The organism is Paenibacillus sp. 10L310, assembly GCF_056395745.1.
This window is the reverse complement of the sequence record NZ_JBFTKC010000027.1, coordinates 1-57,671: the sequence shown is the minus strand read 5'-3', so window position 1 is coordinate 57,671 and position 57,671 is coordinate 1. Positions and strand designations below refer to the sequence as shown.

General features: G+C 47.0%; 55 protein-coding genes and 1 riboswitch (1 of these 56 running past the window's edge). Of the genes, 46 read left to right on the top strand and 9 right to left on the bottom strand.

Translation table 11 applies throughout. The features are described from left to right. From AC1DE7_RS29630 to nfsA, 15 genes are all read left to right on the top strand, one after another. Window positions 1–412 carry the final stretch of a BMP family lipoprotein gene (locus AC1DE7_RS29630; RefSeq protein WP_036616691.1) on the top strand. It extends 620 nt beyond the left edge of the window, so the window shows 412 of its 1,032 coding nt (coding positions 621–1,032); its start codon lies beyond the left edge, outside the window; it ends in the stop codon at window positions 410–412. Between the two features lie 114 nt (window positions 413–526). Next, complete coding sequence (locus tag AC1DE7_RS29625; RefSeq protein ID WP_036616693.1) at window positions 527–2,026, top strand: ABC transporter ATP-binding protein; 1,500 nt, start codon at window positions 527–529, stop codon at window positions 2,024–2,026. Then, a complete protein-coding gene (locus AC1DE7_RS29620; RefSeq protein ID WP_036616697.1) occupies window positions 2,023–3,090 on the top strand; it encodes an ABC transporter permease in 1,068 nt (355 codons plus the stop codon). The genes AC1DE7_RS29625 and AC1DE7_RS29620 overlap by 4 nt, the downstream gene beginning before the upstream one ends. After that, entirely contained in the window at window positions 3,074–3,997 is a 924-nt protein-coding gene (locus AC1DE7_RS29615; RefSeq protein ID WP_017691011.1) for an ABC transporter permease, read from the top strand. The genes AC1DE7_RS29620 and AC1DE7_RS29615 overlap by 17 nt, the downstream gene beginning before the upstream one ends. Before the next feature lie 46 nt (window positions 3,998–4,043). Next, a complete protein-coding gene (locus AC1DE7_RS29610) occupies window positions 4,044–4,715 on the top strand; it encodes a sulfite oxidase-like oxidoreductase (protein WP_477535738.1) in 672 nt (223 codons plus the stop codon). A 1-nt stretch (window position 4,716) separates the two neighbouring features. Then, entirely contained in the window at window positions 4,717–5,475 is a 759-nt protein-coding gene (locus tag AC1DE7_RS29605; protein ID WP_477535737.1) for a nucleoside phosphorylase, read from the top strand. A gap of 207 nt (window positions 5,476–5,682) precedes the next feature. Next, window positions 5,683–6,294, top strand: coding sequence for a hypothetical protein (locus tag AC1DE7_RS29600; RefSeq protein WP_477535736.1), 612 nt, complete (start codon window positions 5,683–5,685; stop codon window positions 6,292–6,294). A gap of 131 nt (window positions 6,295–6,425) precedes the next feature. Further along, window positions 6,426–6,611 (top strand): hypothetical protein, encoded by a 186-nt coding sequence (locus tag AC1DE7_RS29595; RefSeq protein WP_017691007.1) that lies wholly within the window; start codon window positions 6,426–6,428, stop codon window positions 6,609–6,611. 123 nt (window positions 6,612–6,734) lie between these two features. Beyond that, window positions 6,735–7,223 (top strand): GNAT family N-acetyltransferase, encoded by a 489-nt coding sequence (locus tag AC1DE7_RS29590; RefSeq protein WP_477535735.1) that lies wholly within the window; start codon window positions 6,735–6,737, stop codon window positions 7,221–7,223. A 122-nt stretch (window positions 7,224–7,345) separates the two neighbouring features. Then, window positions 7,346–7,744: a metal-sensitive transcriptional regulator gene (locus AC1DE7_RS29585; RefSeq protein ID WP_477535734.1), complete on the top strand. Its 399-nt coding sequence runs from the start codon at window positions 7,346–7,348 to the stop codon at window positions 7,742–7,744. Window positions 7,745–7,804: 60 nt separating this feature from the next. Beyond that, window positions 7,805–8,005, top strand: coding sequence for a copper ion binding protein (locus AC1DE7_RS29580; RefSeq protein WP_477535733.1), 201 nt, complete (start codon window positions 7,805–7,807; stop codon window positions 8,003–8,005). A 216-nt stretch (window positions 8,006–8,221) separates the two neighbouring features. Beyond that, window positions 8,222–10,711 carry a heavy metal translocating P-type ATPase gene (locus tag AC1DE7_RS29575; RefSeq protein WP_477535741.1) on the top strand — a complete coding sequence of 830 codons (2,490 nt, stop codon included), beginning with the start codon at window positions 8,222–8,224 and terminating at the stop codon, window positions 10,709–10,711. Between the two features lie 353 nt (window positions 10,712–11,064). After that, a complete protein-coding gene (locus AC1DE7_RS29570; RefSeq protein WP_477535732.1) occupies window positions 11,065–12,225 on the top strand; it encodes a YhgE/Pip domain-containing protein in 1,161 nt (386 codons plus the stop codon). Between the two features lie 155 nt (window positions 12,226–12,380). Beyond that, complete coding sequence (locus AC1DE7_RS29565; protein ID WP_076319536.1) at window positions 12,381–12,980, top strand: TetR family transcriptional regulator; 600 nt, start codon at window positions 12,381–12,383, stop codon at window positions 12,978–12,980. After that, complete coding sequence (gene nfsA, locus AC1DE7_RS29560) at window positions 12,973–13,716, top strand: oxygen-insensitive NADPH nitroreductase (RefSeq protein ID WP_076253882.1); 744 nt, start codon at window positions 12,973–12,975, stop codon at window positions 13,714–13,716. The genes AC1DE7_RS29565 and nfsA overlap by 8 nt, the downstream gene beginning before the upstream one ends. A gap of 321 nt (window positions 13,717–14,037) precedes the next feature. On the opposite strand, the gene AC1DE7_RS29555 is transcribed toward nfsA, so the two are convergent. From AC1DE7_RS29555 to AC1DE7_RS29525, 7 genes are all read right to left on the bottom strand, one after another. Continuing rightward, the gene (locus AC1DE7_RS29555; protein ID WP_477535731.1) at window positions 14,038–14,844 is read right to left on the bottom strand and encodes a TatD family hydrolase; all 807 of its coding nucleotides are present in this window, start codon (window positions 14,842–14,844) and stop codon (window positions 14,038–14,040) included. 105 nt (window positions 14,845–14,949) lie between these two features. Beyond that, the gene (locus AC1DE7_RS29550) at window positions 14,950–15,858 is read right to left on the bottom strand and encodes an ABC transporter ATP-binding protein (RefSeq protein WP_477535730.1); all 909 of its coding nucleotides are present in this window, start codon (window positions 15,856–15,858) and stop codon (window positions 14,950–14,952) included. 37 nt (window positions 15,859–15,895) lie between these two features. Beyond that, a complete protein-coding gene (locus tag AC1DE7_RS29545; RefSeq protein WP_036616724.1) occupies window positions 15,896–16,654 on the bottom strand; it encodes an ABC transporter permease in 759 nt (252 codons plus the stop codon). Further along, window positions 16,654–16,944 carry a thiamine-binding protein gene (locus tag AC1DE7_RS29540; protein WP_017690996.1) on the bottom strand — a complete coding sequence of 97 codons (291 nt, stop codon included), beginning with the start codon at window positions 16,942–16,944 and terminating at the stop codon, window positions 16,654–16,656. Before AC1DE7_RS29540 ends, AC1DE7_RS29545 begins: the two co-directional genes overlap by 1 nt. A gap of 224 nt (window positions 16,945–17,168) precedes the next feature. Further along, window positions 17,169–18,209 carry an ABC transporter substrate-binding protein gene (locus AC1DE7_RS29535; protein WP_036673166.1) on the bottom strand — a complete coding sequence of 347 codons (1,041 nt, stop codon included), beginning with the start codon at window positions 18,207–18,209 and terminating at the stop codon, window positions 17,169–17,171. A 306-nt stretch (window positions 18,210–18,515) separates the two neighbouring features. Continuing rightward, window positions 18,516–18,628, bottom strand: a riboswitch (TPP riboswitch). 144 nt (window positions 18,629–18,772) lie between these two features. Further along, complete coding sequence (locus AC1DE7_RS29530) at window positions 18,773–19,390, bottom strand: NAD-dependent epimerase/dehydratase family protein (RefSeq protein WP_477535729.1); 618 nt, start codon at window positions 19,388–19,390, stop codon at window positions 18,773–18,775. A gap of 154 nt (window positions 19,391–19,544) precedes the next feature. After that, on the bottom strand, window positions 19,545–19,931 hold the full coding sequence (locus tag AC1DE7_RS29525) for a VOC family protein (protein ID WP_076253877.1): 387 nt from the start codon (window positions 19,929–19,931) through the stop codon (window positions 19,545–19,547). Between the two features lie 174 nt (window positions 19,932–20,105). Between AC1DE7_RS29525 and AC1DE7_RS29520 the strand changes: the two genes are divergently transcribed. Next, window positions 20,106–20,615: a DUF2798 domain-containing protein gene (locus AC1DE7_RS29520; RefSeq protein WP_477535728.1), complete on the top strand. Its 510-nt coding sequence runs from the start codon at window positions 20,106–20,108 to the stop codon at window positions 20,613–20,615. A gap of 400 nt (window positions 20,616–21,015) precedes the next feature. Here the strand turns inward: AC1DE7_RS29520 and AC1DE7_RS29515 are convergent, their stop codons facing one another. Continuing rightward, a complete protein-coding gene (locus AC1DE7_RS29515) occupies window positions 21,016–22,251 on the bottom strand; it encodes an MFS transporter (protein WP_076253875.1) in 1,236 nt (411 codons plus the stop codon). A gap of 387 nt (window positions 22,252–22,638) precedes the next feature. Here AC1DE7_RS29515 and serS point away from each other — a divergent pair, with 387 nt between their 5' ends. Then, window positions 22,639–23,937, top strand: a complete 1,299-nt coding sequence (gene serS / locus AC1DE7_RS29510) for a serine--tRNA ligase (RefSeq protein WP_477535740.1) — start codon at window positions 22,639–22,641, stop codon at window positions 23,935–23,937. A gap of 228 nt (window positions 23,938–24,165) precedes the next feature. On the opposite strand, the gene AC1DE7_RS29505 is transcribed toward serS, so the two are convergent. After that, window positions 24,166–24,369 carry a hypothetical protein gene (locus AC1DE7_RS29505; protein ID WP_076253873.1) on the bottom strand — a complete coding sequence of 68 codons (204 nt, stop codon included), beginning with the start codon at window positions 24,367–24,369 and terminating at the stop codon, window positions 24,166–24,168. Between the two features lie 179 nt (window positions 24,370–24,548). On the opposite strand from AC1DE7_RS29505, the gene AC1DE7_RS29500 reads away from it, so the two are divergent. The 29 genes from AC1DE7_RS29500 to AC1DE7_RS29360 form a co-directional block, all read left to right on the top strand. Continuing rightward, on the top strand, window positions 24,549–25,655 hold the full coding sequence (locus AC1DE7_RS29500) for an Ig-like domain-containing protein (RefSeq protein ID WP_253505265.1): 1,107 nt from the start codon (window positions 24,549–24,551) through the stop codon (window positions 25,653–25,655). Between the two features lie 386 nt (window positions 25,656–26,041). Continuing rightward, window positions 26,042–26,593 (top strand): GrpB family protein, encoded by a 552-nt coding sequence (locus tag AC1DE7_RS29495; protein ID WP_477535727.1) that lies wholly within the window; start codon window positions 26,042–26,044, stop codon window positions 26,591–26,593. 52 nt (window positions 26,594–26,645) lie between these two features. Beyond that, entirely contained in the window at window positions 26,646–27,005 is a 360-nt protein-coding gene (locus AC1DE7_RS29490; protein WP_477535726.1) for a ribosomal maturation YjgA family protein, read from the top strand. A 28-nt stretch (window positions 27,006–27,033) separates the two neighbouring features. After that, a complete protein-coding gene (locus AC1DE7_RS29485) occupies window positions 27,034–27,591 on the top strand; it encodes a GNAT family N-acetyltransferase (RefSeq protein WP_180361879.1) in 558 nt (185 codons plus the stop codon). 51 nt (window positions 27,592–27,642) lie between these two features. Further along, window positions 27,643–27,972 carry a DUF952 domain-containing protein gene (locus tag AC1DE7_RS29480; protein WP_101314894.1) on the top strand — a complete coding sequence of 110 codons (330 nt, stop codon included), beginning with the start codon at window positions 27,643–27,645 and terminating at the stop codon, window positions 27,970–27,972. Between the two features lie 68 nt (window positions 27,973–28,040). Continuing rightward, window positions 28,041–28,631: a DUF1572 family protein gene (locus AC1DE7_RS29475; RefSeq protein ID WP_477535725.1), complete on the top strand. Its 591-nt coding sequence runs from the start codon at window positions 28,041–28,043 to the stop codon at window positions 28,629–28,631. Next, on the top strand, window positions 28,628–29,218 hold the full coding sequence (locus AC1DE7_RS29470; RefSeq protein WP_477535724.1) for a histidine phosphatase family protein: 591 nt from the start codon (window positions 28,628–28,630) through the stop codon (window positions 29,216–29,218). The genes AC1DE7_RS29475 and AC1DE7_RS29470 overlap by 4 nt, the downstream gene beginning before the upstream one ends. 3 nt (window positions 29,219–29,221) lie before the next feature. After that, window positions 29,222–30,055 (top strand): DUF2785 domain-containing protein, encoded by an 834-nt coding sequence (locus tag AC1DE7_RS29465; protein ID WP_477535723.1) that lies wholly within the window; start codon window positions 29,222–29,224, stop codon window positions 30,053–30,055. 37 nt (window positions 30,056–30,092) lie between these two features. Next, window positions 30,093–30,809, top strand: a complete 717-nt coding sequence (gene pxpB / locus AC1DE7_RS29460; RefSeq protein WP_477535722.1) for a 5-oxoprolinase subunit PxpB — start codon at window positions 30,093–30,095, stop codon at window positions 30,807–30,809. Further along, on the top strand, window positions 30,806–31,837 hold the full coding sequence (locus AC1DE7_RS29455; RefSeq protein WP_477535721.1) for a 5-oxoprolinase subunit C family protein: 1,032 nt from the start codon (window positions 30,806–30,808) through the stop codon (window positions 31,835–31,837). The genes pxpB and AC1DE7_RS29455 overlap by 4 nt, the downstream gene beginning before the upstream one ends. Further along, complete coding sequence (locus tag AC1DE7_RS29450) at window positions 31,837–32,610, top strand: LamB/YcsF family protein (protein WP_477535720.1); 774 nt, start codon at window positions 31,837–31,839, stop codon at window positions 32,608–32,610. Before AC1DE7_RS29455 ends, AC1DE7_RS29450 begins: the two co-directional genes overlap by 1 nt. 86 nt (window positions 32,611–32,696) lie before the next feature. Next, window positions 32,697–33,155: an NUDIX domain-containing protein gene (locus AC1DE7_RS29445; RefSeq protein ID WP_076253864.1), complete on the top strand. Its 459-nt coding sequence runs from the start codon at window positions 32,697–32,699 to the stop codon at window positions 33,153–33,155. A 462-nt stretch (window positions 33,156–33,617) separates the two neighbouring features. Beyond that, window positions 33,618–34,034 (top strand): pyridoxamine 5'-phosphate oxidase family protein, encoded by a 417-nt coding sequence (locus tag AC1DE7_RS29440; RefSeq protein WP_074093246.1) that lies wholly within the window; start codon window positions 33,618–33,620, stop codon window positions 34,032–34,034. 477 nt (window positions 34,035–34,511) lie between these two features. Further along, window positions 34,512–36,785, top strand: a complete 2,274-nt coding sequence (locus AC1DE7_RS29435) for a bifunctional 2',3'-cyclic-nucleotide 2'-phosphodiesterase/3'-nucleotidase (protein ID WP_477535719.1) — start codon at window positions 34,512–34,514, stop codon at window positions 36,783–36,785. A 212-nt stretch (window positions 36,786–36,997) separates the two neighbouring features. Then, on the top strand, window positions 36,998–38,056 hold the full coding sequence (locus tag AC1DE7_RS29430; protein ID WP_340019040.1) for an EAL domain-containing protein: 1,059 nt from the start codon (window positions 36,998–37,000) through the stop codon (window positions 38,054–38,056). A gap of 172 nt (window positions 38,057–38,228) precedes the next feature. Next, window positions 38,229–40,316 carry a methyl-accepting chemotaxis protein gene (locus AC1DE7_RS29425; RefSeq protein ID WP_339190095.1) on the top strand — a complete coding sequence of 696 codons (2,088 nt, stop codon included), beginning with the start codon at window positions 38,229–38,231 and terminating at the stop codon, window positions 40,314–40,316. A 188-nt stretch (window positions 40,317–40,504) separates the two neighbouring features. After that, on the top strand, window positions 40,505–41,797 hold the full coding sequence (locus AC1DE7_RS29420; protein WP_340019042.1) for an arsenic transporter: 1,293 nt from the start codon (window positions 40,505–40,507) through the stop codon (window positions 41,795–41,797). A 308-nt stretch (window positions 41,798–42,105) separates the two neighbouring features. Beyond that, on the top strand, window positions 42,106–43,971 hold the full coding sequence (locus AC1DE7_RS29415; protein ID WP_477535718.1) for a BglG family transcription antiterminator: 1,866 nt from the start codon (window positions 42,106–42,108) through the stop codon (window positions 43,969–43,971). Between the two features lie 17 nt (window positions 43,972–43,988). Next, complete coding sequence (locus tag AC1DE7_RS29410) at window positions 43,989–44,867, top strand: ketose-bisphosphate aldolase (protein WP_036616777.1); 879 nt, start codon at window positions 43,989–43,991, stop codon at window positions 44,865–44,867. 15 nt (window positions 44,868–44,882) lie between these two features. After that, the gene (locus tag AC1DE7_RS29405) at window positions 44,883–46,808 is read left to right on the top strand and encodes a PTS fructose transporter subunit IIABC (RefSeq protein ID WP_477535717.1); all 1,926 of its coding nucleotides are present in this window, start codon (window positions 44,883–44,885) and stop codon (window positions 46,806–46,808) included. 489 nt (window positions 46,809–47,297) lie between these two features. Then, complete coding sequence (locus AC1DE7_RS29400; protein ID WP_047840352.1) at window positions 47,298–48,224, top strand: phosphate ABC transporter substrate-binding protein PstS family protein; 927 nt, start codon at window positions 47,298–47,300, stop codon at window positions 48,222–48,224. A gap of 115 nt (window positions 48,225–48,339) precedes the next feature. Next, complete coding sequence (pstC, locus tag AC1DE7_RS29395; protein ID WP_017690972.1) at window positions 48,340–49,275, top strand: phosphate ABC transporter permease subunit PstC; 936 nt, start codon at window positions 48,340–48,342, stop codon at window positions 49,273–49,275. 2 nt (window positions 49,276–49,277) lie between these two features. After that, window positions 49,278–50,165, top strand: coding sequence for a phosphate ABC transporter permease PstA (gene pstA, locus AC1DE7_RS29390; protein WP_036616846.1), 888 nt, complete (start codon window positions 49,278–49,280; stop codon window positions 50,163–50,165). Window positions 50,166–50,177: 12 nt separating this feature from the next. Next, window positions 50,178–50,933: a phosphate ABC transporter ATP-binding protein PstB gene (pstB, locus tag AC1DE7_RS29385; RefSeq protein ID WP_036616781.1), complete on the top strand. Its 756-nt coding sequence runs from the start codon at window positions 50,178–50,180 to the stop codon at window positions 50,931–50,933. A 184-nt stretch (window positions 50,934–51,117) separates the two neighbouring features. Beyond that, a complete protein-coding gene (locus AC1DE7_RS29380; protein ID WP_477535716.1) occupies window positions 51,118–52,149 on the top strand; it encodes a phosphotransferase enzyme family protein in 1,032 nt (343 codons plus the stop codon). A 192-nt stretch (window positions 52,150–52,341) separates the two neighbouring features. Beyond that, window positions 52,342–53,052 carry a response regulator transcription factor gene (locus tag AC1DE7_RS29375; protein WP_477535715.1) on the top strand — a complete coding sequence of 237 codons (711 nt, stop codon included), beginning with the start codon at window positions 52,342–52,344 and terminating at the stop codon, window positions 53,050–53,052. Continuing rightward, a complete protein-coding gene (locus AC1DE7_RS29370) occupies window positions 53,049–54,539 on the top strand; it encodes a sensor histidine kinase (protein WP_477535714.1) in 1,491 nt (496 codons plus the stop codon). The genes AC1DE7_RS29375 and AC1DE7_RS29370 overlap by 4 nt, the downstream gene beginning before the upstream one ends. Window positions 54,540–54,543: 4 nt before the next feature. Continuing rightward, window positions 54,544–55,635 (top strand): LolA family protein, encoded by a 1,092-nt coding sequence (locus AC1DE7_RS29365; protein ID WP_477535713.1) that lies wholly within the window; start codon window positions 54,544–54,546, stop codon window positions 55,633–55,635. A gap of 208 nt (window positions 55,636–55,843) precedes the next feature. Further along, window positions 55,844–57,671 (top strand): collagen-like triple helix repeat-containing protein (locus tag AC1DE7_RS29360; RefSeq protein WP_477535712.1); only part of this gene is annotated, 1,828 nt, incomplete at its 3' end.

Sequence of the window (57,671 nt, the reverse complement as noted above, 5' to 3'; positions counted from 1 at the left end):
AGCAAAAGAATTGGCGCTGGTACAATTCGGCAAAGGCGCTGACTTCATCGCTGGCGCATCCGCTGTAGGGGATCTCGGCGTGTTCGAAGCAGCCAAAGAAAAAGGCTTCTACACTTCCGGTCAGGATACGGACCGTACTGTTGAAGACCCGGAACATATCGTATTGTCTCAATTGAAGTCAACCGATACGGTTGCTTATGAGACTGTGAAAGATTTTGTAGAAGGCAACTTCAAAGCAGGCGCAGTTAACTACGGTTTGAAAGAAGACGGTGTAGGCCTGACGTACGTTACACGTGACAGCGAATCTCCATTGAATGCTTTTGTCGGACAAGAAGTGATCGACAAGGTTAAAGCAATCAAGGATGATATCGTATCCGGCAAAATCGTAGTCAAAGATCCATTGCAACAATAGTTTTGAATGTTCTTTTCAATGAATGAGTGATGGAAATGATCAGCCGGCTGCCCGATCAGGCAGCCGGTTTTGCTGCTATTAAATGACCGAGACCGAGAGGAGCGAACGCAAGATATGCTGTTGGAGATGGAGCAGATTACGAAGAAATACGGCAGCTTCACCGCTAATCGTGACATCCGTTTTAATTTGCGTGAGGGAGAGATTCATGCCCTTGTAGGTGAGAACGGGGCCGGTAAAACAACCTTGATGCGTATGCTGTATGGTATGGAACAGCCCACGTCAGGCACAATCAAAGTCCGTGGACGTGAGGTGAGCTTTGCCACGCCGTCCCAGGCGATGGCAAGTGGCATCGGTATGGTGCATCAGCATTTCATGCTGTTCCCTTCCTTTACGGTGGCGGAGAACATCGTGATTGGACGCGAACCGGCTAAGGCAGGCGCATTTGACCGCAAAAAAGCAGCGGCTCAGGTGAACGAGCTTGGCAGACAATATGGCATGCCGGTTGACCCGTGGAAAAAAGTGTCCGAGTGCCCGCTTGGCATGCAGCAGCGTGTTGAAATTCTCAAGGTGCTGCATCAGGGCGCAGACATCATTATATTGGACGAACCTTCGGCGGTACTGACACCGCTTGAAGTGAAGGAACTGCTGGCGAACATGAAATCGCTCGCCAAGCTGGGCAAAACCTTTGTACTAATCACGCACAAGCTGCAAGAAGTCATGGATGTAGCCGACCGAATCACGGTGCTTCGGGATGGTCAGGTGACAGGTACGTTGGAAGCCAAGGATACACATGTGGAGGAGTTATCCCGTCTGATGGTTGGTCGTGAACTTGTGCGTATGGACAAGCAACCATCGGTACCAGCGGAAGCGGTGCTTCAGGTGGAAGGGGTTAATCTGTCCGGAGCGAAGGATCGTTCGGCGCTCAAGGACATCCATATGGAAGTTCGTAAAGGTGAGGTCGTTGGCATAGCAGGCATCTCAGGTAACGGCCAGTCGGAACTGATTCAGGTCATTGCTGGACTGCGTAAGGCGGATAGTGGTCGCGTTGTACTCTCCGGGCAGGATACAACCAACTGGCCTGTACGGCGCATAAGGGAGCATGGACTTGCTCATATCCCGGAAGATCGTTATATGTGGGGAGCGGCCAAGGATGCGAGTGTTCGCGAGAACGGGCTGATGGGACACCATCATCGCTTGCAGTCACGCGGTATTATCAAAGCCAAAGCAGCAAGAACAATGGTAGAGAGTTGGATCCAACAGTTCAGCATCAAGACGGGTTCTGCGGAAACCAAGGCACAGTTTCTGTCCGGAGGAAACTTGCAGAAGTTGATTGCTGCCCGTGAATTTGCACAGGATACACCGTTTCTGATTGCAGCCGAACCAACACGTGGTGTGGATATCGGAGCGATGGAGACGATACATGCCGAATTGTTGCGTAAACGCAGTGAGGGCGCGGGTATTCTGCTCATTTCATCCGAGTTGTCGGAGATTTTGCAATTATCTGATCGGATTATTGTCATGTATGAAGGCGAAATTGCCGGAGAACTGAGAGCAGAAGAAGCGACTGAGGAACAGATCAGTTTGTTAATGGCAGGAGGGAAAGAGCGGATATGAATCGGGTAAAAGAAACACTTCGCGGACTCGTACAGCCGCTGCTTGCCGTATTCATCGGTCTGATTGCAGGGGCTGTGGCGATTCTGATCGTTGGCGGTAATGTGGTGGATACGTATGCGGAGATGTGGAAAGGGGCCTTCGGTAACTTCTACTTCTTCACCAATACGTTGGCTCGTTCCACACCAATCATCTTGGCGGGACTTGGCGTAGCATTGGCATTCCGTGCCGGATTCTTCAATATGGGAGCCGAAGGCCAGATGATTCTTGGCGGGCTTAGTGCCGCGCTCACGGCGCTCTATCTGCCAGGACCAGGCTGGTTTGTGTGTATTGCTGCGATTGTGGCAGGTATTATTGCCGGGGGAATCTGGTCCCTGTTTGCAGGCTGGCTGGATGCACGCTTCGGGATGAACTTGTTGATCACAACCTTACTACTTAACTATATTGCCATTTATTTCGGGGGCTACATGGTCTCCTATCCATTTAAGGACCGCACAGGATCTGCAGCAATGGCTCAGACACCCATGATTGACCAGAGTATCTGGTTGCCGAAGTTGTTCCAGGGCATGGGGCTGCATGCAGGCTTCATTATTGCCATTGTAGCGGCCATTCTGATCTACTGGTTCACACATAAAACGGTGACCGGTTACGAGATCCGCATGCTCGGAAGCAACCCGTCCTTTGCAACCTACGGTGGTGTTCGCCGCATTCGCATGATGATGCTGTCCATGGTCATCAGTGGTGGACTTGCTGGACTCGCGGGTGCGGGGGAAGTGCTCGGTACACAGTACCGTTTCCTTGATGGCTCATTGTCATCGGCAAGTTACGCATGGAGCGGCATTATGGCCACGTTGCTTGCCCGCTCGCATCCACTCGGTACAGCTGTAGCAGCTATTTTGCTGGCTGCGCTACAGACGGGTGCCATGGGGATGGAACGGAACACGGATGTACCGCTGGAAGTTGGCAGTGTCATCCAAGCTGTATTGACGTTATTTGTATCAGCTCAGATCGGTTATTCATTCCTGAAGCGGAGAAAGGAGAAAAAGTCCAATGCAACAACTGTTTGATGCAGCCATGTTTGGCTCAACCTTGCGGATTATGACTCCAATCCTGCTTGCAGCGCTCGGTGGGGCTTTATGTTCTCGTGTCGGTCTGTTTAACGTGGGTCTCGAAGGACTGGTGTTGATCGGTGCGTTCTCCGCTATTGTCGGTAATTATCTGTTTGGCAATGTGCTGCTGGCGGTACTCTTTTCCATTATAATTGTGATGTTATTCTCGGCGCTCTTTGCCTTTATAAGCATTAATCTGAAAGCCAACGCCATCGTGGTCGGGATCTCGCTTAACTTCCTGGCTGCGGGGGTGACGACCTTTGCATTGCGTGCGATTTTTGATGTAAAAGGTGCATACTACGACAAAGACATGGTGGGACTTCCCAAGTGGGATATTCCGCTGATTAAGGACATTCCGTGGGTCGGCGATGTAATATCGGGACATAGTCCGCTGGTTTACCTCGGTATTGTGCTCGTGATTGCACTACAATTTTATCTGTTCAAAAGTGTATCCGGCTTCCGCCTGCGCTCCGTCGGTGAGAACCCGATTGCAGCACAGAGCATCGGGATCAAGGTACGTGGCATCCAGTATGGTGCCGTTCTGATGTGCGGTGTGTTGTGCGCTCTGGCTGGAGCACAGTTGTCGCTCGGTCAGGTGACGATGTTTACCGAAGGCATGACTGCTGGTCGTGGTTTTATAGCGCTGGTGGCAACAATGTTAGGACAAGCGAATCCGCTTGGCGTGATGGGCTCCAGTGTACTGTTTGGTTTCATGGAAGCATTGAGTATTCGTCTGCAAGGATTCTCCCTGCCAACGCATTTCACGTTGATGCTGCCGTATATTGTGACGCTGGTCGCGATGTTCTTTTTCAAAGACCGTACCTATGCACAGGATGCACTGAAAGCGGGCGGAAGCTCGCGTTAATTCTGAATGTCTATGTTAGAGACAGTAAAAGAAGGAGGAATTCCACTTGCATAACAAGGCTGAACGTTTGAAAAAAAGTAAAACCCCGGCACCCAAAACAGGTAACGATCACGGAGATCGGCTGCCGCCAGGACAGATGCTGACGGAGAAATTCCCGATTCTGCATGAAGGGGAAGTGCCGGAATATGACCTGTCCACCTGGGACCTGAAGGTATTCGGCGAAGTGGAAGAGGAAAAGGTGTTCTCCCTGGCTGAGTTGCAGGCGATGCCACAGGTGAACACGGTGAGTGATATTCACTGTGTTACCCGTTGGTCGAAATTCGATACGCCCTGGGAAGGTATACGCTTCTCCGATTTTGTGAAACTTCTGGGGGTTAAGCCAGAGGCAAAATACGTCATGATCCATGCAGATCATGATTATGAAACAAATGTACCGCTCGAAGAATTGATGCATGATGATGTATTGCTTGCATTCAAATATAACGGTCAGCCACTTACTCCCAAGCATGGTTTTCCACTGCGTATGGTTGTGCCACAACTTTACTTCTGGAAGAGTGCCAAGTGGATACGTGGTCTGGAGTTTATGACAGAAGACCGTAACGGATTCTGGGAAGTGAATGGTTTCCACCATTTTGCCGATCCGTTCAAGGAACAACGCTTCTCGGGTGAAGATCTGCCGATTCCGGAAGACGAGTGGACGAAGAAGGAGTTTGATTGATATGTTGATGCCTATTTTGCAGATTCATTCGGAAGACATGCCGGCATATGCCATCGTCTGTGGTGATCCGGCACGTGCGGAGAAGATTTCCCGTAAACTGGAGCAGGCGAGAGAACTGGCGTTCAGTCGGGAGTATCGTACATTTGTTGGATTGTATGAAGGGGTACAGATCGCTGTGGTCAGTCATGGTGTAGGTTCGCCTGGAGCAGCTGTGTGTTTCGAGGAACTGATTCGGGCGGGTGTAACAACTCTGATTCGTGTAGGTACAGCGGGATCGTATACAGCGGATTATCCGGCAGGCAGTGTGCTTGTGAGTACAGCCGCTGTTCGTACGGACGGGTTGACTCGCCAACTGGTGCCGGATGGTTTTCCAGCGGTAGCGGACATTGGGGTGACACAAGCGTTGATCGAGGCTGCTCGTGGGCAAGAAAGCACGGATGCTGCAACCTTTGCAGGCAAAGTGGGCGTTGGTATTACCGTAACACTGGATGCGTTCTTTGCAGGCGTGGAAGAGATCCCACATCGCAAATACAAGCAGGCTGGAGCACTTGCAGCCGAGATGGAAATTGCTGCGCTCTACATCGTCAGCACCTTGCGTGGCGCTCGCGCCGGAGCCATTGTCGCGATCGATGGATTCGCGGACAGTGATCTGGCAGCCGAGTATGATCCGCATACGGATGCAGTTGGACAAGCGGTGGAGCGCGAGATTAATGCAGCGCTACGCGCACTAGCCGCGCTTGCTCGCCAAGATCAGGTATAGGTTGGTTAAGGCAAGTATGCATTTTTGCTCATTGTTACAAGCAAAACAGTAGATGATGTCCATTTGAGGTGGACAATATAAAAAGGGCGTCCCGTAAGGTCATGAATATGACCCAAGGGGCGTCCTTTCCTTTTTAAGAGGGGGATGCAGGTACAGTAGCGAATTGTATTTGCATGGCATGTCATTAAATTAGGAGAGTGATTAAATATGGGCTGGAGTGAATTACGTGAAATTCCTAATGAATACAGCGATGAGGTACAGCGGATTGATGAGCAACTTTTGAAACTGGTTGCAGCCAGAAAGGACATAACCGGAGCAGTCCAATACCAACCCCCTCAAAATACCATCGATGAATGGGTGAGCTTACTGGATATGAAGGAGGAAGATATCCGATATGTTCTCCGTAGCGTGCAACCGATGCCGCAAAGACACTACTTTCCAAGTGAACCTCTTCAATTGACGAGTGTGGTGCCGATTATGAAGAAAATGATCAAAGATTCGTGTGAGTATATGATCACGCATTCGATGCAATATGAAGGCGAAAGCCTCGTTTATGTGGAGATTCAATATAAGGGGAATGAAGCTGAGCGTATACAAATGGTTCCACATTTGGCTCTGGAAATATTCAGCGAACAGAGACATATCACCATGAGACATGGCAGTCGTGGAGGAGGTGGGGAGACGCAAATTAGTTTCCGAGTGGTTCCTGCCCTTCCTTCTTCTCTGGAAAACGTTCGATTCTCCTTGATTCCCTCAATACCAGAGATGGAATACAATGTAGAGGAAATCATTTTGGATAAACAGGTTGATTTCGATTAACGAAAGGGTTTAGAGATGGATTTAGCTTAACTTGGGGACGGCCTGATCCTCGAAGAGAATGATAATGCAGAAAGTGGGCACGTTATATAAAGGAACATCAACATGAATACGAAAAAAGGGAGGACTCTATGATGACACAGAACAATCAACCTCAAGACGAGGCGGAAATTCGCAACAAGTTGGATGAAGACGGGGATTCCTTGATGGAGAAAAAGAAGATTTTGAGCGGAGTAGACATTGAGCCGCAGGCGGACGAATGGGCAGCGAAGCCATCACCTGTTGCTTTTAATGAAGGAAATGCTTCTTCGAAAAAATAAACAACATGAGAATCATATGGGCTTGATGGAATGAAGATAAATTTAGCGAAGCAGGTACCCTTATGGTATCTGCTTTTTGGTTGTATAATAATGTAAAATTCAGTAGATGAAAGAGTGATGAGGATGAGTACGGGTAAGATTAAGATCAGAAAGGCAGAAATGAGGGACTACTCTGGCGTGTCATTGTTGATGGATGAACTACACCGGATGCATGTCGAGGGGCGGCCCGATCTATACAGAGCGTTAGAGACCAGAATGGAGGAAAAGGAGTTCACCGAACTCCTGGAAACGGACAAGCGTTACCTATATGTTGCCGAGTCTTCCGAAACGGGCTTGATTCTGGGTTACGGGAGCGCGCAGTTAAGTGTAATTCAGGATAACCCATTGATGGTGGATCGCAAGATGTTGTACATCCATGAACTTGTAGTGGATACAAAGTATCGTGGCCAAGGAACAGGCAAACAGTTACTACAAGCATTCATCGAGTTAGGGAGAGAACTTCAGGCAGACAGCGTGGAATTATCAGTGTCAACGTTTAACTCTGGGGCACAGGCTTTCTATGAACAGATGGGTCTTGTTGTCCGTAGCAGCAGGATGGAGTATACCTTGTAAGATGCATCGCCCTATTTAATTAGGAAGGATTCATCCATTTTTAATAAAATATCAGAATACTCTTGAATACCCCCGTGGGGTATGTTACTCTTAGAAAAGAACGAAAGAAAAGGGGTGTTCAGATGGAACATCAGAGCCATCCCGAGGAACCTTTGCAATCCTCCAAGTCAGATTCAACGGAAGCTTTGGCTACAGTTCAAGAAGCGGTGTCCTGTCATACTGAGGGCAGTGATGGGAAGCATGTGCGCAAGAGTCACCATTCACAGGAGATGAAGAGTAACCTGGTTTCTCGTTTGAACCGTGTGGAAGGTCAGATTCGCGGGATCAAGGGATTGATCGAGAAGGATACGTACTGTGATGATGTGCTGACGCAGATTGCGGCGGCTCAGTCTGCTCTTAATTCAGTAGGCAAACTTTTACTTGAAGGCCATATGAAGAGCTGTATCGTTGAGCGTATTCAGGCTGGTGAACATGAGGTTGTGGATGAACTGCTGGTTACGATGCGGAAGTTAATGAAGTAAGCTGAATCAATTCACATATTTAATTTTATCATTTTAATATACCCCAAGGAGGAATTTACAATGTCTAATGTTACGTTGAACGTTACGGGAATGTCTTGCAATCACTGTGTGAAGTCGGTTGAAGAAGCTGTGAAGAATACCGGTGCGAGTGGTAAGGTTGATCTGGCATCGGGAACAGTAGCGGTGGAATATGATGAGCAGACGGTGAACGTGGATCAGATCAAAGCTGCCATTGAAGATCAGGGATACGATGTAGTCTAACGGGATCACAGGCTTAAACCGAACATGCTCATGGGCGAAAAAGAGGTCAGAGTACCTTTTCCCAAGAGTCAGGTTTAAGCCTAATTTTCTGTCTGATATATACCCATTGGGGGTATGTTAATGCAAAATACAATAAATTGAATCGACATGAAAGGAGCTGACATGATGGATAACTCAACGAATAAACCAATGGATAGATCGTCCGAACCCACACCAATGCCACCTATGGCAGACGCACCAGGACTAAAGACAACACTGCACATCACGGGGATGACCTGTGCTGCATGTTCGACGCGAGTGGAGAAGGGATTGTCCCGCATGGAAGGGGTGCAGCAGGCCAATGTGAATCTGGCCATCGAACAGGCAACCGTATCTTATGATCCGAAGACAACCAACGTGAATGCGTTGCGAGATAAGGTGGAAGCATTGGGCTACGGTACGGTGTCAGAATCGGTTGATCTGAACATCACAGGTATGACGTGTGCTGCCTGTTCTGCGCGGATTGAAAAAGGTCTTTCCCGACTACCGGGGGTATCTCAGGCGAATGTGAATCTGGCGCTGGAAACAGGGCATATCGAATATGCCGCTGGCGCATTGAAACCTTCGGATATTACCGCCAAAATCAAGCAGATGGGATACGGTGCTGAACTGCAATTGACACAAGAAGAGACCACATCGGTTCGTGAACGTGAGCTGCAACGCAAAAAGTGGAAATGGATGATATCTGCGTTGTTATCGATTCCTTTGCTGTGGGCAATGGTCGGGCATTTCTCGTTCACATCCGGAATCTATGTCCCTGAACTATTCATGAACCCTTGGTTCCAGCTACTGCTGGCAACGCCGGTACAGTTCGTGATTGGATGGCAATTCTATGTGGGGGCGTACAAAGCCTTACGTAACCGCAGTGCCAATATGGACGTTCTCGTCGCATTGGGTACCAGTGCAGCGTTTTTCTACAGTCTCTATCTGACGTTATCCAGTGGGTACTTACCTTCTACAACCATGGATCATGGGGCAATGGGAACGAGCACAGCCGCCGCCATGCCTTCGGTAGAACTCTATTATGAGACAAGTGCAATTCTGATTACGTTAATTTTGCTTGGAAAATGGTTCGAAGCTGTGGCGAAAGGTCGCTCTTCACAGGCGATTAAAAGCCTGATTGAACTGGCTCCACGTGAAGCCCATGTCATCCGGGATGGACAGGAAGTGATGGTTCCTGCCGCATATGTCGCGGTGGGTGACTTGGTTCTGGTGAAGCCGGGTGATAGCATCCCGGTGGATGGTATCGTTGAAGAAGGGCAATCCTCAGTAGATGAATCCATGCTTAGTGGAGAGAGCCTTCCCGTGGATAAAAAGCCAGGAGATCCCGTTACAGGTGCTACGCTGAACAAAAACGGGGTATTACGACTGCGTGCGACCCGAGTGGGATCGGATACGGCTTTGTCCCAGATTATTAAAGTAGTCGAGCAAGCTCAGGGCTCCAAAGCACCGATCCAGCGGATCGCAGATGTCATTTCAGGCATTTTTGTTCCGATTGTTGTCGGCATAGCTGCGCTGACATTCCTGATCTGGTATCTGTTTGCAAGTCCGGGTGACTTCGCCGGTTCCCTTGAAAAAGCGATTGCCGTGCTCGTCATTGCTTGTCCATGTGCACTAGGGCTGGCAACGCCGACTTCTGTCATGGCTGGATCAGGACGTGCGGCTGAATATGGCATTCTGTTCAAGGGCGGCGAACATCTGGAGTCGGCACAACAGATTCAGACCGTGGTGCTCGACAAAACAGGTACAGTAACCCAAGGTAAACCGGTCCTTACCGATGTTGTCACGGCTCCGAATTGGACGGAATCTGATCTGCTTGAGCGAGTGGGAGCGGCCGAACAGAGTTCCGAGCATCCGCTGGCAGAGGCGATTGTTGCAGGTATTCGTGCCAAGGGTCTGGAGCTAACCCCAACAGAGAAGTTCGAGAACATACCGGGATACGGCGTGCGAGCTTCAGCAAAAGGGCAAGAAATTCTGGTCGGCACGCGGCGTTTGCTTGCAGATGCACAGGTGAATGTCTCTGAAGAAACCGTTCAGCAGATGAACCGTCTGGAGGAACAAGGGCGTACAGCGATGCTAGTAGCGGTGGATGGTCAGTGGGCAGGGATCGTAGCTGTGGCTGACACCATCAAGGATACTTCCCGTGAAGCCATTGGTCGTCTTCAGGCGATGGGGATCGATGTCATCATGATTACGGGAGACAATGAGCGAACAGCTCGCGCTGTAGCTGAACAGGCAGGGATCGGTAAAGTACTGGCTGAGGTTCTGCCGGAGGGTAAAGCTGCGGAAGTGAAGAAACTTCAGGAGAGTGGCCTGAAAGTCGCGATGGTAGGTGACGGCATTAATGATGCTCCGGCACTCGCTACAGCGGATATTGGGATGGCGATCGGAACAGGAACGGATGTAGCGATGGAAGCGGCGGATATTACGTTGATGCGTGGTGATCTGAACAGTATTGCAGATGCCATTGAGATGAGCCGGCGCACGATGGGGAACATCAAACAAAACTTGTTCTGGGCACTCGGATACAACGTGATTGGTATTCCCATTGCGGCAGTTGGCTTCTTGGCTCCATGGCTGGCAGGGGCGGCAATGGCGTTCAGCTCCGTGTCGGTTGTCCTGAATTCCCTACGTCTGCAACGCATGAAGCTGAAGAGAAATGACTGACCGACCTTTGTTTGGAGATATAATCAACGCGTCATTGTCAATGAAGTGAGGATGAATAAATACGCGGTTCGCTGCGGCGGACCGTGTTTTTTGTTGAGAAAAATACAGTTGAGTCGCTAGAAAGTAAGCCTGAATCGTTGGTATTAGATGTTCTTTTCTACGGAGAAAGGAAAGCATAATGCACTTTTGTGAAAATGGATCAATTGTATTCATGAATAAAGCTTACGTTTTCTGAATTTTTCAAAAAATGAGTTGACAATATGGACATATTCACATAAAATTTAAACGATCGTTTGATTCAAACAACTGTTTAAATCAAATTAGAACTATTTGAGTAATGGAGGACACCTTTTATGTTACAGGCTTTACGTACATTGTTAAAAAAACCGCCAGTGATTGTAGGGATCGTAACAGCACTTATGTTCCAAGTGATCTTTAGCGTGATCTGGATGACCGCATATTCTGGAGTAAATGACCGTGCGAAAGAATTGACGGTTGCGATTGTGAACGAGGACGGAGAAATGTCCAAAGGAATCGCGGATTCGCTCGCAGGAACACTGCCTTTCCATACCGTATCCAATCTAAGTGCGGCTGAAGCTTTGGATCAGCTGAATCATCACCAAGTACACATGGTGCTGGATATCCCGGCTGGGTTTAACGAATTGCTTCAGACGGCTGGCTCAACCGCCGAGATTAAATACACCATTAATGAAGCGAACCCGGTTACGATCAAAAGCATGATGCAAGGTGTATCACAAAGTGTGACAAACACGATTAACAAACAAGCTACAGCACAAGGGGTACAGACGGTATTGACCGCTTCAGGTGCACCTGCCGATCAGGCTGCTGAAGCCGCTACAAACCTGACTACCCGAGTGGAGGGAACGACAACGTCCATCAACCCGGTTAACGGGATGAATAATCAGATGGTGCCAATGATGATGGTACTGGCTTCCTATGTAGGTGCCATGATCATGGGGATGAATCTCCAGACAGCCATGGGTATGCTGTCATCCACTTATTCCCGATTGACTTTGTTTGGCGCGAGAGTAGTCATTAATGTGGGTTCCGCATTGGTTGTTTCCTTGCTGGGATCATCACTGATCGTGGCACTGGGAGGACAGATTGCACAAGGATTCGTTGCATTCTGGTTGTTCCAGGCGCTCTTCCTGTGCACGTTCATGTTCTTCTCCCAGTTCTTCCTGATCTGCTTCGGACCAGCGGGAAGTCTGTTCAACATCATCTCACTGTCCTTGCAACTGGTATCCTCCGGTGCTATGGTACCGCGTGAATTGCTGAACAGCTTCTATAGCGGCATTGGGCAGTACCTGCCTGCAACATACGCCGTTCAGGGTATTCTGAGCGTGCAGTTGGGAGGCCCAGGAGTTCAGTCTGCTGCGGGCTCTATCGTGATTGTACTGTTGGTTGCCGTTGCGTTGTCACTGGTCGTGACGTTGTTGAAAAAACAACGCATGCCAGCTATGGCTCCAAGCCCTGCTCAAGCAAACAACTAATACAGCAGATGTATACCATTGCATCATAGGATAGGACAAGCACCCCGATGATTTTCATCGGGGTGCTTGGTGTAATATAATAGACAGATGATTCGCTGGCTACAGTCCTTGAGCTGGAGCGAATGAGATGAACGGACAAGAGGGAGCGGGACGGAATGACTGAACCGGAGTTGGATATCAAAACGAGGATATTGCTTGCAGCCAAGAAGCTTTTTGCACAGCAGGGGTATGACGGGACGAGTGTTCGTCAAATATGTGATGAGGCAGGTGCCAATGTGTCGCTGGTGTCTTATCATTTTGGGGGCAAAGAAAAGGTGTTCGAAGCATTATTTGAGCATTTCTTCCCTGGGCATATGATGAACGCGCTGGCTGAAGAGTCCATGTCCTCGCCTGTGGAAGGTATCCGACGAATTATTGGTGAAGTTGTGAAGTTCACGATGACGGATCGGGAGATGAGCGATATTGTGCAGCTTGAAATTACACTGCGTACACATCGTACAGCAACCGTATTTCGTTTTCTAGACCCTGTATGGACCCGAGTGAGGGACCTGTTGCAAGAAGGAAAAGACCAGGGATTGTTCCAGGTCGAGTCCGTATCTTATGCGATGCTTCAGGTTATGGGTGTGGCTTTGGCGCACAAACGGGCCAAGAATTCACGATTTGGCTTTGATTATCAGGATATGAATACAGACGAGCTTGCTGAGCAGACAATTGAGTTCGTACTACGAGGATTGGGAGTGAACAGCCATGAATGAAACCATTGAGTTGATGATGAAACACCGCTCTGTACGCAAATACAAGCCAGACCCGGTAAGTGATGAGCAGCTTGCAGCTATCGTAGCGGCTGGGCAGATGGCTTCCTCTTCAAGTAGTGTGCAAGCATATACCGTAATTGCTGTGACTGACTTAGAGCAAAAAGCCAAGCTGGCTGAATTGGCAGGTAACCAGGCCTATGTCAATGAATGTCCGGTATTTCTTGTATGGTGTGCTGATCTGTATCGGCTGAGTGATGCTGCGAATCGTCATCTTCCTGAGAAGGAATCGTATGCCGATTCAACCGAGAATTTCATGGTAGCCACGATTGATGCTGCACTTGCTTCCCAGAACGCCGCTCTTGCAGCGGAGTCACTAGGGTTCGGAATCGTATATATTGGCGGGCTTCGTACCCGGATTGAGGAAGTTGCTGAGCTGTTGGAATTGCCGGAAGGGGTATATCCGGTGTATGGCATGTGTATTGGTGTTGCAGATCAGGAAACGGGAATTCGCCCGCGTCTGCCACTTAATGCAGTTCTGCATCGTAATCGTTATAATGCCGAGCAGAGCATCAAAGGTGTTGAGCAGTATGATGAGACAACGACGGCGTACATGAAAGAACGGACTAATGGTGAAAGAACGACTCCATGGTCCGAACTGATGGCGAAGCGCCTGACTGAGCCGACACGGTTGCAAGTGAGACCGTTCCTGGAAGGCAAAGGATTCTTGAAGCGTTAAGTTGAACTGAAGGTAGTTACACTTGCCACTCCGATGACAGAACAACCTTCCGATCGCTGTTATCCCCAGATTTTTTGATCCAATTTTTGTGAAGGTGAAAATCTAGTGATAGCGTATGCTTCCGAAGTAGCTTTCTTTCAGAAAGCTTTTAGGCGACCGCTCTGCTTCCTCAGGTTATTTCTGTCCTCTACGTTCCTGTGTAAAAATTTAGTTCAACTGATATATAATAGTAGACTAGAAGTCAGTCGGGGCGAAGCCGACTGGCTTCTTTGTGCTGTGCTGGCAGGACAAGCGAGTGTACTTGCTGTTACCTGATTGTACTCAAGTTAAGCCATAGAAACGCTTTGTGTTCTGATAAAAGAGCCGGGCGGCCCGCTCGGTTCCCATGCCAGTGATTTCACTCCATGCCTGGATGACCTGTCTGGTCATGGCCGGGTGTGTCATTCGTCCCTGAAATGGTCCTTCGAAGGGCCAAGGTCCGTCGGTCTCGGCCATCACTTGTTCTGATGGATATTGCCGGGCGAGTTCACGAATCTCTTCTTCATACCGAATATCCGGCGTGAAGGAAATGAAATAACCGTTGTCCGCCATGCGCCTTACGGTTTGGCGAGAACCTTTGAACCAGTGAAAATGAGCACGTCGGAACTGATATTGCTCCAGCAAATCACAGACGATATCCGCATCATCGTATACCGCATGAAGGACAAGTGGTTTGTTATACTTTTTGGCAAGTTGGATGAAACGTTCAAGCAGTTCAATGTACCCGCTCTGATCGAAGCGTTGCCCTGCCTGCTCCGCTTCCTGACGATTGTAATAGGGAAGGCCAACTTCTCCTATGGCTGTGGCTTGTCCCATATGCTTCTCGATCCATTGGAAGAAGAGGTCCATTTCTGCAATGGACGGCAGTTCCTGTTCCGGATGGAAACCGAAGGCCGGATAGATGTTACGTGGATGTTGTTTTGCAAGCTCCAGATTGGTCTTGGCAGAAGCGAGATTCATGGACACGGCAATGACTGCTTCGACCTGCTGAGACGGAAACGATAGCAGCATCTCGCGTTGTTCGTCAGGGGTATACTGATCGAAGTGAATATGAGCATCAATTAATGGTGCAAAAGCTTGAGAATGCACGAGGGAATTCCTCCTTGTGTTCAGTTATATTCTAACTATGTTACGCAGAATTTCTTATGGCGGATCACCCATTAAAGGAAATAAATAACTTAAAAACCCGCACTATCAAGATAGGCGGGCTTTCTGCTGTTCTTCTCGCATCCACTGTGCAATCTGCCGTTTACGCTCCAGGAAAGCGGATTCCTCCGTAATTTCTTCTCGTCTTGGGCGATCAAAAGGAACATGTACCTCGTGCAACACCGTTGCAGGTCGGTTGGATAATACATAGACCCGATCTGCAAGTAGCAATGCTTCTTCGATATTGTGGGTGATGAACAGCACCGAGCGGCGGTTCTGTTCCCAGATATCGAGCAGCCAGCGTTGCATGTCGCTACGTGTCAGTGCATCCAGTGCGCTGAAAGGTTCGTCCAGCAGCATGAGTTCCTGCGGACTGAGCAGGGCACGCAGAAATGCAGCACGCTGCTGCATTCCGCCCGACAGCATATGAGGATAGGCCTGCTCGAACCCGGCAAGACCCACGCTGCTTAACCACTTTCGAGCCTCTGCAAGTGCTTCGGCCCGAGGTGGAGCACTTGAAGCTACTTCACCAGCAAGCAGTACATTATCTTCAATGGTACGCCACGGGAAAAGGGCGGGCTGTTGCGGCATATAACTAATCTTGCCACGCTGTCCCGTTACATTCTGACCGTTCATAAGTACTTGGCCTTCCTGTGGCTTAAGCAGACCGCCGATGATATGGAACAGAGTGCTTTTGCCACAGCCAGAAGGTCCAACGATAGCAACAAACTCGCCTTGCTCCACAGTCAGGGACAGGCCGTTCAGAACCGGTAGCTTGTTGCGCCGTTCACGGAATGATGCATGAACATTAACAACGTCCAGTGCAGGTGGAACCGGAGCAGGAGTCGTGTTGGCAGGTCGATCAGGCGTAGCCGAGTTAAACTTTTCACCGTGCGTTGGCTCCATTACACTTGCTCCTCGTCCAGGCTGGACTTGTTCATCCTGTTGCCGATTCATATGGTCATCACTTCCTAATATACAGATTACTTCTTTACTACCGCTTTTGTGGCCGCCAGCGCACGAGCAACTTCTCCAGCAGGGCAATGAACAGGAAGAGCAGCAAGCTGAGCGCGACAATAATCATGATCGCCACGAATAGGCGGTCCGTACGATAAGCCGACTTTTGCAGCATCATATAATAACCAATACCCTTGTCTGCACCAATCCATTCGGCGATGATGGCGCCCATCACGCTATAGGTAGCGGCGATTTTGACACCGGAGAACACGGATGGCAGCGCATGGGGGAGCTCCAGCTTCCAGAAGATCTGATGACGTTTCGCACCAGCCATGCGCATATAGTTCATCATCGCCGCGTCAGTACGGGTCAAGCCATCCATGGCCGCCACTGCAACGGGGAAGAAGCAGACCAGAATGATCGTAATCAGCTTGGGCAGTAGCCCGAATCCGAACCAGATTAACAGGAGCGGCGCGAGCGCGATGGTCGGAATATTTTGACTAAGAATAAGTAAAGGATACAGGGCTGACTTGAGAAAAGGGACTAAATGTAGCACCATCGCAATCAGTAATCCAACCGCTGTTCCAGCGGCGAATCCAATCAGCGTTAACTGAATGGTTGCGGAAGCGTGCATGCCAAGCCGTTCGGCCTGGGTTGCCGCTTCGCGGGCGATGTCGGACGGTGCAGGCAGCATCCATTTCTCAATATGGAAGAGGGAGACGGCTCCCTGCCATATCGCTATAAAGAGAATAACCGCCACAATGGGCGGCCATACACTTTTGAAATAGGCAGGCATTAGCGATACTTCTCCGTCAGGGTATCCATGCTGAAGCCAGTAGGGCTATGGGCGATTTTGATCTGGGAGATGATGCTTGGGCTGCCAGCCTCCACAAGTACCTCGTGCATTTTACGTACAACTTCCAGCAGTTCCTCCAGTTCACCTTCCATCGTTGTGTCGAGCGCATTCACCTGATACTTCAAGCCAGATTGCTGAATAACTTCAATGGCTCGATCAACGTAAGGATAAGAGTTCTCGCCATTTGGCGTTTTCGGGATAACCTGAATACTAAGTAGTGTGCTTGCCATGAGAGATCACGGCTCCTTTCGTGATATATAAAATGAACTAATGACTGTTACACTTGCCACTTCGATGACAGAATAACCTTCCAATCGCTGTTATCCCCAGATTTTTTTGATTCCCTTTCTCTAAAGGGAAAATCCGGTGATAAAGGCGACCGCTTCGCTTTTTCACGTTATTTCTGTCCTCTCCGTCCTCGTGTAAAATTTAAGTTCGTTTTATATGAGAAATTTTATTGGGGTAAGAACTCGTTCGTATATGCCTTGCTCACATCGATCTGTTCATCCAGCAGTTTTTTGCTAAACATCCAGTCGGTGTAGTTCTGCCACACTTCCTGCTTTTGCTCACCCCAGCGTGGGGCGTCATCTGTGTACTTTGGACTAAGCCATTTCTGGCTTGCCAGTACCAAGTCTTTATCCAGATCCGGTACGGCCTTGATCAGAATGTTGGCTGCGTCTTCGGGATGATCAATTGCGTATTGATATCCTTCTGAAGTGGCTTTCAGGAATGCTTTCACCAACTCAGGGTCGTTTTGGATCGTCTGCTCGTTTGTTACTAGTACAGGCGTGTAGTAATCCAATGCATCTGAATAATCCTTCACATATAACATGTCGATCGGTTCCCCGCGCAGTTCGGCTTCAATACCCGTCCAAGCGTAGAAAATCCATGCAAAATCAATGTCTCGTTTCACTGCGGTGAAAAAGTCGGCGTCACCCATGTTAATGTTTTTCACTTTGGATACATCGGCTCCGTCGCCTTCCATAATGGATTGCATCACGGCTTCTTCGACTGGGGAACCCCAACCGCCATAGGTTTTACCTTCAAAATCTTTCGGTGACTTGATATTCCGATCCGCCGGAGCAGCGAAACCAGATGTATTATGCTGAATAACTGCTGCGATGGAGACCAATGGAACACCCTGTGTGCGGGCTTGAGTTACACTCTCCTGATAACTTACGCCAAAAGGCACTTCATTGGAGGCAACCATTGTATCTGCGCCACCGGCACCTGGTTGTACAATCTCCACGTTCAAGCCTTCGGCTTTATAAAAACCTTGATCTACAGCTGCATACAGGCCTGTATGATTCGTATTTGGTGTCCAGTCGAGCACCACTTTAATATCTTTCAGGGCGGCAGTGTCACCTTCGTTGCTGCTTTCCGTATTTGTGTTGCCGTTCTGCCCAGCTGGGGCAGCTTCTTTGCCACCACATGCGGCTACAGTCACCATAAGCACGCACAAGAGCAACAATCCCATCGTTTTACGCCATTTCATCTGTGGTCTCTCCTTCGGTATGTCCGGCCGATTGGCACGGGGTACTCCTTGGCTTCATATCCAATCATCTTGCATAAATCGACAGATTTATACCAGTTGAGATCCGGATGACGTTATTTTTGAACAAGTAAAACGTCCATCGATGTCATTCAAGGAAGCCAGACTGCGCTTAGCGGCAGTTTTTCTTGCAATATCAGGAAGGTGATGCTTCCAAACTTATACTTTCTGATAGTAACAAAAAAAGCGCCCCGTATTCCGGGACGCGTGCAGGCGTTAGAGAGGTGGCGTTCAGCCATAGGGCTGTGCCATTTCGATATACTCCGATTCCTACGCTGGCATGATCCAGATCAGGTCTAAGGGTTAGTATCTTGGTGGGATACACTCTCAGCCGGCCAATTCCGACTCCCCTGGGAAACTATGAAGTTACGGGCATTACTAGGTGTAATTATAGGCCAGCGGGTGGAACGTGTCCAGTCATGAACTGGATAGGGACACGTATAAGTTATCAAACAGGCCGTTATACATATGTATAACAGCCTGTTTGGATGTGTTATTTTCAATAATTATCGTGGGGAATCATATAAGGCAATCTGACTGAGTGCAAAAGCATCGGATTTTGGGTCATAACCTACCTGTTTCTGAGTGTTTTCCAGATTTAATCGTTTAAACCGATTATTCGAGATCCCATGCAGTATGGTGAAGGGTTCCAGATCGGTAGTTGTAATTGCTTTGAACATCAAATCACACAAGTCAGCCGGACTAATATACGCGCTCATATCCCTTGCCTCCAGCACGGGTCCGTCCGGTTGAAAATCATCATATGCACCTATACGTATTGCTACACTTTGTAAACCTTCGGTATACGCAAAATAGGAAGCGAGCGATTCTCCAAAACATTTGCTAACCCCGTACAAATTCCGTGGACGTGTTGGCATGTCCGGATAGACTTGAGCATCAATGGGATACCCCTCAATCGTCTGTGCACTGCTTGCAAGAATGACTCTTCGTACACCTTGGTCTTTAGCTGCACGGAATACATTAAATGTACCTTTGATATTGATGTCCAACAACGATTCATAAAATCCGGCATTCGGGGAAGGATCTCCAGCCAGATGTACAACCACATCCATGCCTTCGCAAGCACGCTGACAGGCTTCGGGGTCTGTCACATCCAGTGTCATGATCTCATGGCTGGTCCCTTGATACGTATGCAGTCTGTCGATATTTAAATCCGTTAGTCGCAGGCGAAATGCTTCTGCAAGTGTTGGGACAAGTCACGTCCAATTTTTCCGGCTGCGCCAGTAATTAAAATGTTCATGAAATCAGCTCCAATTCTTAGCGCTGGAAGAACTCAATCCATTCCTTTTCAGGTCCATAGATGAAGAAATAGCGGTAACCGTTAGGCAGTGTGATAATCTCTCCGTCGATAAATTCGGCTTCGGTGGATTGAATGCGTTTGTACTCAGAATCAAGATCATCCACGTGGATCGCAAAATGGTGCACCGTACCTTCAGAAGGTAGCTTGTCGCTGTATCCTTGAATTAACTCAATCTCAGTCTCATTACTTCCATTGAAGCCAAGGAAGGCAAGCTGAATGACGCCGTTGGTATGGGTCACCCGGTCTTTCAATTCAAGACCAACGATCTCCGTGTAGAAACGCAGCGTGGTCTCCAGATCACGAACGGCAATGCCGACGTGGTCAATGCGCTTTTGAAAACTCACAATCAAAAACCTCCTTATGTAGTGAATGTTTCTACCATTTTAAGGGATATCATAGAGCTGTACTACATGGTTGTCAAATCCAATTTTAAAATGGAAAAATCATAATTGTTCACAAAATGTTCACTTATGTGAAGGGTTTCCTCATCTCTATAATTACGAAGGTAAACAGAGAGGATGAGAGAATTGCCAACCAGCAAGAAGGAACAAATTATTTTCGGATTAATGATGTGTATAGGAATGGTCTTGGTCATGATGTTCTTCAATCTATGGCACAGTGGGTTACTCGGCAAGATGTCCCCGCTTGAAATACTGCTTCAATTCATATTATGTTTTGTCATCGCGTTTCTGGTGGAGTCTTTCATTGTTGGCCCTGTGGCGAGAAAGATTGCATTCTCTTTGCCCTTTGACAAGTCCTACAAGATTCTGGGTGTGCTCGTCATGTCATTTTTCATGGTGATTGGCATGGTTCTGATCATGTCCATGTATGGAATGATCTCGGCATATCTCGCTGATCAATTAAGTGGGTCATCCGTACTCCGTACGTATCTCCATACCATTGCTCGTAACTTCAGCCTTGCGCTTCCATATCAGTTGATCGTTCTGGGACCACTCGTCCGATATGTATTCGGTAAGTTCATCAAGGATAACGGGCCCGTAATGCCTGTCGTTAATAAAAGTGTGTGATTTGGTTGACCATAAGTATTTCCTGGGCAATCTTGTGCAAATGAATAGATATTATTCTCACCTTTAATGAAAGGTGATGAGAGAGGCAAAACAGCGCTAACGAATCGAGGACACCTTATTAGGCAAGTTCCTAAGGGAATGAAAACCTAACGAATCTCAGCGGTGTTATTATGCAAAAAAACCTCCAACGAGACATTTAATTGAAGCTAATTATCTATAATAACGTCTCTAGGATTCGTTAGATTTCAAACATGCGGAAATGGAGGGGGATAGCGTGTGCTAGGTTCGTTAGAACAGAGTAACGCTACAAAAAAATGTCCACCGTCAGGTCATGGCGGTGGACATTTCAATTTCTTTAATAGGTATTTCTAATCCTCAGGACTGGATCAACACAGAACTGTTAAGTCGCAGAATTGGCTATATGTTTGTTCTGCCATTGAAACGTGATTACGCTAATGACAAGCAGGCCAACTGCAAAGATCGCAAGCATCCATGCAGACTGATTAACCGCCAGATGATCAAGACTCCATCCCGTAGTCAAAGGCAGAATGGCACCGCCAACCCCACCTGAGGCAATCAAAATGCTAGGTGTGGATTCTTCTGTTCCGGGCAACAGTTTACTGGCGAAGACAAGGGCAATGGAGAATATCCCTGACATCGCAAGTCCAAGCAGTAAGATGATGAGAAATGCAGACCAGATTTGGTTTGTAAATGGAAATATCATTAACAAGAGAACAGATGCAAGACAACTGTACAGGACATATACGCGGTATTGGAATTTCTCTGCGATATAACCGGCGAAGAGCCGTCCCACGGACATGGCAATCCAGAAACAGGTGACACTAAGGGCTGCTCCGGCTTCCTTCATGTTCATTTTCTCAATCAGGATCGCCGGCATGAAGTTCGCAAGACTCATCTCTGTGCCAACATAGAGGAAGAAGAACAGGACGAATAATACCAGAAGAGTCCTGTTACGGCCACGATAGGTTGGACTGGATGTACTTGCAGATGCGGGATGCATCTCACCCGATGTCCCAGCAGAGTGCGTATTTACGGAAGCATGATTCGAACTCTGTCGCTCCAGAAACTTATCGAGTTCACCGAATGATCCTTTCGCCCAGAAAACAAAGGTCAGCGCTGCGCAGATCGCAACAACGAGAAAGGAGAGACGCCAGTATCCGGCAGCAATCAGACCGCTGGCAATGAGCGGCATGACCATCGCCCCAATCCCGAATAACACTTCCAGTCGACTCATAGCAACGGCTGTATTGTCTTTGATTGCAGCGATGATAATGGTGCCAATAACAGCTTCAACCATTCCGAATCCAAAGCCGGCAGCGGGTGCAATGACGAACATCCAGCCCCATGGTGGCAGCAGCATGTAGGATAATTCTGCAATACAGAGCAACGCTGTGGCGATTAACAGGCCTCCCCGTTTACCAAAGCGTCTGTTCAGCCATGGAGATAACAATACACCACCCAGGAATCCGGCAAATTGGGCAAAGATCAGCGTTCCGCCTTGGCTATAATCTTTGCCGTAATGTTCAAGTGCAACCGGTAGAATGGAACCGAGCACAACGTGGGCAAGTCCAATCAGGAAATAGGACAGACATCCGATCCAAAGTAATTTTTTCATAAAGAACCCCTTCTACTTATATACATAAATTGAGGATCACAATAAAGCGCAATCTTGAAGACAAAGTCTATCATAACAGGACATGTTACGTTGTGCCATGAATTCCTGATCGATACAGAAGGTTGCAATCTGGTCCGGCGTTCGTATATACTGAGACCAACAATTACAGATCGGACCATGCCGTTGAAGAGCATCCAACTCGGAGGCGTTTTCGCCAGGGGAGCGATATTTCCCCAAGTTAACCGGAACCGCCCGTTATCGCGGACCAAGAGGCTGGAAGCAGGATATCCTGATTCAGCAAGTTGGGTGGCACCGCGAGCAGAGCGCTCCTCGTCCCAAGGGATGAGGGCGCTCTTTGTATTTTTACAGCCAAAGGAGACGGTGACCATGTTAGAAATGAAGTGGATTCGTGCACATGCAGAAGAGGTTCAGGCCGCAGCAGACGGGAAAAAAATCAAGATCAACATTCGCACATTGTTAGAGCGGGATGAGGAACGCAGGACACTTTTGCAGGAATCGGAAGAAGGTCGCAGGTTGCGCAATACGTTATCTGCTGATATTGGCAGACTCATGCAAGCCGGGAATCGGGAACAGGCCGAGGGTTTGCGGGCTCAGGTGAAACAGATCAATGAACAGTTGGATCAGGTGGAAGCGAGGCTCGCCCCTGTGCAGGAGGAAGTAACCAAGCTGCAATGGCTGGTACCCAATATCGTATCCCCGGATACCCCCAATGGCTCGTCGGACGCAGACAATGTAGAGCTGCGACGTGTGGGAGAGGTGCCAACGTTCGAGTATTACACCAAAGATCACGTGGAACTTGGGGAGTTGCATGATCTCATCGATATTCCCCGTGGAGTTAAGATTGGCGGTACGCGAAGCTATGTATTAAAAGGCGCTGGCCTGTTATTACATCGAGCAGTACAGCAACTTGCGCTTGATTTGCTTCTGAAGCACGGCTTCACACCGATGGAGGTTCCGCTGATGGTCAGGGAGGATGCGCTGGTGAACACCGGATTCTTCCCAACCGGTCGAGATCAGGTCTATGAACTCGAAGGGGAGAACAAGTGGCTGGTGGGAACTTCTGAAGTGCCGCTGGTCTCGTATTATGCGGATGAGATTGTTGATGTTCAAGAGCCTGTGAAGCTGGCCGCAGTATCGACGTGTTTCCGCAGTGAAGTTGGCTCCGGCGGACGGGATGTACGCGGATTATACCGTGTGCACCAATTTGCCAAAGTTGAGCAGGTCATTCTCTGTGCTCCTGATGCGGAAGAATCGGAGCGCATGTTGCAAGAGATTACAGGACACGCCGAAGAATTGCTGCAATTACTGGAACTGCCGTATCGTGTTGTCGCTGTATGTACCGGGGATATGTCGCAGAAAACGTACAAACAGTATGACATCGAGACCTGGATGCCAAGCCGCGGTGCATATGGAGAAACGCATTCGTCGTCGAATCTGCATGATTTTCAGGCTCGCCGATCAAATATTCGTTGCCTCGATGCCGAAGGCAAGTTGGCGTATTGTCACACCTTGAATAATACGGCGGTGGCATCGCCGCGTATCCTGATTCCTTTGCTTGAGAATCATCAGCAGGAGGATGGAAGCATTCACATTCCGGCAGCCCTGCGGCCCTATATGGGCGGGGCCGAGAGCTTGATTTTGCCAGAGCAGGATGAAGTGAAGTAGAGAGGTTAGGTAACGCTTTAGTAATTCAAAAAGGGGATGTTCCACACGTCATGTTGCATGTGACGATGGACATCCCCTTTTAAACGGTAACACTATTTAACGAACCGATCTCCTAATATTTTGTGCTGAATTTAACTGATCTGGTAAGTGCTTGAACCTAAGATATAGCTTACTTCTTTGATTAAAATTTCTTCGTTTATGTAAGTAAATAAAGTTATTTCTTAAATGTTAACGCAGCTTCCATTCACGCTCGTTAATGATTTCAATTTGTCCAGATTCAAGGGCTTTTTTGAAACGATTGCGGGCTGTTTTCATCAATAGAACCATTTCGTCTTCAGGACGAATCTTGGTGGATGTCGAAGTGACGATAGCTTTCATACGTTTACGGTTATTTTTAGGTGAAACCATATCAAGCAAATTCTTTTCGATCATACATATCCCACCTCATTTTTAAGGTTTATTAAAACAGTATTACGCGACCTTCCCATATTATACAATGAAAATCATGAATTGTTCCAAGACGCTCACTCACGTTATTCAACTTTATGCAATTCGTATCCGATATAATATAATAGAAGTAAAATATTGGATTATGGGAGATGGATATTGAAATGAATAGAATCAAACTGGCGCTTCGAGGCACACTTGCTCTAATGATTGCATTGACCGTACTGGTCCCTTCGTTGGCCTTGGCGGCTACTGGTGACGTGACATCGATTGAAATAACCAATAGCAGCCCGCAGAAAATGAGTGTCTCCGAAACAGCTGCGCTTCAGGTGATGGCAACGGTAGAAGGTTTTGATAACAAGCAGGATGTTACCCAAGGCGTGACTTGGTCCACCAGTAATGCAGCGGTTGCGACGATGGTGAAAGGCAAAGTCAAGGCTGTGGCCGCGGGCGAAGCAACGATTTTTGCAGAAGTAGACGGGGCTAAAGCCCAGTTGGTTGTCCAAGTGCAGGAGAAGATCAAAAGCATCAAAGCTTCACCGAAATCCTACAGTTTTGTTAAAGGCAGTGAAAGCACCCTTCCGAAAGTAAGCATTACCCGTGCGAATGGTAAGGAAGAGGATGTGACGTCTGAGATTGTGTGGTCCGTATCCACTTCTTCGGCTGTGCTGGAAAACGGTAAAATCAAAGGCGTTACACCTGGCAGAGTATTGCTGCAAGGCAAATATGGAACAACGATCGTGAAAGTCCCCGTTGCTGTGACGGATGAGATTACCAAAGTTGAAGTCACTCCTGCCACAATGCAGCTGAACATCAAGAAGTCCAAGGCGTTGAAGGTCATCGGGACCTACGCAAATGGCAAAACGATCAACCTTTCGAAACAGATCGTATGGACCTCTTCCAACACAAATGTAGCTATCGTGAAAAATGGAGCCGTTAAGACACTGACCGAGGGACAAGCCACCTTGACAGGAACTTATCAAAATCAGACAATAAAGGCAGAGGTTACCGTTGTACCTTTGCTCAAAAAGCTCATTACAGGCCAGAAAAAACTGGTTTTGTCTCCACAGGGAAGTACAACGTTGAGTGTGATGGCCCAGTATGATACGGGTAAAACCACTGTTGTGACGAACAGCGCGGTATGGAGTAGCACAAAGCCGGGCGTAGCGACAGTAACAAATGGCAAGATCGTGGCTGTAAGCAAAGGGAAAACGTCCATCACGGCCAAATGGGGCAATAAAAAAGTGACGATCCCTGTTACGGTAAAATAAATCTTCATATAATAAAGCATCTTGCATGATCCAAAAATTAGTTTCAGTACATGACATCGTTAAAATCATCAATATCATCAAGGTAACAGACAACCAAGGGGCGTAGACATACGCTCCTTTTTTGGATATATAGAAATATGTATCTGAAATGCCTTCTGCTTCAACAACTATATAAGGGGATTGGATGGGATGAATATGAAAGCTTCGATTATAAGCTCAGACTCTAACTCTAGTGATCTGGCTTACCTGAAATATCTTTTTCTATCCCTAAGTTCCATACTTACATTTCAACGGAGTGCTACGATTAAGCGCATGAAGCAACGCACCTATGAAAAATACAGAGAAGGTTACCATTTAAAATGTCATGGTGAAGAGGAGATACCTGAATGAAAGATCCAATGCAACCGGAAAATTGGCCTGCCTGGGCGACAGAGTCGGTAGAGATTGCTCCGGCCAATCCCAATTGGGATGCGCAGGCTCAGGATGAAATCCGGCAACTCAAACGTCTTCTAGAGCAGTTTAATATTCATCAATTCGAACATATCGGAAGCACGTCCATTCCAGGGTTACCCGCCAAGTCCATTATTGATCTGATGGCAGAGGTACAGTCATGGGATGACATGGATCTGATTGCGGATCAGCTGAATCCGTTGGGCTGGAACTACGTTCCGCCTGAACTGGATGGACGGGAGTACAGACGATTCTGGGTCAGGGTTAAGGATGGCAAGAGAGCTGTACACCTGCATCTGATGCGCCCGGGAGAAGAACGCTGGGATCGTCAAATTCGGTTTCGGGATGTGCTGAGAAAACGCCCAGATCTGGTGGAAGCTTACGCCGTCCTGAAGACAAAGCTTGCTGATGAGAACAAGGAAGATAGGGAATCGTATACCGCTGCCAAAACGCAATTTATTTTACAAGTGCTTGATGAAGGCGTGTGATTGATTGAAAAGCGTACTTATCAGAGACAGGCTGATCTATTTCTTAGCAGTCATGATGACCATGGCGGCAGGACTCGTATCCAGACACTTTGGTGAACGATTGCCGGGTTGGGTGCATGAACATTTCGGGGATGCATGTTGGGCGGGCATGATTTATTTCGGAGTACGCATGGTGTGGCCTCATCGCAGCTTGGTATGGGCGATGTGTTTGAGCTGTGTATTCAGCTGGATGATTGAGTTCTCGCAGTTGATTCAGACGCCTTGGCTGATTGAGATACGTTCTACCGTATTAGGTGCTCTTATTTTGGGACATGGTTTTCTGGTGATCGATCTGATTCGATATACGGTCGGTATTCTGTGCATGGTTATGATAGATCGTTATTTCCTGAGAAATAAGATGGCTGGATCATGAACTCAAGTGAATCATGGAGGTGTGCTGCATGAATGTAGAAAAACTTTTTGCCGAATTGCCCGAATTCGAAACACAGCGGTTAAAACTGAGGCGGCTTACGATGGATGATCTTGATGAATATTATGCGTTTGCCTCTGATCCGCGAGTGAGTCAGCAAAGCTTGTGGAACTACCATGAGACGGTGGAGGATTCAATTCAATATATTCAGCGGGTACTGGATAATTATGAACGGAAAACGGTACATATCTGGGCTTTTATTTTGAAGGAAACAGGGACCTTGATTGGGAGAGGTGGCATTTTTCATCTCAACGAACCCATGCAGAGTGCTGAACTAGGGTACGCGATAGCCAGCAGTCAATGGGGTAAGGGGCTCGCAGCAGAAGCGATGCAACCCATCGTGGATTATTGCTTTCGGGAACTGGACTGCAATCGGTTGGAGGGGAAATGTAATGCAGGCAACATAGGCTCTGCACGCGTAATGGAGAAGCTGGGTATGTCGTACGAAGGTTTGCTACGCAAACAGTTGAAGATCAAAGGTGTATTTACGGATCAAAAATTGTACTCCCGTATCCGGGATGATCTATAATACTTCCAATGACTCATAGGGTACATCGCAGAAATTGAAGGAGGCAGAACCATGATCTATAGTATTATTTCCCGTTCGTTGTGGGAGCAAGTGTCAAAGGGGACTGAGTATGCACCAGATAGCCTGGAGACAGACGGATTCATTCATTGTTCCACTAAGGAACAAATTCCATGGGTAGCCGGGCAATATTATGCAGGCCGCACGGATCTATTATTACTTAGTATTGATGAGAAGGCGTTAGAGCCAGAACTGGTGTATGAGGATCTCTACGAATTAAATGAACTATATCCACATATCTATGGAGAGCTCAATCTGGATGCGGTTCGCAAAGTCATTCCATTTGAACCGAATGCAGACGGTACGTTTTCATTTCCTGAATAAATAACATGTGACGCTTCTGTTTGAACATGATCTGGGGACAACATACTTTTCCGAAGGGTGGTTAACGGATGGATATGAATCAGGTTTTTTTGGAGACAGCGGAGAAGCAATTCTTGTATTACAAGCAGCTCGGGGAAAAAGCCATGGCACAACTGGATTCCGAGCAATTGTTTCAATCCTGGAATGAAGACGCGAACAGCATTGCGGTTATCGTAAAACATCTATGGGGCAATATGCTGTCCCGTTGGACGGATGTACTGACAACAGATGGTGAGAAACCGTGGCGTGAACGGGACGCCGAGTTCGTGAATGATATTGCTTCCAGGGAAGAGTTGCTTGCTAAATGGGAGGAAGGCTGGACATGCCTACTCGAAGCTATTCGTTCGTTTACCCCGGAACAATTGTCTCACATCATATACATTCGCAATGAAGGACACACCGTCATGGAGGCTATTATTCGGCAATTGGCGCATTATCCGTATCATGTCGGGCAGATTGTATTTGCCGCGAAAATGCTCAAAGAAACAGCTTGGGACAGTCTCTCTATTCCGAGAAACGGGTCTTCTCAATATAATGGAGGCAAATTTGCCAAGCCGAAGGCACGCAAACATTTTACAGAAGATGAACTTCATATAGAAAAAGGTGAGGAACAACAATGACTCAAATTGCATTGATTCGCCATGGAAGCACAGCGTGGAATAAGGAAAAACGTTCGCAGGGACAGACGGATAATCCACTGGATCAGGAAGGCAGGGAACAGGCAGTTTTACTTGCCGCGAGACTGGCCGAGGAATCCTGGGATGCCATCTATTCAAGTGACTTGGAGCGTGCAAGTGAGACAGCTCGCATCATTGGTGATCGCTTGGGCATTCAGGAGATTCATCTGGACCCTAGACTTCGCGAGATGGGCGGAGGACAGGTCGAAGGAACGACGGAAGAGGAACGGTTAGCCAAGTGGGGAGCGGACTGGAGTACTCTGGATCTGGGACGTGAGCTTGTAGATGCAGGGACTGTTCGAGGTAGTGCGGTGCTTGAAGATATTGTACGGCAGCACCCCGATGGAAGAGTGATTGTTGTCAGTCATGGGGCCGTCCTGCGGAATACACTGCGAGGACTGGTGCCTGAACTGGATATCAGCGTGAAGCTGTCCAACACATCCATTACCCGGATCGCCAAGAATGAGAATACGTGGCAATGTGAACTGTACAATTGCAGCGTGCATTTGGATTCGCCCGGGGAGTCTTAATGGATGGATGCCCTGACGTTAAAACAAAAATTACAGCATATTCAGTCGTCTAATCATTCCATTGATCACGAGGAACAGCCTTACGAATTGGCACTGCATATGATGAAGCATATTGGTAGTACTGATCCTGTCCTGCGGGATGAATTGATCTATGTTACGTTTGCAACATGGATTGGACAGGGTGTATTTTCGGAAGATCATCTAAGGCATATGTTGCAGTTGGCGCTGGACGATCAGCACTTGTTCTATGGGATCGGAGAGCAGGGAACGGATAGTGTGTTTACGCGGACGTTCTCCGTATTGTTACTGCCTCCCATTCTGAATGTGGATCGTCAGCAACCCTTCTTGAACAAAGAGGATATCGCAGGGATTCATCATCGGTTGACTACATATCTGGAGCTTGAAAAAGATGTTCGCGGCTACGCCGATAACAAGGGCTGGGCACATGCCCCCGCACATGCGGCGGATGCGGTTGAAGACTTGGCACAATCACCATATCTGGAGCGAACGGATCTGCTGGAACTTCTGCATGCACTCGCTGTAAAAATAACGGAATCAAGTGTGGTTTACATCCATGATGAAGATCAGCGAATAGCGCATGCTGTGATTACCATTCTGCGTCGCAATCTGTTGGAGCCAAAGGATATTACGACGTGGATCGATTCCCTTCATCAAGGAGACCAGGCGGTGAACAGATCACTTCTGGAAACCAGTCATAGGAACCTGAATGTGCGTCTGTTTTTGCAGACACTGTATCTTGCGATACGTACAGAAGAAGATGAGCCGTTTCCGGCAGTTTGTTCACTGGTATTGCAGGCATTGGAGAGAGATAAATAACGATACGCTAAACGTTTGGAAAAAGGGGAGATGGCGCATGACCAAACAGCCGTATTCATGGACGGAAGAGATCTTATCTCCGCTGGGTGAGACAGCGGTTATCATCCAGTGTGGAGATCAATTGTCTGACCCTGTGCAGCGCAGAGTGATGTCTGTATGTGCTTTGCTGGAAAAAAGCACTCTGCCGGCCATGATCGAATGGGTGCCTTCATATACGTCCGTTACAGTATTTTATGATCCGTTCATCTCCTCTTACCCTCAGTTAAGCAAGATTCTGCTTCAGCAGTTGAATCAAATGAAGGAATCCGTACAATACAAACCCAGAACGGTCACGATTCCCGTATGTTATGGTGGCGAGTGGGGCCCTGATCTGGACTATGTTGCCAGTGAACATGGACTGACCCCAGAAGACGTTATTGCGATTCATACATCCGGGGATTATCTCGTACATATGATTGGGTTTGCACCGGGTTTTCCGTATCTCGGCGGTTTGTCTGAACAGATTGCTACGCCCAGACGGGCAACGCCAAGGCTTCGGGTTGAGGCGGGCACAGTAGGTATCGGTGGCAAACAGACAGGAATCTATCCAGTGGATACACCCGGGGGATGGCAATGTATTGGACAAACGCCACTCCGGTTGTTTCGGCCGGAAGAGAACATACCGAGTTTGCTGGTAGCAGGTGATCGGGTTCGATTCAAACAGATTACGATGCAGGACTATCTGGCGTTGAAGCGGAAGGAGGGCGAACGATGAGTATTGAAGTGATTCGCCCTGGTCTGTTATCTACCGTTCAGGATGAAGGCAGAACCGGTTATCGCCGGTATGGTATTCATCCTGGCGGGGTCATGGACACCTTTGCAGCCAGAGCAGCCAATATGCTTGTGGGCAACTCCCGACATGCGGCAGTACTGGAGATGACGATGACGGGGCCAGAGCTTCGATTTCAGGAGAGCCAGCTAGTCTCATTATGTGGAGCCGATCTGACGGCAACGGTGGATCATCTGTCTGTACCTTTGTGGCGTCCTGTGTTGGTGCGGGCAGGAAGTGTACTGAAGTTTGGCCCATGTCGTCATGGCTTGCGTGGTTATCTGGCGATTGCGGGTGGAATAGCTGTGCCTGAAGTGATGGGCAGTCGAAGTACAGACCTCAAGACAGATCTTGGCGGTATGGATGGGCGAGCCTTGCGCGTGGGGGATCTGTTATCCAATGGTGAACTTTCTGTCGAAGCGCAAGGTTGGATGCAACGTATGGAGCAGCAGGTAAAGGAGAGTGAGCGGGACCACCGAATATTGGCGCCTGCGTGGCTTTTATCTGAACGTGAAAGACCTGACTATTATGGGCAACCTGTTATTCGTGTGATGGAGAGCAAGGATAGTTTTCTGTTCAGCGAAGAGAGTCTTGCACAATTCTATGCCGAAAAATACGTGATCTCTCCACAATCCGATCGGATGGGCTATCGCTTGCAAGGCTCCATAATGGAGCTGGATCAGCCCCTGGATCGGCTGTCTGAAGCCGTTACCTATGGCACGGTGCAGGTGCCACCGGATGGTCAGCCCATCATCTTGATGGCGGACCATCAGACGATTGGAGGTTATCCTGTCATTGCACAGGTAGCTCGGGTGGATATGCCAATCCTGGCTCAGACTAAGCCAGGAACCCAAATTTCTTTTAAAAAGATTACGCATGATCAAGCCGGACAGTTGTATATGGAACAGGAAATCAATATGCAACTCATAGATAAGCTGATACGCAGAAGAATGGCAGGAATGGGGGGCGCTTAATGAATACCTCGAAAACCTTGGATATCAATTGTGATCTGGGCGAAAGTTATGGTATATATCGCACGCTATCGGACGAGGCCATTCTACCCTTGATTACATCAGCCAATATTGCCTGCGGGTTTCATGCAGGAGACCCGGCTACAATGCGGCTGACGGTAGAGAGGGCATTGGAGCATCAGGTGGCAATTGGAGCCCACCCCGGGTTGCCGGATTTGCAAGGGTTTGGCAGAAGACGTATGGACATTACGCCACGGGAAGCATATGACATGGTGGTGTATCAGATTGGTGCGCTGGATGCCTTTGTCCGGGCAAGCGGAGGGCGAATGCATCACGTAAAACCACATGGTGCCTTATACAATATGGCCGCAGAAGATGCGAAGCTTGCTGAAGCCATCACCGAGGCGATCTATCAAGTACAGCCTGAACTGTATCTGTATGGTCTGGCGGGCAGTGAGCTGATTCATGCCGCGGATCGCATCAGTCTGCGTAGTGTGAGCGAAGTGTTTGCGGATCGAACCTATGGGACGGACGGAAAGTTAACTCCTCGCAGCCAAGCTGGAGCCCTCATTGAAGAATCGGGACAAGCGATTGCTCAAGTGCTTCGGATGGTGAAAGACGAAGTCGTTGTATCCACGGATGGTACGTTGGTTCCCATTAAGGCAGAGACGGTCTGTATCCATGGTGACGGAGCATATGCTCTCGCATTTGCTCAAGAGATTCGTCGTGTGTTGGAATCGGAAGGCATTAAGTTATCCGCGCATACCACGGGATGATATTAATGTTCAGCAGAACAATAGTAGTATCAGGTTGTTCGGATTGAATTTTGAAATTTTGGAATGACAAGGAGTGAATGAACAGAATGAAACCCATACGCAACTCGGCAAAGGCTGTCATTGTGCAGGATGGACGATTGCTGGTCATCCGGCTGGAAGACCAATATGGTACCGCTTATGTGTTCCCAGGTGGAGGACAGGAGAAAGGTGAAGAACTCAAGGATGCGGTCGCACGCGAATGTCTGGAGGAGATTGGTCAGGCCGTGAACGTGGGAGAGCTGTTACATATCCGGGAGTATATCGGTAAAAATCATGAATTCGCCGAGTGGGATGCAGATATCCATCAGGTTGAATTTTATTTTGCGTGCAGCCTGATCGATCCGGAGGCAACCGTTTTTGAAGGCTCCAATCCAGATGACCACCAAGTCGCCGTGGAATGGATTGCACTTGAAGAGCTGTCCAACATTCGTTTATATCCAAAAACAATTGGCGAATTGCTTCTTAAATCAGGCTCTTCTTCAATCTATCTTGGAGATCTGAATTAAATCAGCCAAGAAGCAATATCGTGCTAACCCCTTTATGTAAACAATTTTATAAAGAACTTTTCCAATTTTGTCACGTTAACGTATCGGTTCATGGATTCACCATAGGTGAGGTGGGTACACTATAAGTACAGGCTTATTACACCTAACGTAAGTTGACTGTACTTATACACAGCAACGGAGCGGATAAAACCTAAAGAAACGAAACCTGCAAAGTTAAGTACAGGTTTCTGTTTGAACTTTAGCTTACCCACTCCTCAAATTGGAAGAACAGTAGACGTAGTGGAGGGGACGGAATCGATTCTGAGGAAGCAAAGCGTTCGCCTTTATCACCGGATCTTCCCTTTGAGAAAAGGGAATCAAAAAAATCCGGGGATAACAGCGATCCAAAGAACGATCCGTACCCGCAACGGCCGCCTACAAGAGTTCTTCCAACATCCCCTCAAACCGAAAGGAGCACTTCCCATGAACCAGACTGAATTGGAACAAAACATTGTAAAAGCATTGGAAAACAACCCTTTTTGCAGCTTCTCCACTGTGGAGAATGGTAAACCGAAATCCCGCTATATGGCGCTTTTCAACGATGGACTGAACATTCATCTGGCAACGAACCGCCGTACACACAAAGTAGAGGAACTGGAGAATAATCCGAATGTTAGCCTGCTACTAGGTTATGAGGCTGGTGGTTCCAAGGAAGTAGTTGAGATTGAAGGAACCTGTGAAGTGACGAAGAACGAAGGCTTGCGTGAGCAAGTGTGGAACGACGAACTGAAGGCGTGGTTCGATGGACCTAATGATCCTAACTATGTCATTCTGGACATTACCCCGACTCGTATTGAATACACGGGGAAAGATCATGAACATCATGTGTGGGAACAATAATCCGAATATGAACATAACCTCTGCAAAGTAGCGTCCTTATGCGAAAATACGCGCAGAGTTTAATCCAACCGTGAAAGCCATTAAGGTTTCACGGTTTTTGGTATGGATGAATAACTCTGAATTGGATATACATGTAAGACACATGTAATATACGTATTTTAAAGATAATAAGCACTAAATACCTACTAAAATGTTGAAAAAATTGTCGAAATCACGCATGATAATGTAAACTTACCTAGGTATGTGCGGGTAATGTAAAAAATAATGCTTTTCAATGACTGAACATTGCGTTATGATTTGGAATGTAAACGACAAGCACAGACATAAATAGATGTTCATGTGAGATAAACTTACCTGAAATTCCGATGCATGTCATCAGAGCGTCAGTACGCACAACCCATGAAATCTATCTTTTTTCTGCGCTCTTCGTTTGCCCATTAATGCATGATTCAATGTACATAACCGGGAGGGGTTATTTTGAAAATGAGAAAAAAAGTATTATCAAGCCTGACTGCCGCTTTGGTTGCATTAAACGTGCTTGCGGTATTTCCGGTACCTGTGTCGGCTGCGGATGCTGCCAAAGTTAAACTGCGGATCATGGAGACCACAGACATTCATACCAATCTGGTTAACTATGATTATTATTCCGACAAAGAGACAGACCAATATGGACTCGCTAAAACAGCAACACTGATTAAGAAAGCCCGTGACGAAGCGAAGAACAGCCTGCTGTTTGATAACGGGGATTTAATTCAGGGGAATCCGCTGGGAGACTACACTGCCAAAATTGATCCACTGAAAAAGGGTGAGACTCACCCTGTATATAAAGCGATGAATCTGCTCGATTATGATGCAGGTAACATCGGTAACCATGAGTTCAACTATGGTCTGGACTTCCTGGACATGACGCTGGAGGGAGCGAACTTCCCTTACATTAATGCCAATGTTTATGTAGACGATGGTGATGATGATGAGACAAATGACAAGAACTATTTCACACCGTATGAGATTTTGGATAAAAAAGTAACGGATGAGACTGGCAAAGAACATACGATCAAAGTAGGTGTGATCGGATTTGTACCGCCACAAATCATGCAATGGGACAGCGCTAATCTTGAAGGTAAGGTCATCGCCAAAGACATTATTGCTACTGCAAAAAAATTCATTCCTGAAATGAAAGCCAAAGGTGCCGACATTATTGTAGCTATTCCTCACTCCGGATTTGAGGAAATTCCTCAAACGGATCTGATGGAGAACTCCGTTCTGTATCTGAGCCAAGTTGAAGGCATTAATGCTATTCTGTTTGGACATGCCCACAAAGTGTTCCCAAGTGCTGATTTTTCCGGCAAAAAAGGGGTAGACCTGGAGAAGGGCACCATTAACGGCGTTCCTGCTGTAGAGCCAGGATTCTGGGGGGATCACCTGGGGATTATTGATCTGGATCTAGAACAAGTGGATGGCAAATGGAAAGTGGTCGATTCCAAAACGGAAGCACGCCCAATCTATGACACAGCCAACAAAAAACCACTGGTAGAGGCTGATCAGGACATCATTGATGCGGTTCATGAAGAGCATGAAGGTACATTGGAGTATGTTCGTGGTCCGGTGGGCGAAACGACTGCACCCATCAACAGCTTCTTCGCTCTGGTTCAGGATGATCCATCCATTCAGATCGTAACGAATGCACAGAAATGGTATGTCGAAAAACATATTCAAGGTACGGAATATGAGAAAATCCCTGTATTGTCCGCAGGTGCACCGTTCAAAGCCGGTGGACGTTCAGGCGCTTCGTATTACACGAATATTCCTAAAGGCACCATTGCCATCAAAAACGTTGCTGACCTGTACGTGTATCCAAATACGGTACATGCTGTAATGGTTAACGGCGCAGAACTGAAAGAATGGCTGGAATGGTCTGCAGGCCAGTTCAACCAGATCGACCCGGCTAAAGGTGGACAACAACAACTGATCAACAATGACTTCCCAACGTACAACTTCGATGTTATCGATGGTGTAACGTATCAGATTGATGTGACACAACCAGCCAAGTATGACGGCAAAGCAACCGTTGTAAATGCATCGGCAAGCCGGATCAAGGATCTGAGTTTTAACGGTAAACCGATTGACCCAGCGCAAAAATTCATCGTAGCGACGAATAACTACCGTGCTTCTTCGTCCAAGCTGGCTAACCCGGACGGTAAACGTATCGTTCTGGCTGCACCGGATGAGAACCGTCAAGTGATCATCGACTACATCCGTGAGAATAAAACGATTAATCCGGCAGCGGACGGCAACTGGTCCCTGGCACCAATTAAGCCATCTGCTGGGTTAACCGCAGCAGCGCTGAACGATCTTGAAGTTGTGTTTGCTTCTTCCCCGGATGCAAAAGATCTGGTTGAAGCAAACCCGGCGATGTCTTTCATTGGTACAAATGATGATGGTTTTGCTGAATACGGCATGAAATTGACTGGAGAAGCAACAACAACTCCGAAACCAGGTACGGAGCCTGCTCCTACGCCTACAAAGCCAACTAAACCTACGGAGCCGACTACTCCAACCAAACCAACGACCAAGCCACAGCCTGAGAAACCAGCGGGCGGCAAAGTGGTATATGTGGTGAAAAAAGGCGATAACTTGTACCGCATAGGTTTGAAATATGGTGTAGACTGGCGCAAGCTTGCGACAGCTAACCAAATCTCAAATGTGCATAACCTGAAAGTTGGACAGAAAATCGTGATTCCCGCTTCTTAAAGTTTAATAAGTTGAGGGAGACCGACAGTCATCAGACTGTCGGTCTTTTTTTCTGCAAATTTGAATATATTTGTTCCAAGAACCGTCATACAGGAAGTCATCAAAACAGTAGAGATTAATTTTAAGACCCATGATATAATATTTACAAACTTTGGGTATATACAAGTGAACATTAATGGACATGGAATCTAAATTGGCAAGGGGGGTCCTACATGAATTGCAGTGGCTGCAGTCCAATCTATCCTATAGAGGGCCAAGGTACCTTGTACTTGCGTCCCATTTCCCCCGCTTTGCTGGAAGCGCTACAAACGCCGGGAAGACTTATCGAGACGTCGGATGACATGATGTGGATGGATTTTTCGAATCTTGAGACGGTTCAGAATTTAATAAAAGAGATCGGCGAAATTGATCCGACATTACGTGATTCCCTAACCGTTCAGATTATGCCTATTTACGAACAGGTTAATGAAGAAAGCTGGATTAGTCTAACCATGCAGGAGTCCCGTTTCAAACATGCGGAGCTTGTTTCCATTATTCTGGAGCATCAATTCAGCAGTCATATGCAACCCATCGTTGATGCATCGGAGCAGATTATCGGATATGAGTTTTTGCTTCGTCCTGCTGAGAATGGAAAATCCTTCAGTTCCTATGAATTATTTGAAGTTGCGCGTGAGACCGGACTACATTCTTTTCTGGATCGATTGGCACGTATTACTGCTATTGAGACCAGTGCTCTTTTTCTGCCGCATGGTGTCAAACGCTTCGTAAATTTCCTGCCTTCCTCCATATACAATCCCGAATATTGTCTGACACATACGTTTGAAGCGATTGAACGCCTTTCGCTGGACCCTAAAGATTTTGTGTTTGAAGTCGTGGAAACAGAGCAGATTCAGCATATGCCCATCTTGCAGCAAATATTTGAGGTATATCGTTCCCGTGGAATGTCGGTTGCACTGGATGATGTGGGTGCCGGATATTCGACAATAGAGTTGATGAATCGGTTAGAACCGGATTTTGTCAAAATAGATCGAAGTCTTATTGACCGTTGTGATCAGGATTCGACCAAACAAGAGAAAATTCTTCATATTGTTGAGATGTCGAGTCGATTTGGAGGGCAAGTCCTTGCCGAGGGGATCGAACGGATGGAAGAGTTTGAATTCTGTCGTTCCATAGGTATTGAGCTTGCACAGGGCTACTATTTTGGTAAACCCTCGGCGCAACCCCCAGGCGGTCCTTACTCTAATACTTCATCTAATTCATGGAATAATTAGTAACCTGTACCTTGTACAAGTCGCTTCTGATCAGAGGTGGCTTGTTTGGCGTGCCTGCACATTTTTCTCTCAAATAAATACCCTCATTTAGCCGATATATAAGATAAGCCTTTAGATTGATCCATACATACAAAGAAAGAGGGCATTTTTACATTTTGAGGGGGAGAAAGACATGAGTGAAACTCAGGATAATAAACCAATGAAAGCAGCGAAACCTGCCAAACCAAAACATAGTCAAAATAAAAAGAAGAAAAAGAAAGGTTTTGTCTGGAATATAAGGAACAAACTATTGGTCTCCTTCCTGGCCGTTCTACTCCTGCCAAGCTTGGCAGTCGGCTTAATCACACTAACGATGGCTGAAGATGGCGTACAAGGACAATTAGTGGATAGTGCCATGCAAAGTGTGAGCACTGCCAATACCATTGTAGAAAGCCAAGTGAATTACAAGATTCATGACATTAACTATTTCGCGGATGCTCTTGATCCGAGCCTGATCAAAGGGGAGAACGATAGTCCCGAGCTTCAGTTGAAACTGGAGCAATATCTGGGCTTGCATCCCGATGCCATGAATATTTTTGTAGGAACAACAGACGGAGTCATGGTTCGAGGTAAACCAACAGCGAGCAGCACACGGGGAGATGCTTTTGACCCTAGGGAGCGGGAGTGGTACAAACTAGCGATGGAAAAGCCAGGTACAGCTGTTGTATCAGCTGTATCTGTTAATACCGATGGTGTTGCAGTTGTGTTTATCTCCAAAACATTAAAGGATCAATCCGGTGTCATCGGTTTATCTCTGGACCTGACAGACCTGCAAGAGCAGACATCCATTAAGGTGGGCAAAGAAGGCTACGTCATTATTATGGATGCAAACAAAAACTATGTCGTATCCCCTGTAGCAGATGCAGGTACGCCGGAAACGAGTGGCTTGCTGGATGAGATGTATGAAGGTCCAGAAGGTCAATTCGATTACGTGTTCAACGATCAGCCGAAGATGATGATTTTTTCAACAAATGAAGCAACAGGCTGGAAAATTGCAGGCACGATGCTCAAGAGTGAAGTAACTAATGCAAGTAAGGATATTCGCATGGCCACATTTATTGTTATTCTGGCGGCTACGTTCCTTACACTCCTCTTTATTATATGGTTTACACGCTCCATGCTGCGTCCAATTAAACGACTGCAGGAATCTGCCAGAGCCGTGAGTAAAGGTGACTTGACCGTGAAAATGGAAACAGGGCGTAAAGATGAAGTCGGAGAACTAGCGAAGTATTTTGAACGTATGGTCGATAACCTGCGGATGATGATTCTGGGCGTACAGGAAACGACAGAGCAGGTATCTGCTTCTTCTCAAGAATTGTCTGCCAGTGCAGAACAAACTACCAAAGCGATTGAACATTCAACACTGGCCATTCAGGAACTGGCTGAAGGTGCAGAGCAGCAGGTAAACAGCGTGAAAGACGGATCGGGACAGATGAGCCGAATGGCAGAAGATGTTCGAATGATGTCGGAGCGTGTGCAGTCGATTACGGCGAATATGCGGCATACGTCCGGAGCGGCTTCATCTGGGAATGAGGCAGCAGGACAGGCTGTGGAGCAGATGAACAGTATCCAGGAAACGGTGGAGCAGCTGGGGACGGTGGTTCAATCTCTGAATGCCCGTTCCGTTGAGATTGGTAGCATGGTTGATGTCATTGCATCCATCTCCAAACAAACAAACTTGCTCGCATTAAATGCTTCTATTGAAGCGGCAAGAGCGGGGGATGCGGGTCGTGGGTTTGCAGTTGTAGCCGGTGAGGTACGCAAACTGGCAGAAGAATCCGGAAGTTCGGCAGCGCAGATCGGTGAGGTGGTTCATAATATCCGTCAGGACATGGATGCCGCTCTAATCGCTATGAATGCGGCTCAGACCCGGGTAGGAGAAGGAATTCAGGCCGTGAATACGTCAGGACAATCCTTTGCTCAGATTCGGGAGGCGGTGGAAGATGCTGTTCATACATTGGATGACTTGTCCGCAACAACGAAGCAACTGGAGAGCGGTGCATCGCACGTTGCCAAGGCGATGAGTGATATTTCGAATGTGACCCAGGAATCGGCTGCGAATACAGAATCCGTGTCGGCATCTTCGCAAGAACAACTGGCATCGGTAGAAGAGATTGCATCATCCTCGGCACACCTGAATAGCATGGCGGAACAATTACAAGGATTGCTTGGCATGTTCAAGATGGTGGAGGATACACCGAAGGATAAGGGTAAAGAATAAATTCTAAAATTAGGAACACCATAACTTACCACACATTTTATATTAAAAGAAAATAAAGATAGACAATATTCCTGTTGCCCTGTATAAATATATCGTCTGGTCATTCCGCGCATAGAGCGGTGTAATCTTACAGTATAAGATTGAATTAACGAAATAATATATTGATACAGGGTACAGCAGGAGGCTCTATGGTATACGTAGCAATACTGATTTTTGTAGTAACGATCACCTTGGTGATCTGGCAACCTCGTGGATTGGGTATCGGTTGGACTGCCTCTGGTGGGGCATTGCTTGCTCTGCTGTGTGGAGTTGTCAGCTTAAACGATGCCTCGGATGTAGCATCCATTGTATGGAATGCAACGCTGGCCTTTGTCGGCATTATTATGATTTCTCTCATTCTCGACGAGACGGGTTTCTTCGAATGGGCTGCCCTTCATATGGCTAGGCTGGCTGGAGGAGACGGTCGCAGACTGTTCTTCTACTCCATTCTTCTGGGAGCCGCGGTGTCTGCCTTGTTCGCGAATGACGGTGCCGCGCTCATTCTGACGCCAATTGTGCTGGCAATGGTGCGTGCATTGAAGTTTGATGAGCGCATGGTGTTGGCTTTTGTGATGGCGAGTGGGTTTATTGCCGATACCACGTCGTTACCGCTGGTCGTCAGCAATCTGGTTAACATTGTTTCGGCCGATTTCTTTGGCATTACATTTGTGGAGTATGCGGTACGCATGGTTGTGCCCAATCTGTTCTCAATCGTAGCGAGTACGGGGATGTTGTTTTTGTTTTATCGCAAAAGCATACCCCTTCGCTACGACATCTCCGCGGCACGTGACCCGAAGGAAGCGATACGTGATCCACGGATGTTCCGAATCGCCTGGTTCATGCTTGGGCTGTTATTGGTTGCCTATGCATCCAGTGAGTTTCTGCCGATTCCCGTGTCGGTTATCGTTGGCTCTGTTGCGTTGCTGTTCGCTTTGTTGGCACGCAAGAGCGAGGCTGTTGATCTGAAACGGGTAATCAAGGAAGCGCCATGGTCGATTGTGGTGTTCTCGGTGGGCATGTATATCGTCGTATATGGACTGCGTAATGCAGGGTTAACGGATCATCTGAGCCGCTGGCTAGATGCCATAGCAGAGCATGGTCTGCTGGCTGCTTCGCTCGGGATGGGCATTATCGCTGCTGTATTATCATCGGTGATGAACAATCTGCCGACCGTGTTGATTAACCTGCTAGCCATCCAGGGCGCACATACTGAAGGTATCATTCAAGAAGCATTGATCTATGCCAATGTCATTGGTTCCGACCTGGGTCCCAAAATGACCCCAATTGGATCACTTGCCACATTGCTGTGGCTGCACGTGTTGTCACGCAAGGGTGTAAAGATTACATGGGGTTATTATTTCAAAGCAGGTATCGTCCTCACGATCCCAACATTGTTGATCACGTTGGCCGGATTGGCGTTGTGGCTCTGGATTTTAGGTTAGTGCAATCGTATTTTACATTTTCAACTAGCACAGACCGTTAAGTGTCTGGAGTAGGTAGTGTTGTACGGATCGCGCTTATTGTTATGGATGTAGTGGTACTATACAAAAAAACCAACCTTTTTAGAAGGTTGGTTTTTTTGTGTTCTGTTTTCCTTCCCAAACGATTCTTAAATAGAATACTAACTTAGAATTTAAAAAAAGTGGGTATCATAAACGAATACACGATCACTTCCTAACTATTAGGAAAGAGTATAGGCTTGGTGGATATAAAGCGCTTGCATTAGTATGTGTGTAAGGAGGAAAGCCAAATGAGAAAACGTTACATTAAGCTATTAGAGCATTTAAAACAATCTGAGCATGATTTTGTGAGTGGAAGCGAATTAGCTAATCTATTTAATGTAACGACTAGAACGATTCGCAATGACATCAAAGAAATAAATGAAAATTATTTAGATAAAGCAATGGTTATTGGCAATACTCGCAAAGGATACAAATTAGTCGGGGATTTATCCAGCCTGTATAAAAATGAAGATGATGACGAAGAAAGAGCATTTCATATTATCAAAGCACTGTTATCGCAGACTGATTTTATTACGTACGAGGATCTGGCTAGAACGCTTTATTTTTCGACTCAAACGATCCGTAAAGACGTGCAAAAATTAGTGCAAACGATTCAAGCAGAAAAGCAGAACATCGAAATTGAAGCGATTATCTTCCAAGGTATCCGGCTTAAAGGAAGCGAAGTTGAGAAACGGATTTTACTCAAAAAACTAGTCACTACCGATTGTCTCAAACACATGCCGATAGACGAAGCACTGCAATACTATTTTGGCGATTGGTTCAACGAATCTTCTATTCATTTTATCTACGCTTGTATTGAAGAAGAGGTTGCCAAGTATAATTTATTGCTAAGTTTTCAAGAATTATTCTCGATCTGTGTGAATGTTTTGATCAGTCTTAAACGAGTAAGTCTTACACAAAAAATAACTGAACAGGATATGAGGTTGGATCATACAAGCTTTGAAGAATTAAAAATAGCCCAATCTATTCTGATCCGTCTGGCTCAAGAAATGGATATCCCTTTTGATGAATATGAGTATCAGTATTTAGGTTACCTGCTGATCGCATTGCAGATCTTACCTAAAAAAAATGAAGAAATCGGGCATGAACACGTGAATGAAATGGAACAAAAAATCAAATCAGTGATCCAAAAAGTTGGAGAGCAATATGGATTCATCAGCTACAAAAACCAAGAGTTACTTGATCGATTATTAGCTCATATTACCAAATCATTATATCCATTAAAGTATTATTTCCCTGTCGAAAATCCTTTTATTGCTCAAATAAAATCAGAATATACCAATGCTTATAATGTCGCAGTTGTGTTGGCAAAAGAATTGCAATTTTGCTTAAATATCAAAATACCCGAAAATGAAATCGGTTACTTGACGTTACACATTATGGGCATTATTGAGAACTCTCAAGATAACAGAAAACGGATTGCAATTATTTATGGCAAAAATCTATTAGTCGGCAAGCTATTGGAGCGTAAGATTAATCTCTATTTTCCGAATATTAGAATCGATAGTCTATTAGCTAATCATGAAATACATCTTCTTCCCGAAGGAATTGAAACGATTATCACAACGAGCGAGATTGCCGAACAACAGCAGTTAAATGTACAAAATATCATTCTGGTAAGTGAAATGATTACAAGTGATGATATGAAGAATATTTCGATTCAGTTAAATCGTGGACTACTCAAATATTATTTATCACCAGATGATGTTTTTTTCCTAAATGAAGACAATCCAATTGATTTGTTAAAAAAACTTACAGAACTAGGCGATATTCAGCATTTATATACCAGTATTGTGGAAAGAGAAAAAATGTCGAGTACCAATATTGGGAATTTGGTCGCGATGCCCCATCCATTTGATTGTGGAGATAACAAAAAACTACGTGTACTGGTAGCGATTAATAAGCAGAAAATGCTATGGGGTGATCAGATGGCGCAGATCATTTTTCTGTTTATTCCGCCGAAAAATCAGAAGGTGAATAACACCAAATTTTTCGAAGAAATTTACGATGTGTTTAAACAGACCAATATGACAGAAAAACTACTCCATATCACCAATTACGATGAATTTTTGGAAGTCTGGTCTTCCAAATAAATCTAGGAGGAATTCAAATGTTAATTAATATGAAAGATTTACTTAAAGTAGCGTATGAAAATAAATTTGCAGTCGGATCATTTAATGTAGCCAATAGCGAGTTCGTCAAAGTGGTCATTACAGCCGCAGAGGAGCAGAATTCGCCTGCAATTATGCAGATTCACCCTAATGAAATTGATCTAGTCACTGATGGGTTTATAGCCTATGTGCGAGAAGCGGCATCCAAGTCCAAAGTACCGTTTGTTATTCATCTGGATCATGGAGCGACGATCAAAGATATTACGCGTTCGATTCGCAATGGGTATACATCAGTCATGATGGATGCATCTCATTTACCTTTTGAGGAGAATATTGCGGCAACCAAGGAAGCGGTTGAACTGGCTCATCTGGTCGATGTATCTGTAGAAGGTGAACTAGGTACGATTGGGAGTAATGAAGGCAGCTCGGAAGGTGGGGCTGACGAGATTTTGTATACGAATCCAGAAGAAGCGGCGATTTTTGTAGAACAAACAGGTATCGATACACTTGCTGTCGCTGTAGGTACTTCACATGGTATTTATCCTCAATCCAAAGATCATTCGATCAAAATCGATCGTTTGAAACAAATTCATGAAAAAGTAAAAATTCCGTTAGTGCTGCATGGTGGATCAGATAATCCTGATGAAGAGATTAGAGAAGCAGTAAAGCATGGGATAGCGAAGATCAATTTATCAACCGATATGAAGCGAGCATTCTACAACCAATTAAGAGCGACACTCGATGCGAATCCGAAAGCATATGAACCGGATCAACTGATGCCTGAGGCGACCAAAGCGGCAACAGAACTGGTGAAGAAAAAAATGGATCTGTTCGGTTCTACAGGTAAAGCATCCCTTTATAAACTGGGAGAAATTTAAGAGGAGAGATCCATCATGAAGATTTCTAATGTCTTAAAACCAGAAAATATCATATTAGATGTCACCGCTACGACCAAAGCCGAATTAATAGATGAATTGTCGCAAAAGTTAAACGATAACGGCTATTTAAGCGATATTGAGCAATTTAAAAAAGATATCTGGGCACGTGAAGAACAGGTTCCTACAGAAGTGGGATTCGGAATAGCCATTCCACATGCCAAGTCTACTGGAGTACAGTCCCCTGCCATTATTATGGGCAGATCATTAAGCGGTATTGAATATAGTACCGAATCATGTAATTTATTTTTTATGATTGCAGTCGATCAAAGCTCTTCATCAGAGCATTTGCAAACATTATCCAAAATTTCGACCTTTTTGATGGATGAACTATTTAGAGCTAAACTTATCCTTGCTCGAGATCAAGAAGAGATTGTCCGTTTATTTGAACAGGCAGAAGAGCAGGATGCGCAGGCACTTCAACGTCCTAAAAAGTATGCTGGCAAAAAAGTGGTTGGAGTTACAGGCTGTCCTACAGGAATTGCCCATACGTTTATGGCCGCGGAAGCATTGAAAAATGCGGCCAAGGAACTCGGTGTACACATTAAAGTGCAAACCAATGGATCAACAGGTGTTGGAAATCAATTGACTCCTGAAGATATTGCTGAAGCTGATGGTATTATTGTGGCGGCAGATGTCAAAGTCGATATGGATGTTTTTGGCGATCGTCCAGTGATCAAAACCTCTGTCAAAAATGGAGTCCATCATGCACAAGAGTTAATTGAAGATGCGATTGCTGGAAAAGGTGTCGTTTTGAATCAAGGCAACAGTAATCTTAAAGATGCAAAAGAAAAAACACGTTTAAAGCAGCCTAAAATATACAGCCATATTATGAATGGTGTATCCTTTATGATTCCTTTTGTAGTGGCAGGCGGTATATTGATTGCGCTTTCGTTTATGTTTGGTATTCATGCGGCTGACCCAAATAGCCCGGACTATAATGCTTTCGCCGCTTTTTTAAGTACAGCAGGGGGTAGTGCTGCTTTTGCATTGATGGTTCCTGTATTAGCAGGGTATATTGCATATAGTATTGCTGACCGTCCAGGATTGGCACCTGGTATGATTGGTGGGATGCTGGCAACTATTGGAGGTTCCGGCTTTTTGGGAGGTATGCTGGCTGGATTTATCGCCGGTTATACGATCATAGCTCTGAAAAAATTAGTCAAAGGCATTCCTGACTCACTGCAAAGCCTGTCACCTGTGCTGATCTTGCCATTAGTAGGTTCATTTATAACCGCCTTGATTATGTATTTTGTCATCAACAGTCCGATGGCTTGGATCAATGAGTCGTTACAAGGTTGGCTAAATGGTTTAACAGGTTCTAATGCTATTTTATTAGGAGCACTTCTGGCAGGAATGATGGCATCTGATATGGGAGGGCCGATTAACAAAACAGCATCTGCATTTGGACTGGCGATGTTCGCCAATCAAATCTTTGAACCTTCTGCTGCTCTGATGGTTGGAGGTATGGTTCCGCCACTGGGTATTGCATTAGCTACAACATTATTTAAGAATAAATTTTCAATCGAAGAACGTAATGCAGGTAAAGCCGCTTATATTATGGGTGCATCGTTTATTACAGAAGCCGCGATTCCTTTTGCTGCAAATGATCCCTTGAGAGTAATTCCATCCAATATTGTAGGTGCAGCGATTGGTGGAGGAATGAGCATGGCTCTAGGTATTTCGTTACAAGCTCCTCACGGTGGAATCTTTGTTATTCCCATTGCGGCAAGTAATCCATTATTGTATATTGTCTGTATTTTAGTTGGTTCCATCATTACAGCTTGTATGATTGGATTGTTAAAGAAACCTGTATATCTACCAAAAAGTAATTCAAGCGACCCGTCAGATAAAAAAGCCTTAACAACTATGAAATCTGCATAAATTCTCTAACCACCTGGTGCCATGCACTGGCTATGAGGCAGTTGATTGTTCTATATAACGGATTAATTCAAATTCAATATCTACATTAAGTATTTACACAAGGTCAGCCTTTATAGGGCTGGCCTTTTTGCCTACTTCCCAGGCAGGAGATTGAAATGCCTGAGATCCAACGAGCGCTGACACAGCGAAGGGAACGGAACGATTGTGGAAAAGCGAAGCGTTCGCCTTTATCCCCGGATGTATTCCATAGAAAAAGTAAATCATATAAATCCGGGGATAACAGCGATTGAAACAACGTCCGTTCCCGAAGCGGCCACTTCAGCGCAACTTGTCTCAGATGATTTTCAATATACAGCCGATATTTTTAACATTGCGTTTACAAAACACTGATTTTAAGATGACATACCGAAACTACAATGAGTAAAGAGTTGATGGTGAACAAACAAATTCACAAAACGCCATCACTACATTGGGGGAGGAAAACAAAACATGTTTAAAAAGTTGCCGTTTATTTTGATGACCTTAACGTTCGTACTGGTACTCGCAGCATGCGGATCGAAAAATGACGCTGGTACAGAGGGTGCCGCAAGCAATGGATCAGGAGAAGCTGCTACTGAGCTTAGCGGTAACATTCTGGCAGTCGGATCGACAGCATTGCTACCTCTGGTAGAACAAGCTGGACAGAAATTTATGGCAGTTGATGAATATAAGAACGTAACGGTTCAAGTTCAAGGTGGCGGTAGTGGTACTGGTTTGACACAAGTATCTGACGGACAAGCTACAATCGGTAACTCTGATGTATTTGCAGAAGAGAAACTGGAGGACGAAGCCAAAGTAAAAGAACTGGTTGACCATCAAGTAGCAGTAGTAGCTATGGCGCCAGTTAGCAACAAAGATGCAGGTGTAGAAGATTTGACGAAGCAACAACTGGTCGACATCTTCTCCGGTAAAGTAACAAACTGGAAAGACGTTGGCGGCGCGGATAAAGCAATCGTTATTGTAAACCGTCCGAGCAGTTCCGGTACTCGTGCAACTTTTGAGAAGTATGCATTGGGTGCAAAAATGGGTGATATCCAAGGTTCGATTCAAGAAGATTCTTCTGGTAACGTAAAAAAATTGGTATCTGAAACGCCAGGTGCTATTGGTTACCTCGCCTTGTCTTACTTGGATGACAGCTTGCAAGTGTTGAAATACGAAGGTGTAGAAGCAACAGTTGAGAACGTAGAAGCAGGAACTTATCCAGTGTGGGCTTACGAGCACATGTACACGAAAGGTAAGCCAGATGCAGCAACACAAGCATTCCTGGACTACATCTTGAGTGACGAAATTCAACAAAACGACGTGACAGAACTGGGATACATTCCAATGTCAGGTATGAAAGTAAAACGCGATGCAGCAGGTAATGTGGTTGAGTAATCTTTGAACTTGCGCATACAGCGAAAGAGGCGGACTTAGGTCCCGCCTCTTTACGCGGTTTGCTCTAAAATAATCCCATATTTTGCATTAATTCTACTATAGAAGGATGGTTGTTATGGAACAGACCGAAGGGGGAACGGTAATGAATAACAAGTTGAAACCGCGCCGGCCCTTAAAAGAGAAACATTATTGGGAAGAGTGGACGGGACGGATCTATACGTCGATTTGTGTCGTTTTCCTGATCGTTGTCATGTTTTCCATTGTTTATTTTGTAGCGTCTAAGGGGCTATCCACATTTTTCCAAAATGGAATAAGCATCAGCGAATTCCTTGGTGGAAAAACGTGGAATCCGACCGGAGAACCTGCGTTCTACGGGGCATTACCGTTCATCACAGGTTCTTTCATTACAACCTTGCTTGCAGCATTGATCGCAAGTCCGCTTGGCCTGTGTGCAGCGCTCTTCATGACAGAGATTGTTCCGGGTAAAGGCAAAAAGATCTTGCAGCCTGCGATTGAACTCTTGTCCGGAATTCCATCCGTTGTATACGGATTTATCGGTCTGAGCGTCATCGTACCTTTGTTGCGCAGTATCTTTGGTGGAACAGGCGTCGGGATTGCAGCCGGATGTCTTGTTCTCGCGGTAATGATTCTTCCTACGGTGACAAGTATTATGGCAGATGCATTGTCCGCGTTGCCAAAAGGATTGCGTGAATCCTCCTATGCACTGGGTGCCACTCGCTGGCAAACCATCTACCGTGTCATTATTCCAACAACTTTGCCAGCTTTGTTGACAGGTGTCGTTTTGGGTATGGCCCGTGCCTTTGGTGAGGCTCTTGCTGTACAGATGGTTATCGGTAATGCACCGCATGTTCCAACATCCTTGCTCGAATCAGCTTCAACATTAACAAGTGTAATTACACTCAGCATGGGTAACACCACGATGGGTTCTGTTCATAACAATGCACTGTGGAGTATGGCGCTTGTCCTGTTGGTGATGACATTTGTCTTCGTCATTCTGGTTCGCCTGCTTGAAAGGAGAAACCGGGTATGAAAATGAAGGCAAAGACGGTAGATAAAATTGCAACATCCGTTATCGTTGTACTAGCCCTGTTCATTGTTATTCTATTGCTCGGTCTGCTTGGCTTCATCATGTATAGAGGCATTGGACATATTAGCTGGAACTTCCTTACAAGTGCACCACAGTTGCTTAAGGGTGGCGGCGGGATTGGTCCACAGCTCTTCAACTCCGTATTCTTGCTTGTTCTGACCCTGCTTGTTACCATTCCACTCGGATGGGGCGGCGGGATTTACATGGCGGAATACGCCAAACCAGGCAAGATTACCAGCTTCATTCGTCTGGTCGTTGAAGTATTGTCATCATTCCCATCCATCGTTATCGGTTTGTTTGGTCTCTTGCTGCTAGTAAATCAATTTGGTCTTGGTTTCTCCCTGATCTCGGGTGCCTTGGCTCTGGCGATCTTTAACTTGCCACTGATGGTGCGGACTACGGAGCAGGCCTTCCGTGCCGTTCCGAAGGAACAGAAAGAAGCAGGTCTGGCGCTTGGACTGTCCAAGTGGAAGATTATCACTTCGATTCTACTACCTGTGGCATTGCCGAGTTTGATTACGGGTACGATCCTGGCATCGGGCCGGATCTTCGGTGAAGCAGCAGCGCTGATGTTCACCGCAGGTATGAGCAGTCCACCATTGGACTTTACAGATTGGAATCCGACGAGTCCAAGATCACCGCTTAATCCTTTCCGTCCGGCAGAGACACTTGCTGTCCATATCTGGAAAGTGAATAGTGAAGGTATTGGGCCAGATTCCAAAGAAGTGGCAGCAGGGGCATCCGCCGTGCTTGTCATTCTCGTGCTGGCGTTCAATCTAAGTGCACGCTGGATCGGTCGGGTTGTATTCCGCCGCATGACAGCTTCGAAATAAGGAGGAACCAACATGGCCATACCTTTTGGTACGGAACAGTTAAGCATATATTATGGACATTTCCAGGCGGTCAAGCAGATTAGCCTGACGTTTCCTGAAGCAAGCGTAACGGCTCTTATTGGACCGTCTGGTTGCGGTAAATCCACGTTCCTCCGGTCGCTGAACCGAATGAACGACGAGATTGCCGGTTCCCGTACAGAGGGACATATCTGGATGGACGGTAACGACCTGAATGAGCCTGGAACCGATGTAATCAAGCTTCGCCAGAAGATTGGCATGGTGTGGCAGAAGCCAAATCCTTTTCATAAGTCCATCTACAACAATATCGCGTTTGGCCCCCGCTACCGCGGTACGAAGAGTAAGAAGGCACTGGATGAAATTGTGGAAAAAAGCTTGCGCCGTGCTGCGCTCTGGGACGAAGTAAAAGACAGACTGCATGAGTCAGCTCTGTCTCTCTCTGGGGGACAACAGCAGCGCCTGTGTATCGCTCGCGCTTTGTCTGTTGAACCACAGATTCTGCTGCTCGATGAGCCGGCATCTGCACTTGACCCGGTATCTACGGGTAAAGTTGAAGAGTTGATTACCGAGCTCAAGAAGGAGCTACGGATTGTTATTGTTACCCATAACATGCAGCAGGCGGCACGAATCTCGGATTACACAGCTTATTTCTATCTGGGAAGCATGATTGAGCACGGGGATACAGAGCATATTTTCACGAACCCGGACAATCGTCTGACGCAAGAATACATTATGGGTCGTTTTGGTTAATTGGATCATGGAGTGTAACATAGAGCAATAGACAGAGAGATAGAGAAATAATAGAGACAAAAGAAAGCACAGTGCCTGGACGGTTGTTCGGGGGTTGTGCTTTTTTAATTTATAATTTTAGTGGGATTTTCTGTATGCGGGATAAACATTATGCTACGATATTTAGTGTGAAGAGAACGTTTACATGACTTCGAAGGAGATGTTGATAATCACTACGGATCAGATGTCTTACGACCATATGGAAGCTCAGATTATACAGAACTACACTATTGAGAAACCTGTCGTTTCATATATTCGTCATAATGAGAATCTGACATATCATGTCGTTGATGAAGCAAGCGGGCAGAAGTATCTGCTACGGATACACCAAGCCGCATATGCAAGTATGACAGGCATTCAGCATACGCTTTCTGCGCTGGAGGCAGAGATGAATCTGCTTCATGAGTTAAATGCAACGACAGCATTGCGCGTGCAACATCCGGTACGCAATGCATCGGGTGAATGGGTCACGCTATGGACAAGTGAGGCAGGGAAAGAGATTTGTTGTACGGTACTGGAGTGGATTGAGGGAAGGGACATCCAGCAGGGAGAACGCCTGACAACAGAGCAGATCTATGATCTTGGGGCACAACTGCAGATGCTTCATCAATATGGGCGTGAGCAGAATCAGACAGATCGAACAAAGGTGCGTCCGGCATATGGCAATAGCCATGAGAACTTGGTCATGCTCGGGCAGCTAGAAGAAGGCGTCCGACTGGGGATTTTTACAACGGAAGACTTCGATCTGCTTCGTGAGACGTTTGAGAACATTAATAAGCAGTTAGAAACATACCCGCAGCACGCAGGGACATGGGGGATCATTCATGGGGATATTACTCGCAACAATCTGCTGATAACGGAGCAGGGGATTTCCATGATTGATTTTTGTCTACACGGTTATGGTTATTATCTTTTTGATGCCGGAGGGGCAGCACTTATGTTCAATCGGGAGGAACGTGACATATTTTTATCCGGTTATACCCAACAGATCGCACCACTGACGGATCGTGATATCCGGTTAATGGAAGGGTTTATGTTGATCTTTACACTGGGTTATTATGCCTTTCAGATGGCGAATGAGTCGAGGCACGAATGGATGAAAGATCGCATGCCGAAGCTATGCAGCAAGTATTGTAGACCCTATGTACAGAACGAGAGCATCTTCTATGAGTTATGAGGTGTTTCCTTTTCTAGGAGCTATAACTTAGGATTAAGATTGTGAATATTACCTGGGCGTCCTGAACAATCGGGGTGCTCTTTTTGCATGCATTAGATAACGATCTTAATGGACATTTATGAAGAAAGTATAAACTCTGAGGAGAGTCAACTTTTCTTAGCTACAATATAGTCATGGGAGGATGAAGCAGCGATGAGAGACAGCGAGAATATATTGCTGGTGGAGGATGATCCGGAGATTGCCCGTATTTTGAGAGACCATCTACGTCATGAGGGTTATGGTGTAACTTGGGCATCAAGCGGTTTGGAGAGCTGGGAAGACTTTAGGGAGGGAACCTATCAATTAGTCTTGTTGGATCTGATGCTGCCGGAAATGGATGGGTTCACGGTATGCAAAAACATTAGACTGATCAGCGATGTTCCGCTGCTCATGATGAGTGCTCGAATCGAGGAAGAGAGCAAAGTCAGGGGGCTTGGGCTGGGAGCTGACGATTATATTACGAAGCCCTTCAGTCTAACGGAACTCACAGCTCGCATTAAATCTCATCTGAATAGGTACCGCAGATATCAGGGCGTAGAGCCGGATTCGACAGATAGACAGTATAACGATGGGTTATCGATTGATTATTTGAATCAGCGCGCACAGGTTCATGGAGAACATGTGGTACTAACCAACAAGGAATGGGCTTTGCTCATACTGCTTGCTTCTCATCCGGGCCGGGTGTTTACCAAGGCGGAACTGTATGAACATGTCTGGAGTCAGCCAGAGGCGGGGAACTCGAGTACAGTCACAGTTCATGTGAAGAGCCTTCGGGCCAAGCTTGGTGACGAGCCCCATCATCCACGCTGGATTCAGACGGTGTGGGGCAGTGGCTACCGGTTCATGGGGGAGCCTGAGGAATGAAGTTGAAGTACTGGTTAATGCTTGCCTTCCTCATTGTAATGCTGCTGCCTGTCGCTGCTGGGTGGGCGCTGTACTCCCTGTATAACTATTACAATGATCAGCGTGCCGTAACGGAATATGTAGAGTTGTCCGGACAATTGGCTCCTATTGAACTGGCTTTATCTGACCCGGGACTGTACCAGCTGCAATCGCCTGATGCTTTCGCTGCACTCTCTGAATTGGAGAATGGTCGGGTGAACTTTGCTCTGTATTTACCAACAGGGATTCGGGTGTACACATCAGAGGGGAGTACATGGTCTGCTGGAGCTTACACCGTTGGGGGGGCGGAGCTGTATCGTAATTTGTACAACTTACAGATTCGTCATCGTACATTCTCGTTGAAGAAACCCGTATGGGAAAAAGGTGAGTTGGTAGGCATTTACGAAATCGTCATGCTGCGTGGAGATTGGCTGGAAGGCATATCCTTGCGGACTACCTGGGTCATGGGTCTCGCTGCTACTTTCTTTATCCTGTTATACGGAACAGTGCTGTGGTTGCTATCCCGAAAGCTCTTTCGGCCGATGAAATATCTCATAGAACGAATGGATGCTTTTGCACGGGGAGAGGCTGCTACGGATGTGGTACCTGTTCGTCATGATGAAATGGGCATCTTGCTCCAACAGTTTGATGCAATGCAAGACAAGATCAGACATACTCAGGCCGATGTGGAGAGGGAGCAAAAAGAAAAAGAGCTCATGATCGCCTCGTTATCCCATGATCTGAAAACACCGTTGATGTCCATTAGTGCCTATACGGAAGGACTTAACGGTGATCGTCAACTGAACCGCCTTGAAAGGCAGGAATATCAGGATGTGCTGCTCGGAAATGTGGAGCGGATGAAACAGATGATTAGTGAACTTGAGATGTATACGGCGCTGGGTTCCAATGAATCGGAGATGGCCATGGTTAAGGTGGAAGGTGGAGAGTTTTTTGATATGCTGCTTGGGAGCTATGAGGGACTTGCCGAGCGTGGCCAGATTGACGTGAAGATGGATGTCCGCACAGATCAACTGTACCGAGTTCATCCGGAACAACTGATGCGCCTGACAGATAATCTGATAAATAATGCACTACGCCACACAAGGACGAACGGTGTAATAGGACTAGGGGTTATTGCTTCAGATTGGGAGCTTCCTGAATGGATTATTCCTTCGCTTAGAGCTGAATTGGATAACTACAGGGCGGGAGCAACATTGATCATAGTACAAAACGAAGGTCCTGCTATTCCTGAAGAACAGCTCATTCGTATCTTCGAACCCTATGTTCAACACCAGAATCAGGAGGAGAAGACATATGCAGGTGGTTCGGGATTGGGATTGAGTATAGCCAAACGGGTTGCAATAAAGCACGGAGGGGATATGCGCATGTGGTCATACGAAGGATATGGAACGCTGGCAGTATGCCGATTGCCTGAACATGGAGAATGTAAACGCAGAGAGGGTGGATAAGATGATGAAAAAAGGATGGATGATGCTGGGTACTGCTGTGTTGGCAGGCGCCCTGCTTGGAGGTTGCGCGGAGAAGGATATGCTGTCTATGTCAGGAGATGAGATGATTGAGAAGGTTGTCTCAGCAGAAACAGAACCCGCCTCGTATTATGCGGAAGGTGTGATGAAGATATGGGCGGATGACAAGCTGACTAACACGATGCAAATTAAGGAATGGGTAGATGGTGAAACCGGACGAAAGCGCACGGAAACATCAGAGAATGGCAATGTCAGTTACGCAGTTAATGATGGAAAGAAGATCATCATATATGAAAAAGAAACAGGGGCAGCATATTCCATGGATGCATCATCCGTGTCACAACAACCTAATCAAACCCAGAAGCAAATATTGCTCGATCAACTAGAGCGGTTACGTACTACGCATGATGTGAATATGATGGGACAGGAGAAACTTTATGGACAGGACGTCATTCATATTGAATTGACACCAAAAGAAGAAGGCGCATTCTCCATATCTTCAGAGTATTGGGTAGATCCCAAAACGTGGATGATTGTCAAAGTAAACAGCGCGTATGGGGATGGAAAATCAGAAATGGTCTATGATCCGATTCAGTATGAACCTGAATTCACAAAGGATACTTTCGTAATTGACATCCCTAAGGAGGTCGATGTGAAGGACTTGAACGATATGATGCAGAATTCCGAAGTGACCCTAGATGAAGCGGAAAAAGCGTTGGAACAGCCGTTCCTACAGGACATGAGTGGAGAATTCGAACTATCACGGATCGAAATGTCTACATCGCGCGGTGAGCTGAGCAGAGATGAAGTAACCTTGTATTATGTAAGTAACGACAAGGTAGAAGTCAGCCTGACGGTATTCAAGATGCCGGAAGAAAATGTGGACGATACACTAATACCGGATGAAGCCGAGATTAAGGTTCGTAACACCGAGGGTTCATATATGAAGAGCATTCGGAACATATCATGGAGTGAGAATGGCTTGCGGTACTCCATCATGGGTGAAAACGAAGGATGGACAAAGGCAAAGCTGCAAGCTTGGGCGGAAGAACTGACCCTTCCCAATCCGTCTAGATGAGCTAAAGAATAATAATAAGGTTGCCGCAGAAACGAAGCGGCAGCTTTTTTTGTATATTCTCCTTTTGGTGTGGTGGATATCTATTCGATCTCCTTTCAGTCCATTCCAAAAAGGCAAGAGGGCAACTTCACGTTTACAGTTCAATATGCATATTTATAGAAGACAATCTTGATTTGGTGATGGAGGCAGGAGAAGGGGGCATCGCAGGATGGCTGTTTTATCAACAGGGCCAATAGAAAATAATATAGTGGTGGGAAGCGGCGAGCGTCCTACACAGAGAATTACAGTGAAATTAGACAATTGGAGTCTCACTAGTTTCTCTACCGTTCTGGTTCAAGGCTATTATTTGAATGGTGTTCGCACACTATACGTTCAGGAATTGTTTAATGTTTTGCCTAACCAGGTTATAACAAAAGACTATTATGCAGATTTGGATGCATTTGAGTTTATATTTATCACAGGTGATGATACGGAGGATGAAGTTCAGATTTCCGTATGGGGGAAAAACCAGAACGGTCAACTGGTAACGGCACATCGTTTGGTGTCTGAGGAATTGTTAGGAGCGAACCCCGGTCTAGTCGGGGTAACGGGTGCGACTGGAGCTACAGGGACAGCAGGGGTTGCGGGAACAACTGGTCCTACAGGGGCTACAGGTGTTACAGGACTGACAGGAGTTACTGGTCCTCCTGGAGGAACTACGGGATCGACGGGAGAGACAGGATCTACCGGAGTGACAGGAGTCACGGGCGCTACTGGAAGTACGGGGACCACAGGAGAGACAGGGCTTACGGGAGTGACGGGTATTACTGGGAGTACAGGAATAACAGGAACGACTGGAGTCACCGGGAGCACAGGGGAGACAGGGTCTACTGGAGCCACAGGTGTCACCGGTAGTACGGGAATAACAGGAACGACTGGGGTCACTGGGGCTACAGGTGCGACAGGCGTAACGGGGGCGACCGGAGTTACTGGAGATACGGGAGCGACAGGACTGACGGGGACGACCGGAGTCACTGGTGTTACAGGCGCAACAGGCGTAACGGGTGCGACCGGAGTTACTGGAGATACGGGAGTGACAGGCGTAACGGGGACGACCGGAGTTACTGGAGATACGGGAGCGACAGGACTGACGGGGACGACCGGAGTTACTGGAGATACGGGAGCGACAGGACTGACGGGGACGACCGGAGTCACTGGTGTTACAGGCGCAACAGGCGTGACGGGAGCGACCGGAGTCACTGGAGATGCAGGTGCGACAGGATTGACGGGGGCGACCGGAGCTACTGGTGCAACGGGAGTTACGGGAACGACCGGAGTTACTGGAGCTACGGGAGTGACAGGCGTAACGGGGACGACCGGAGATACTGGTGTTACAGGTGCGACAGGCGTAACGGGGACGACCGGAGTTACTGGAGATACGGGCGCGACAGGACTTACAGGAACGACCGGAGTTACTGGGGCTACAGGTGCAATAGGCGTAACAGGGGCGACTGGAGATACTGGTGTTACAGGTGCAACCGGATTGACGGGAGCAACAGGAGTCACTGGAGATACAGGCGCAACGGGAGTAACAGGGACGACCGGAGTCACTGGTATTACAGGTGCGACAGGCGTAACGGGAACGACCGGAGCCACAGGGGTTACAGGTGCAACAGGCGTAACCGGAACAACCGGGACGTCCGGAGTAACGGGAGCAACGGGAGCGACCGGAGTCACAGGGGTTACAGGTGCAACAGGCGTAACCGGAACAACCGGGACGTCCGGAGTAACGGGAGCAACGGGAGCGACCGGAGTCACAGGGGTTACAGGTGCAACAGGCGTAACCGGAACAACCGGGACGGCTGGTGTAACGGGAGCAACGGGAGCGACCGGAGTCACTGGGGCTACAGGTGCGACAGGYGYGACGGGAACAACCGGGACGGCTGGTGTAACGGGAGCAACGGGAGCGACCGGAGTCACTGGGGCTACAGGTGCGACAGGCGTGACGGGAACAACCGGGACGGCTGGTGTAACGGGAGCAACGGGAGCGACCGGAG

Excerpts from the sequence above, each read along its gene's own strand:
- AC1DE7_RS29485 (WP_180361879.1), top strand. The coding sequence starts at position 27,034 with ATGAATGTAGAAAAACTTTTTGCCGAATTGCCCGAATTCGAAACACAG.
- pxpB (WP_477535722.1), top strand. The coding sequence starts at position 30,093 with ATGACCAAACAGCCGTATTCATGGACGGAAGAGATCTTATCTCCGCTG.
- AC1DE7_RS29440 (WP_074093246.1), top strand. The coding sequence starts at position 33,618 with ATGAACCAGACTGAATTGGAACAAAACATTGTAAAAGCATTGGAAAAC.
- AC1DE7_RS29590 (WP_477535735.1), top strand. The coding sequence starts at position 6,735 with ATGAGTACGGGTAAGATTAAGATCAGAAAGGCAGAAATGAGGGACTAC.
- AC1DE7_RS29550 (WP_477535730.1), bottom strand. The coding sequence starts at position 15,858 with ATGAATCGGCAACAGGATGAACAAGTCCAGCCTGGACGAGGAGCAAGT.
- nfsA (WP_076253882.1), top strand. The coding sequence starts at position 12,973 with ATGAATGAAACCATTGAGTTGATGATGAAACACCGCTCTGTACGCAAA.
- AC1DE7_RS29565 (WP_076319536.1), top strand. The coding sequence starts at position 12,381 with ATGACTGAACCGGAGTTGGATATCAAAACGAGGATATTGCTTGCAGCC.
- AC1DE7_RS29375 (WP_477535715.1), top strand. The coding sequence starts at position 52,342 with ATGAGAGACAGCGAGAATATATTGCTGGTGGAGGATGATCCGGAGATT.
- AC1DE7_RS29475 (WP_477535725.1), top strand. The coding sequence starts at position 28,041 with ATGGATATGAATCAGGTTTTTTTGGAGACAGCGGAGAAGCAATTCTTG.
- AC1DE7_RS29400 (WP_047840352.1), top strand. The coding sequence starts at position 47,298 with ATGTTTAAAAAGTTGCCGTTTATTTTGATGACCTTAACGTTCGTACTG.
- AC1DE7_RS29600 (WP_477535736.1), top strand. The coding sequence starts at position 5,683 with ATGGGCTGGAGTGAATTACGTGAAATTCCTAATGAATACAGCGATGAG.
- AC1DE7_RS29430 (WP_340019040.1), top strand. The coding sequence starts at position 36,998 with ATGAATTGCAGTGGCTGCAGTCCAATCTATCCTATAGAGGGCCAAGGT.
- AC1DE7_RS29505 (WP_076253873.1), bottom strand. The coding sequence starts at position 24,369 with ATGATCGAAAAGAATTTGCTTGATATGGTTTCACCTAAAAATAACCGT.
- AC1DE7_RS29625 (WP_036616693.1), top strand. The coding sequence starts at position 527 with ATGCTGTTGGAGATGGAGCAGATTACGAAGAAATACGGCAGCTTCACC.
- AC1DE7_RS29615 (WP_017691011.1), top strand. The coding sequence starts at position 3,074 with ATGCAACAACTGTTTGATGCAGCCATGTTTGGCTCAACCTTGCGGATT.
- AC1DE7_RS29445 (WP_076253864.1), top strand. The coding sequence starts at position 32,697 with ATGAAACCCATACGCAACTCGGCAAAGGCTGTCATTGTGCAGGATGGA.
- AC1DE7_RS29425 (WP_339190095.1), top strand. The coding sequence starts at position 38,229 with ATGAGTGAAACTCAGGATAATAAACCAATGAAAGCAGCGAAACCTGCC.
- AC1DE7_RS29490 (WP_477535726.1), top strand. The coding sequence starts at position 26,646 with ATGATGACCATGGCGGCAGGACTCGTATCCAGACACTTTGGTGAACGA.
- AC1DE7_RS29595 (WP_017691007.1), top strand. The coding sequence starts at position 6,426 with ATGACACAGAACAATCAACCTCAAGACGAGGCGGAAATTCGCAACAAG.
- serS (WP_477535740.1), top strand. The coding sequence starts at position 22,639 with ATGTTAGAAATGAAGTGGATTCGTGCACATGCAGAAGAGGTTCAGGCC.
- AC1DE7_RS29450 (WP_477535720.1), top strand. The coding sequence starts at position 31,837 with ATGAATACCTCGAAAACCTTGGATATCAATTGTGATCTGGGCGAAAGT.
- AC1DE7_RS29500 (WP_253505265.1), top strand. The coding sequence starts at position 24,549 with ATGAATAGAATCAAACTGGCGCTTCGAGGCACACTTGCTCTAATGATT.
- AC1DE7_RS29570 (WP_477535732.1), top strand. The coding sequence starts at position 11,065 with ATGTTACAGGCTTTACGTACATTGTTAAAAAAACCGCCAGTGATTGTA.
- AC1DE7_RS29480 (WP_101314894.1), top strand. The coding sequence starts at position 27,643 with ATGATCTATAGTATTATTTCCCGTTCGTTGTGGGAGCAAGTGTCAAAG.
- AC1DE7_RS29365 (WP_477535713.1), top strand. The coding sequence starts at position 54,544 with ATGAAAAAAGGATGGATGATGCTGGGTACTGCTGTGTTGGCAGGCGCC.
- AC1DE7_RS29380 (WP_477535716.1), top strand. The coding sequence starts at position 51,118 with ATGACTTCGAAGGAGATGTTGATAATCACTACGGATCAGATGTCTTAC.
- AC1DE7_RS29520 (WP_477535728.1), top strand. The coding sequence starts at position 20,106 with ATGAGAGAATTGCCAACCAGCAAGAAGGAACAAATTATTTTCGGATTA.
- AC1DE7_RS29605 (WP_477535737.1), top strand. The coding sequence starts at position 4,717 with ATGTTGATGCCTATTTTGCAGATTCATTCGGAAGACATGCCGGCATAT.
- AC1DE7_RS29455 (WP_477535721.1), top strand. The coding sequence starts at position 30,806 with ATGAGTATTGAAGTGATTCGCCCTGGTCTGTTATCTACCGTTCAGGAT.
- AC1DE7_RS29515 (WP_076253875.1), bottom strand. The coding sequence starts at position 22,251 with ATGAAAAAATTACTTTGGATCGGATGTCTGTCCTATTTCCTGATTGGA.
- pstC (WP_017690972.1), top strand. The coding sequence starts at position 48,340 with ATGGAACAGACCGAAGGGGGAACGGTAATGAATAACAAGTTGAAACCG.
- AC1DE7_RS29495 (WP_477535727.1), top strand. The coding sequence starts at position 26,042 with ATGAAAGATCCAATGCAACCGGAAAATTGGCCTGCCTGGGCGACAGAG.
- AC1DE7_RS29410 (WP_036616777.1), top strand. The coding sequence starts at position 43,989 with ATGTTAATTAATATGAAAGATTTACTTAAAGTAGCGTATGAAAATAAA.
- AC1DE7_RS29585 (WP_477535734.1), top strand. The coding sequence starts at position 7,346 with ATGGAACATCAGAGCCATCCCGAGGAACCTTTGCAATCCTCCAAGTCA.
- AC1DE7_RS29465 (WP_477535723.1), top strand. The coding sequence starts at position 29,222 with ATGGATGCCCTGACGTTAAAACAAAAATTACAGCATATTCAGTCGTCT.
- AC1DE7_RS29535 (WP_036673166.1), bottom strand. The coding sequence starts at position 18,209 with ATGAAATGGCGTAAAACGATGGGATTGTTGCTCTTGTGCGTGCTTATG.
- pstB (WP_036616781.1), top strand. The coding sequence starts at position 50,178 with ATGGCCATACCTTTTGGTACGGAACAGTTAAGCATATATTATGGACAT.
- AC1DE7_RS29370 (WP_477535714.1), top strand. The coding sequence starts at position 53,049 with ATGAAGTTGAAGTACTGGTTAATGCTTGCCTTCCTCATTGTAATGCTG.
- AC1DE7_RS29620 (WP_036616697.1), top strand. The coding sequence starts at position 2,023 with ATGAATCGGGTAAAAGAAACACTTCGCGGACTCGTACAGCCGCTGCTT.
- AC1DE7_RS29580 (WP_477535733.1), top strand. The coding sequence starts at position 7,805 with ATGTCTAATGTTACGTTGAACGTTACGGGAATGTCTTGCAATCACTGT.
- pstA (WP_036616846.1), top strand. The coding sequence starts at position 49,278 with ATGAAGGCAAAGACGGTAGATAAAATTGCAACATCCGTTATCGTTGTA.
- AC1DE7_RS29415 (WP_477535718.1), top strand. The coding sequence starts at position 42,106 with ATGAGAAAACGTTACATTAAGCTATTAGAGCATTTAAAACAATCTGAG.
- AC1DE7_RS29405 (WP_477535717.1), top strand. The coding sequence starts at position 44,883 with ATGAAGATTTCTAATGTCTTAAAACCAGAAAATATCATATTAGATGTC.
- AC1DE7_RS29545 (WP_036616724.1), bottom strand. The coding sequence starts at position 16,654 with ATGCCTGCCTATTTCAAAAGTGTATGGCCGCCCATTGTGGCGGTTATT.
- AC1DE7_RS29540 (WP_017690996.1), bottom strand. The coding sequence starts at position 16,944 with ATGGCAAGCACACTACTTAGTATTCAGGTTATCCCGAAAACGCCAAAT.
- AC1DE7_RS29420 (WP_340019042.1), top strand. The coding sequence starts at position 40,505 with ATGGTATACGTAGCAATACTGATTTTTGTAGTAACGATCACCTTGGTG.
- AC1DE7_RS29470 (WP_477535724.1), top strand. The coding sequence starts at position 28,628 with ATGACTCAAATTGCATTGATTCGCCATGGAAGCACAGCGTGGAATAAG.
- AC1DE7_RS29530 (WP_477535729.1), bottom strand. The coding sequence starts at position 19,390 with ATGACACTGGATGTGACAGACCCCGAAGCCTGTCAGCGTGCTTGCGAA.
- AC1DE7_RS29575 (WP_477535741.1), top strand. The coding sequence starts at position 8,222 with ATGCCACCTATGGCAGACGCACCAGGACTAAAGACAACACTGCACATC.